Source organism: Herbiconiux daphne, from assembly GCF_024979295.1.
Taxonomy (GTDB): domain Bacteria; phylum Actinomycetota; class Actinomycetes; order Actinomycetales; family Microbacteriaceae; genus Herbiconiux; species Herbiconiux daphnes.
Map to the genome: position 1 here is coordinate 394,574 of NZ_JANLCJ010000005.1, position 55,398 is coordinate 449,971.

60 protein-coding genes (2 of these 60 only partly in view) are annotated in these 55,398 nt (G+C 70.9%); 33 read left to right on the forward strand and 27 right to left on the reverse strand.

Translation table 11 applies throughout. From position 1 onward, the window contains the following. Positions 1-653, reverse strand: the 5' portion of a protein-coding gene (locus tag N1032_RS15560) for a TetR/AcrR family transcriptional regulator (RefSeq protein WP_259540070.1). It extends 58 nt beyond the left edge of the window; the window shows 653 of its 711 coding nt (coding positions 1-653); the start codon lies at positions 651-653; the stop codon falls past the left edge of the window. Continuing rightward, positions 650-2,662 (reverse strand): alpha-ketoacid dehydrogenase subunit alpha/beta, encoded by a 2,013-nt coding sequence (locus tag N1032_RS15565; RefSeq protein WP_259540071.1) that lies wholly within the window; start codon positions 2,660-2,662, stop codon positions 650-652. The genes N1032_RS15560 and N1032_RS15565 overlap by 4 nt, the downstream gene beginning before the upstream one ends. Before the next feature lie 167 nt (positions 2,663-2,829). Between N1032_RS15565 and N1032_RS15570 the strand changes: the two genes are divergently transcribed. From N1032_RS15570 to N1032_RS15595, 6 genes are all read left to right on the forward strand, one after another. After that, positions 2,830-3,765, forward strand: a complete 936-nt coding sequence (locus tag N1032_RS15570; protein WP_259540072.1) for an alpha/beta hydrolase — start codon at positions 2,830-2,832, stop codon at positions 3,763-3,765. Between the two features lie 98 nt (positions 3,766-3,863). Then, positions 3,864-4,922 carry a 2,3-butanediol dehydrogenase gene (locus N1032_RS15575; RefSeq protein ID WP_259540073.1) on the forward strand — a complete coding sequence of 353 codons (1,059 nt, stop codon included), beginning with the start codon at positions 3,864-3,866 and terminating at the stop codon, positions 4,920-4,922. Further along, positions 4,912-5,793 carry an SDR family oxidoreductase gene (locus N1032_RS15580; protein WP_259540074.1) on the forward strand — a complete coding sequence of 294 codons (882 nt, stop codon included), beginning with the start codon at positions 4,912-4,914 and terminating at the stop codon, positions 5,791-5,793. Before N1032_RS15575 ends, N1032_RS15580 begins: the two co-directional genes overlap by 11 nt. Beyond that, complete coding sequence (locus N1032_RS15585; RefSeq protein ID WP_259540075.1) at positions 5,790-7,043, forward strand: acyl-CoA dehydrogenase family protein; 1,254 nt, start codon at positions 5,790-5,792, stop codon at positions 7,041-7,043. The genes N1032_RS15580 and N1032_RS15585 overlap by 4 nt, the downstream gene beginning before the upstream one ends. A 1-nt stretch (position 7,044) precedes the next feature. Further along, the gene (locus N1032_RS15590) at positions 7,045-8,163 is read left to right on the forward strand and encodes a phosphotransferase family protein (RefSeq protein WP_259540076.1); all 1,119 of its coding nucleotides are present in this window, start codon (positions 7,045-7,047) and stop codon (positions 8,161-8,163) included. A gap of 1 nt (position 8,164) precedes the next feature. After that, positions 8,165-8,476 carry a cupin domain-containing protein gene (locus N1032_RS15595; protein WP_259540077.1) on the forward strand — a complete coding sequence of 104 codons (312 nt, stop codon included), beginning with the start codon at positions 8,165-8,167 and terminating at the stop codon, positions 8,474-8,476. Between the two features lie 30 nt (positions 8,477-8,506). Here N1032_RS15595 and N1032_RS15600 read toward each other — a convergent pair whose 3' ends face one another. From N1032_RS15600 to N1032_RS15610, 3 genes are all read right to left on the reverse strand, one after another. Continuing rightward, the gene (locus N1032_RS15600; protein ID WP_259540078.1) at positions 8,507-9,190 is read right to left on the reverse strand and encodes a cupin domain-containing protein; all 684 of its coding nucleotides are present in this window, start codon (positions 9,188-9,190) and stop codon (positions 8,507-8,509) included. Between the two features lie 98 nt (positions 9,191-9,288). Then, a complete protein-coding gene (locus tag N1032_RS15605; RefSeq protein WP_259540079.1) occupies positions 9,289-10,074 on the reverse strand; it encodes an SDR family NAD(P)-dependent oxidoreductase in 786 nt (261 codons plus the stop codon). A 1-nt stretch (position 10,075) separates the two neighbouring features. Beyond that, entirely contained in the window at positions 10,076-11,158 is a 1,083-nt protein-coding gene (locus tag N1032_RS15610; RefSeq protein ID WP_259540080.1) for a ketopantoate reductase family protein, read from the reverse strand. 112 nt (positions 11,159-11,270) lie between these two features. Between N1032_RS15610 and N1032_RS15615 the strand changes: the two genes are divergently transcribed. From N1032_RS15615 to N1032_RS15625, 3 genes are read left to right on the forward strand one after another with little or no spacing between them, the layout of a single operon-like run. Further along, positions 11,271-12,308, forward strand: a complete 1,038-nt coding sequence (locus N1032_RS15615) for a ketopantoate reductase family protein (protein WP_259540081.1) — start codon at positions 11,271-11,273, stop codon at positions 12,306-12,308. Further along, positions 12,305-13,192 carry a sugar phosphate isomerase/epimerase family protein gene (locus tag N1032_RS15620; protein ID WP_259540082.1) on the forward strand — a complete coding sequence of 296 codons (888 nt, stop codon included), beginning with the start codon at positions 12,305-12,307 and terminating at the stop codon, positions 13,190-13,192. Before N1032_RS15615 ends, N1032_RS15620 begins: the two co-directional genes overlap by 4 nt. Positions 13,193-13,217: 25 nt before the next feature. Then, positions 13,218-14,150, forward strand: coding sequence for an aldo/keto reductase (locus N1032_RS15625; RefSeq protein ID WP_259540083.1), 933 nt, complete (start codon positions 13,218-13,220; stop codon positions 14,148-14,150). Positions 14,151-14,191: 41 nt separating this feature from the next. Here the strand turns inward: N1032_RS15625 and N1032_RS15630 are convergent, their stop codons facing one another. Continuing rightward, the gene (locus N1032_RS15630) at positions 14,192-14,410 is read right to left on the reverse strand and encodes a hypothetical protein (RefSeq protein ID WP_259540084.1); all 219 of its coding nucleotides are present in this window, start codon (positions 14,408-14,410) and stop codon (positions 14,192-14,194) included. Between the two features lie 57 nt (positions 14,411-14,467). Between N1032_RS15630 and N1032_RS15635 the strand changes: the two genes are divergently transcribed. Continuing rightward, complete coding sequence (locus N1032_RS15635) at positions 14,468-14,929, forward strand: VOC family protein (RefSeq protein WP_259540086.1); 462 nt, start codon at positions 14,468-14,470, stop codon at positions 14,927-14,929. A 31-nt stretch (positions 14,930-14,960) separates the two neighbouring features. Beyond that, positions 14,961-15,428: a cupin domain-containing protein gene (locus N1032_RS15640; RefSeq protein WP_259540087.1), complete on the forward strand. Its 468-nt coding sequence runs from the start codon at positions 14,961-14,963 to the stop codon at positions 15,426-15,428. A gap of 12 nt (positions 15,429-15,440) precedes the next feature. Here N1032_RS15640 and N1032_RS15645 read toward each other — a convergent pair whose 3' ends face one another. From N1032_RS15645 to N1032_RS15655, 3 genes are all read right to left on the reverse strand, one after another. Further along, positions 15,441-16,973, reverse strand: coding sequence for a sugar ABC transporter ATP-binding protein (locus tag N1032_RS15645; protein WP_259540088.1), 1,533 nt, complete (start codon positions 16,971-16,973; stop codon positions 15,441-15,443). Positions 16,974-16,981: 8 nt separating this feature from the next. Continuing rightward, positions 16,982-17,941, reverse strand: coding sequence for an ABC transporter permease (locus N1032_RS15650; protein WP_259540089.1), 960 nt, complete (start codon positions 17,939-17,941; stop codon positions 16,982-16,984). Positions 17,942-18,044: 103 nt separating this feature from the next. Further along, positions 18,045-19,286, reverse strand: coding sequence for a sugar ABC transporter substrate-binding protein (locus N1032_RS15655; protein ID WP_259540090.1), 1,242 nt, complete (start codon positions 19,284-19,286; stop codon positions 18,045-18,047). Between the two features lie 360 nt (positions 19,287-19,646). On the opposite strand from N1032_RS15655, the gene N1032_RS15660 reads away from it, so the two are divergent. The 4 genes from N1032_RS15660 to N1032_RS15675 all read left to right on the forward strand — a co-directional run bounded on the left by N1032_RS15660 (position 19,647) and on the right by N1032_RS15675 (position 22,962). Then, positions 19,647-20,450 (forward strand): SDR family NAD(P)-dependent oxidoreductase, encoded by an 804-nt coding sequence (locus N1032_RS15660; protein ID WP_259540185.1) that lies wholly within the window; start codon positions 19,647-19,649, stop codon positions 20,448-20,450. A gap of 12 nt (positions 20,451-20,462) precedes the next feature. After that, on the forward strand, positions 20,463-21,254 hold the full coding sequence (locus tag N1032_RS15665) for an SDR family NAD(P)-dependent oxidoreductase (RefSeq protein ID WP_259540091.1): 792 nt from the start codon (positions 20,463-20,465) through the stop codon (positions 21,252-21,254). Between the two features lie 70 nt (positions 21,255-21,324). Next, positions 21,325-22,104 (forward strand): SDR family NAD(P)-dependent oxidoreductase, encoded by a 780-nt coding sequence (locus N1032_RS15670; RefSeq protein WP_259540092.1) that lies wholly within the window; start codon positions 21,325-21,327, stop codon positions 22,102-22,104. A 54-nt stretch (positions 22,105-22,158) separates the two neighbouring features. Further along, positions 22,159-22,962 (forward strand): nucleotidyltransferase domain-containing protein, encoded by an 804-nt coding sequence (locus N1032_RS15675; protein ID WP_259540093.1) that lies wholly within the window; start codon positions 22,159-22,161, stop codon positions 22,960-22,962. Here the strand turns inward: N1032_RS15675 and N1032_RS15680 are convergent. From N1032_RS15680 to N1032_RS15690, 3 genes are read right to left on the reverse strand one after another with little or no spacing between them, the layout of a single operon-like run. Next, a complete protein-coding gene (locus N1032_RS15680; RefSeq protein WP_259540094.1) occupies positions 22,959-23,936 on the reverse strand; it encodes an LLM class flavin-dependent oxidoreductase in 978 nt (325 codons plus the stop codon). The two genes, N1032_RS15675 and N1032_RS15680, sit on opposite strands and share 4 nt — an antisense overlap. Beyond that, on the reverse strand, positions 23,933-25,033 hold the full coding sequence (gene add, locus N1032_RS15685) for an adenosine deaminase (protein WP_259540095.1): 1,101 nt from the start codon (positions 25,031-25,033) through the stop codon (positions 23,933-23,935). Before add ends, N1032_RS15680 begins: the two co-directional genes overlap by 4 nt. Beyond that, entirely contained in the window at positions 25,026-26,291 is a 1,266-nt protein-coding gene (locus N1032_RS15690) for an LLM class flavin-dependent oxidoreductase (protein WP_259540096.1), read from the reverse strand. The genes add and N1032_RS15690 overlap by 8 nt, the downstream gene beginning before the upstream one ends. Positions 26,292-26,405: 114 nt before the next feature. On the opposite strand from N1032_RS15690, the gene N1032_RS15695 reads away from it, so the two are divergent. Further along, complete coding sequence (locus N1032_RS15695; protein WP_259540097.1) at positions 26,406-27,548, forward strand: LLM class flavin-dependent oxidoreductase; 1,143 nt, start codon at positions 26,406-26,408, stop codon at positions 27,546-27,548. 51 nt (positions 27,549-27,599) lie between these two features. On the opposite strand, the gene N1032_RS15700 is transcribed toward N1032_RS15695, so the two are convergent. The 5 genes from N1032_RS15700 to N1032_RS15720 form a co-directional block, all read right to left on the reverse strand. Then, a complete protein-coding gene (locus N1032_RS15700) occupies positions 27,600-28,436 on the reverse strand; it encodes a carbohydrate ABC transporter permease (protein WP_259540098.1) in 837 nt (278 codons plus the stop codon). Beyond that, complete coding sequence (locus tag N1032_RS15705; protein ID WP_259540099.1) at positions 28,433-29,380, reverse strand: carbohydrate ABC transporter permease; 948 nt, start codon at positions 29,378-29,380, stop codon at positions 28,433-28,435. The genes N1032_RS15700 and N1032_RS15705 overlap by 4 nt, the downstream gene beginning before the upstream one ends. Next, positions 29,377-30,624, reverse strand: coding sequence for a sugar ABC transporter substrate-binding protein (locus tag N1032_RS15710; protein WP_259540100.1), 1,248 nt, complete (start codon positions 30,622-30,624; stop codon positions 29,377-29,379). The genes N1032_RS15705 and N1032_RS15710 overlap by 4 nt, the downstream gene beginning before the upstream one ends. A 147-nt stretch (positions 30,625-30,771) precedes the next feature. Beyond that, complete coding sequence (locus tag N1032_RS15715; RefSeq protein ID WP_259540101.1) at positions 30,772-32,142, reverse strand: NtaA/DmoA family FMN-dependent monooxygenase; 1,371 nt, start codon at positions 32,140-32,142, stop codon at positions 30,772-30,774. Further along, positions 32,135-33,457, reverse strand: a complete 1,323-nt coding sequence (locus tag N1032_RS15720) for an amidohydrolase family protein (protein ID WP_259540102.1) — start codon at positions 33,455-33,457, stop codon at positions 32,135-32,137. The genes N1032_RS15715 and N1032_RS15720 overlap by 8 nt, the downstream gene beginning before the upstream one ends. A gap of 102 nt (positions 33,458-33,559) precedes the next feature. On the opposite strand from N1032_RS15720, the gene N1032_RS15725 reads away from it, so the two are divergent. The 9 genes from N1032_RS15725 to N1032_RS15765 all read left to right on the forward strand — a co-directional run bounded on the left by N1032_RS15725 (position 33,560) and on the right by N1032_RS15765 (position 41,134). After that, the gene (locus N1032_RS15725; protein ID WP_259540104.1) at positions 33,560-34,558 is read left to right on the forward strand and encodes a nucleoside hydrolase; all 999 of its coding nucleotides are present in this window, start codon (positions 33,560-33,562) and stop codon (positions 34,556-34,558) included. 127 nt (positions 34,559-34,685) lie between these two features. Then, positions 34,686-35,504 carry an alpha/beta fold hydrolase gene (locus N1032_RS15730; protein ID WP_259540105.1) on the forward strand — a complete coding sequence of 273 codons (819 nt, stop codon included), beginning with the start codon at positions 34,686-34,688 and terminating at the stop codon, positions 35,502-35,504. Next, positions 35,501-36,172, forward strand: a complete 672-nt coding sequence (locus N1032_RS15735) for an esterase/lipase family protein (protein WP_259540106.1) — start codon at positions 35,501-35,503, stop codon at positions 36,170-36,172. The genes N1032_RS15730 and N1032_RS15735 overlap by 4 nt, the downstream gene beginning before the upstream one ends. Before the next feature lie 119 nt (positions 36,173-36,291). After that, positions 36,292-37,293, forward strand: coding sequence for an SDR family oxidoreductase (locus tag N1032_RS15740; RefSeq protein WP_259540107.1), 1,002 nt, complete (start codon positions 36,292-36,294; stop codon positions 37,291-37,293). A gap of 3 nt (positions 37,294-37,296) precedes the next feature. Continuing rightward, positions 37,297-38,748 carry a phytoene desaturase family protein gene (locus N1032_RS15745; protein WP_259540108.1) on the forward strand — a complete coding sequence of 484 codons (1,452 nt, stop codon included), beginning with the start codon at positions 37,297-37,299 and terminating at the stop codon, positions 38,746-38,748. Between the two features lie 281 nt (positions 38,749-39,029). Further along, positions 39,030-39,461: an SRPBCC family protein gene (locus N1032_RS15750; protein ID WP_259540109.1), complete on the forward strand. Its 432-nt coding sequence runs from the start codon at positions 39,030-39,032 to the stop codon at positions 39,459-39,461. A gap of 61 nt (positions 39,462-39,522) precedes the next feature. After that, positions 39,523-39,867 (forward strand): hypothetical protein, encoded by a 345-nt coding sequence (locus N1032_RS15755; RefSeq protein ID WP_259540110.1) that lies wholly within the window; start codon positions 39,523-39,525, stop codon positions 39,865-39,867. A gap of 5 nt (positions 39,868-39,872) precedes the next feature. Continuing rightward, positions 39,873-40,748, forward strand: coding sequence for a polyphosphate kinase 2 (gene ppk2, locus N1032_RS15760; protein WP_259540111.1), 876 nt, complete (start codon positions 39,873-39,875; stop codon positions 40,746-40,748). Positions 40,749-40,774: 26 nt separating this feature from the next. After that, entirely contained in the window at positions 40,775-41,134 is a 360-nt protein-coding gene (locus N1032_RS15765; RefSeq protein ID WP_259540112.1) for a hypothetical protein, read from the forward strand. 66 nt (positions 41,135-41,200) lie between these two features. Here the strand turns inward: N1032_RS15765 and N1032_RS15770 are convergent, their stop codons facing one another. Both N1032_RS15770 and N1032_RS15775 read right to left on the reverse strand, forming a co-directional pair. Further along, the gene (locus N1032_RS15770) at positions 41,201-41,449 is read right to left on the reverse strand and encodes a hypothetical protein (protein WP_259540113.1); all 249 of its coding nucleotides are present in this window, start codon (positions 41,447-41,449) and stop codon (positions 41,201-41,203) included. Positions 41,450-41,496: 47 nt separating this feature from the next. Beyond that, entirely contained in the window at positions 41,497-41,868 is a 372-nt protein-coding gene (locus N1032_RS15775) for a hypothetical protein (protein WP_259540114.1), read from the reverse strand. A gap of 82 nt (positions 41,869-41,950) precedes the next feature. Between N1032_RS15775 and N1032_RS15780 the strand changes: the two genes are divergently transcribed. The 3 genes from N1032_RS15780 (at position 41,951) to N1032_RS15790 (ending at position 44,459) form a co-directional block, all read left to right on the forward strand. Continuing rightward, positions 41,951-42,691 carry a histidine phosphatase family protein gene (locus N1032_RS15780; RefSeq protein ID WP_259540115.1) on the forward strand — a complete coding sequence of 247 codons (741 nt, stop codon included), beginning with the start codon at positions 41,951-41,953 and terminating at the stop codon, positions 42,689-42,691. Further along, positions 42,675-43,637: an NAD(P)H-hydrate dehydratase gene (locus tag N1032_RS15785; protein WP_407933043.1), complete on the forward strand. Its 963-nt coding sequence runs from the start codon at positions 42,675-42,677 to the stop codon at positions 43,635-43,637. Before N1032_RS15780 ends, N1032_RS15785 begins: the two co-directional genes overlap by 17 nt. 96 nt (positions 43,638-43,733) lie before the next feature. Further along, a complete protein-coding gene (locus N1032_RS15790) occupies positions 43,734-44,459 on the forward strand; it encodes an alpha/beta fold hydrolase (RefSeq protein ID WP_259540116.1) in 726 nt (241 codons plus the stop codon). Between the two features lie 74 nt (positions 44,460-44,533). Here N1032_RS15790 and N1032_RS15795 read toward each other — a convergent pair whose 3' ends face one another. From N1032_RS15795 to N1032_RS15805, 3 genes are all read right to left on the reverse strand, one after another. After that, positions 44,534-45,580, reverse strand: coding sequence for an NYN domain-containing protein (locus N1032_RS15795; RefSeq protein ID WP_259540117.1), 1,047 nt, complete (start codon positions 45,578-45,580; stop codon positions 44,534-44,536). Positions 45,581-45,652: 72 nt separating this feature from the next. Then, positions 45,653-46,078, reverse strand: a complete 426-nt coding sequence (locus tag N1032_RS15800; RefSeq protein ID WP_259540118.1) for a sigma-70 family RNA polymerase sigma factor family protein — start codon at positions 46,076-46,078, stop codon at positions 45,653-45,655. After that, positions 46,075-46,968 carry an RNA polymerase sigma-70 factor gene (locus N1032_RS15805; RefSeq protein ID WP_259540119.1) on the reverse strand — a complete coding sequence of 298 codons (894 nt, stop codon included), beginning with the start codon at positions 46,966-46,968 and terminating at the stop codon, positions 46,075-46,077. The genes N1032_RS15800 and N1032_RS15805 overlap by 4 nt, the downstream gene beginning before the upstream one ends. Before the next feature lie 248 nt (positions 46,969-47,216). On the opposite strand from N1032_RS15805, the gene N1032_RS15810 reads away from it, so the two are divergent. Genes N1032_RS15810 through N1032_RS15820 form a run of 3 tightly spaced genes read left to right on the forward strand, consistent with a single transcriptional unit; the run spans position 47,217 to position 48,808 of the window. Beyond that, positions 47,217-48,203: a hypothetical protein gene (locus N1032_RS15810; protein WP_259540120.1), complete on the forward strand. Its 987-nt coding sequence runs from the start codon at positions 47,217-47,219 to the stop codon at positions 48,201-48,203. Positions 48,204-48,227: 24 nt separating this feature from the next. Further along, entirely contained in the window at positions 48,228-48,452 is a 225-nt protein-coding gene (locus tag N1032_RS15815) for a hypothetical protein (RefSeq protein ID WP_259540121.1), read from the forward strand. A 2-nt stretch (positions 48,453-48,454) separates the two neighbouring features. After that, positions 48,455-48,808 carry a nuclear transport factor 2 family protein gene (locus N1032_RS15820; protein ID WP_259540122.1) on the forward strand — a complete coding sequence of 118 codons (354 nt, stop codon included), beginning with the start codon at positions 48,455-48,457 and terminating at the stop codon, positions 48,806-48,808. Between the two features lie 39 nt (positions 48,809-48,847). Here the strand turns inward: N1032_RS15820 and N1032_RS15825 are convergent, their stop codons facing one another. The 5 genes from N1032_RS15825 to N1032_RS15845 all read right to left on the reverse strand — a co-directional run bounded on the left by N1032_RS15825 (position 48,848) and on the right by N1032_RS15845 (position 54,155). Beyond that, the gene (locus N1032_RS15825) at positions 48,848-49,669 is read right to left on the reverse strand and encodes a glycosyltransferase family 2 protein (protein ID WP_259540123.1); all 822 of its coding nucleotides are present in this window, start codon (positions 49,667-49,669) and stop codon (positions 48,848-48,850) included. Beyond that, complete coding sequence (locus N1032_RS15830; RefSeq protein ID WP_259540124.1) at positions 49,666-50,913, reverse strand: glycosyltransferase; 1,248 nt, start codon at positions 50,911-50,913, stop codon at positions 49,666-49,668. Before N1032_RS15830 ends, N1032_RS15825 begins: the two co-directional genes overlap by 4 nt. Continuing rightward, positions 50,910-51,983: a glycosyltransferase gene (locus N1032_RS15835; RefSeq protein ID WP_259540125.1), complete on the reverse strand. Its 1,074-nt coding sequence runs from the start codon at positions 51,981-51,983 to the stop codon at positions 50,910-50,912. Before N1032_RS15835 ends, N1032_RS15830 begins: the two co-directional genes overlap by 4 nt. Beyond that, on the reverse strand, positions 51,980-53,173 hold the full coding sequence (locus tag N1032_RS15840; protein WP_259540126.1) for a glycosyltransferase family 1 protein: 1,194 nt from the start codon (positions 53,171-53,173) through the stop codon (positions 51,980-51,982). The genes N1032_RS15835 and N1032_RS15840 overlap by 4 nt, the downstream gene beginning before the upstream one ends. Positions 53,174-53,252: 79 nt before the next feature. Continuing rightward, positions 53,253-54,155, reverse strand: a complete 903-nt coding sequence (locus N1032_RS15845) for an ATP-grasp fold amidoligase family protein (RefSeq protein ID WP_259540127.1) — start codon at positions 54,153-54,155, stop codon at positions 53,253-53,255. Positions 54,156-54,352: 197 nt separating this feature from the next. Here N1032_RS15845 and N1032_RS15850 point away from each other — a divergent pair, with 197 nt between their 5' ends. Both N1032_RS15850 and N1032_RS15855 read left to right on the forward strand, forming a co-directional pair. Continuing rightward, complete coding sequence (locus N1032_RS15850) at positions 54,353-55,114, forward strand: hypothetical protein (RefSeq protein WP_259540128.1); 762 nt, start codon at positions 54,353-54,355, stop codon at positions 55,112-55,114. After that, positions 55,111-55,398, forward strand: the 5' portion of a protein-coding gene (locus N1032_RS15855) for a phage holin family protein (RefSeq protein WP_259540129.1). The gene runs 126 nt beyond the window's last position; 288 of the gene's 414 nt are visible here — the first part of the coding sequence; it begins with the start codon at positions 55,111-55,113; the stop codon falls past the right edge of the window. The genes N1032_RS15850 and N1032_RS15855 overlap by 4 nt, the downstream gene beginning before the upstream one ends.

Consider the following 55,398-nt stretch of genomic DNA (forward strand, 5'->3'; position numbering starts at 1 on the left):
TTGAAGAGTTGGTCGCTGACCTCGTCGTGCGTCAGGGCGCCGCCCGGCCGGTACCACTGGTAAGCCCAATTGCACATGCCGAAGAGCGCGAACGACGCCGTGCGCGGGTTCTGCCAGGCGATCGAGCCCTCTTTCATGCCGTGCAGGATGGCTGACTCGACCAGTTCTTCGTAGCGGTCGCGCTTGACCTTGGCCGACCGCTGCATCTCGGGCGGCAGCTCACGGAAGTACTCGAAGAACACCCGCACGTGGCCGGGCTTCTGGTCGATCAGGGCCACGATGTCGCGCATGACGGCGCCGACCACGAGCACCGGGTCGTCGGTGGTGGCGGTGGTCGCCTCGAACAGCGACAGCAGCTCGTCGATCCACTCGTCGTGGATGGCGTAGAGGATGTCGTGCTTCGCCTTGAAGTAGTGGTAGACCGTGGCCTTCGCCGTGCCCACCCGGTCGGCGATCGCCGCGGTGGTGGTGCGATGGAAGCCGAGCTCGTCGAAGAGCGAGGCGGCGGCCTCGAGGATCTCGGCGCGGCGCAGCTCGCCCGACGCCGTCAGCGGAGCCTGGCGGGGCGCGGTGTCGACGCCTCCGGGTGCGAGCGCGGGGGCATCGGCCAGCGCGGGGGCATCGGCCAGCGAGGCGGAATCGGGACGGCTCATGAGAACGGCTCCAGGGTCGCGCGGATGGCCCGCTCGATGTCGGCGTGCTGCGGCAGCCACGCGGTCTCGAGCGGCGGGGCGTAGGGGGCGGGCGAGAAACCGGCGCCGACGCGCTGCGGCGGTCCGTCGAGCGCCCAGAAGGCCTCGCCCACGACGGTCGACACGATCTCGCCGCCCACCCCGAAGTCGGTGACGGCCTCGTGCACGACGACGAGCCGCGAGGTCTTCCGAACCGAGGCGAGCACGGTCTCGCGGTCCCAGGGCGAGATGGTGCGCAGGTCGACCACCTCGACGTCGATGCCCTCGCCGGCGAGCCGCTCGGCGACCTCGAGGCACTCGAGCACCATGCGCGAGTAGCTCACGACGGTGACGTCGGTGCCCTCACGGGCGATGCGCGCGCGGCCGATCGGCACCCGGTGGCCGCGGGGCGCCGCCGGTGAGCGCCGGCCGTAGAGGGTGCGGTTCTCGATGTAGACGACCGGATTCGGGTCGTCGATGGCCGAGCGCAACAGCCCGTAGGCATCCGCCGCGGTCGATGGCATCACCACGGTGAGCCCCGGGATGTGGGCCAGCAGCACCTCCAGGCTCTGCGAGTGCTGGCTGCCCGCCGACCGCCCGGCGCCGAACTGGGTGCGCACGGTCATCGACATGGATGCTCGCCCCGCGGTCATGAAGTGGAGTTTCGCAGCCTGGTTGAGCAGTTGGTCGAAGGCCACCCCGATGAAATCGAGATACATGATCTCGACCACCGGGTGGAGCCCCGCCATCGCGCCACCCACGCCGAGGCCGAGCACCGCGGCCTCGGAGATGGGGGTGTCGAGCACCCGATCCGGATGCCGCGCGTGCAGCCCCCGGCTCACCGCGAACACTCCGCCGCCGGCGGCCACGTCGATGCCGGCCAGGAAGGCGAGCGGGTCGTCGTCGAGCGCGTCGGACAGGGCGGTGCGGATGCCTTCGATGTACTTCACCGGGGCGGCATCCGCTGCAGGCTTCTGCTCGACCACCTCGGGGCGGGGAGCGGTGACGTAGCGGCCGGCGTCGGCGGCCAAGGGCTCGGGAGCCGCCTTCGCACGCTCTGCTGCGGCGGTGACGCTCTCGGTCGCGGCCTCGCGGAGGGCGGTGATGCGCTCGTCGGACACGCCGAGCTCGCGCAGCCGGTCTTCGGCGCGCGTGACCGGGTCGGTCGAGCGGGCGCGGCGCAGGTCGTCGGTGTCGCGGTACTGCTGCTGGTCGCCCTCGTAGTGCCCGTGCCAGCGGTCGGTCATCGCCTCGACCACGACCGGGCCGCTGCCGTGCCTCACCCCGTCGACCACGCGGGCCATGCGGTCGGCGACGGCCCAGACATCCGCCCCGTCGATCTCGAGGTAGGGCAGCCCGTAGCCGGCCGCTCGTTCGCGGAGGGTCGCCGGATGCCCGTCGGCGGCGGCCGTGAACTCGGCGTAGCCGTTGTTCTCGCAGAAGAAGACGACCGGCAGCGACCAGAGGGCCGCGAGGTTGACGGCCTCGTGGAAGACGCCCTGCGCCACCGCGCCGTCGCCGAAGAACGCGACCACCACGTCGTCGCCCCTGGTGCGGGCGGCGTGGGCGGCGCCGACGGCGATCGGCAGGCCGGCGCCCACGATGCCGTTGGCGCCCAGGATGCCGAGCGTCGGGTCGGCGATGTGCATCGAGCCACCGCGGCCCTCGACGGCGCCGGTCGCCCGGCCGAACAGCTCGGCGAACATCGCCTCGGGCTGCATGCCCTTGGCCAGGCAGTGCCCGTGGCCGCGGTGGTTGGAGGTGATCATGTCGCTCACCCGCAACGCGTGGCACGCGCCGACGGCCGAGCCCTCCTGGCCGAGCGAGACGTGCACGAACCCGGGGATGGCTCCGTCGCGATAGAGATCGGAGGTGAGCAGTTCGAACGTGCGCACCTCGCACACACCGGAGTAGAGCTCCTCCATCTCGGCCACGGCGGGTGGCGCGAGCGGCGGAAGCGAGATCGCGTCTGGCTCGAGGGCCGTTGTCATATGCCGCTCCCTTGCGGATCATGCCTTGCGAAGAAACAACCGGCCCGCGGGCCGGTCGTGTACGAACTCAGCATAGCGATAATCGCGCCATCACGGCATAATGAGAGTTGTACCGACCGGCCCACCGGTCGGTTGAACCTGGCTTTTGCGATCAAAGGAGATCATCAGTGCGGCGTGACATCGAGTTCCAGAGCGAGGGCGACACCATCCGCGGATGGCTGTTCACGCCCGACGAGGGCGAGGGCCCGTTCCCCACCGTCGTCATGGCCGGCGGCTGGTGCTACGTCAAAGAGATCGTGCAGCCGACCTACGCCGAGATGTTCGCGCAGAACGGCATCGCCGCCATCCTCTTCGACTACCGCAACTTCGGCGACTCCGGCGGGGAGCGTCGCCAGCACATCGATCCGTGGATGCAGATCGCCGACTACCGGCACGCGATCGACTTCGCCGAGACGCTCGACGAGGTCGACTCCTCGCGCATCGGCGTGTGGGGCCTGTCGTACAGCGGCGGCCACTCGCTCATCCTGTCGGCCATCGACTCGCGCATCAAGTGCGCCGTGTCGCAGATCCCCGTGGTCGAGGGCTACCTCAACATGCGCCTCGCGAACGGCACCGTCAACTTCCGCCGGCTCGAGAAGGCCATCCTCGAGGCCCGCCGCAAGCGGTTCGCGGGCGAGGGCGAGACCATGGTGCCGCACTTCACGCTCGACACCGGCAACGAGATCTCGGCCTGGCCGTTCCCCGAGGGCTACGAGGTGTTCCACACCTTCCAGCAGAACGAGGCGCCCAACTACGACTTCGACGCCACACTGGAGTCGGTCGACCTGCTGATGACCTACGACATCCGGCCGTTCCTGCACCGCATCGTCAACACGCCGACGCTCATGATCGTGGCCGAGAACGACGACATCACCCTCTGGGACGAGGCGATCGGCGCCTACAACGCCATCCCGACCTCGAAGAAGCGCCTGGTGGTCATCGACAAGTCCGACCACCTCGCGCTCTACAGCAACCAGTCGCTGCTGATCCGGGCCGCCACCGCGGCGACCGACTGGTTCGTCGAGCGGTTGAAGCCGCTCGGCCAGGAGTCCGTGCCGGCCTGACGCGCCGGCGTCGCTCTTCGGCGACATCGCCCGCGTCACTGTCGCCCGCCGGCGGCACCACCTCACCCCACCTCGACCCGCCACTGCGAAGGAGCACCATGCGAGCCGCCGTCTTCCACGACGCACACGACATCCGCATCGAGAACGTCGATGCCCCCACCGACGTGGGGCCCGGCGAGGTGCTGCTGCGCCCGTTCTGGTGCGGCATCTGCGGCACCGACCTGCACGAATACGCGGCCGGGCCGATCGTCATCCCCACCGAGGCGCACGCGCTCACGGGGGCGTCAGCCCCGCAGATCCTCGGTCACGAGTTCTCGGGCGAAGTGCTCGAGGTGGGGGCCGGGGTCACCAACGTGGTGCCGGGCCAGCGGGTGTCGGTGATGCCCATCCTCGCCTGCGGGCACTGCTTCTACTGTCAGCGCGGGCTCGGCCACCTGTGTGTGAACATGGCCTGCGTCGGCCTCAGCTACGCCTGGGGCGGCATCGCCGAACTCGCCGTGGTGCCGGCGACCCACGTGTTCGCGCTGCCCGACGCCCTCACCGACGAGCAGGGCGCCCTGGTGGAGCCGACCGCTGTGGCCGCCTACGGCGTCGACTCGGCGGGCGTGCGACCCGGTGACGCCGTGCTCATCACCGGCGCCGGCCCGATCGGCGCGCTGGCGTCGATCTATGCGGCATCGCTCGGCGCGCGCGTGTTCATCTCCGAGGTCAACCCCGTGCGCGCGGCGCTCGCCCGGTCGCTCGACGTCGGCGAGGTGCTCGACCCGTCGGCGGTCGACGTCATCGAGGTGCTGCGCGACGCCACCGGCGGCATCGGGGTCGACCAGGTGGTTGAGTGCTCGGGCAACGAACGGGCCCTGCAGACCGCCCTCGACGCGGTGCGCTCCGCCGGGCGCGTCACCCAGACCGGCCTGCACACGCGGCCCGCGTCGATCGACCCGATGATCCTCGCCCAGCGCGAGATCACCTACAACGGCACCTGGTGCTACCGGCTCACCGACTGGCCCCGCATCATCGGCCTCATCGCCGATCGCGGCCTGCCGGTCGACAAGGTCGTGACGGGGCGCATCGGAGCGGCCGACCTGGTCGAGAAGGGCTTCGAGGTGCTGCTTTCGCCCAAGGGCGAGCAGGTCAAGGTGCTGGTCAATGCCCGCTGACCCCACACCGGCCACGGATGCCGCCACCGATGCCGCCACGGATGCCGCTACGGAGGCGTCGACGGATGCCGCCACGGATGCCGCTCCGGACGTAGCGCCCGGCGTCGCGCCCGGCCGGTTCGCCGGCGCGGTGGCCATCGTCACAGGCGGCAGCCGCGGCATCGGCCTCGCGATCGCACAGCGTCTGGTGGCCGAGGGGGCGCGGGTGTGCATCACGGCGCGCCATGCCGACGTTCTCGACGAGGCTGCGGCCACCCTGCCCGACGGCCGCTGCATCTCGGTGGTCGGCCGGGCCGAAGACCCCGAGCACCGTGCCGAGGTGCTTCGCCGGGTGGCCGACGAGTTCGGGCGGGTCGACGTGCTCGTCAACGTGGTCGGCATGAACCCCGTGTTCGGCGACCTGATCGGCGTCGATCTCGGCGCCGCCCGCAAGATCTTCGAGGTGAACGTGATCACGCCGCTCGCCTGGGTGCAAGACCTCGTGGCCCACCCCGGCCTGCAGTTCGCCGAGCGGGGCGGATGCATCGTGAACCTGTCATCGGTCACCGGCACCACCCCGTCGCCCGGCATCGGCCTCTACGGCGTCTCGAAGGCCGCCGTGGCCCACCTCACCCGCACGCTCGCGGTCGAACTCGGCCCGAGCATCCGGGTCAACGCCGTCTCGCCGGCGGTCGTGCGCACCGTGTTCTCGCGGGCGCTCTACGAGGGCAAAGAGGAGGCCGTCACCGCGGGCTACCCGCTCGGCCGGCTCGGCGAACCGGGCGACGTCGCCTCGGCGGTCGCGTTCCTCGCCTCGGCCGACGCCGGCTGGATCACGGGCGAAGTGCTCACCATCGACGGCGGCCTGCTGGCCGCGGGAGGGGTGGCGTGAGCGTGCCCGAGAACCAGAACCAGAACCAGAACCAGAACATGAACCAGAACCCGAACGAGCACACCACCGTCACCGCGCCCGGCGACCTGCTCGAACGCACCCGGGCCTTCATCCGCGACGTCGTCATCCCGGCCGAGCCCGAGCCCGGCACGAGCGTCGACAGCGCGGTTCTGGCCCGTCTGCAGGCAGAGGCGCGCGATGCCGGCGTCTACGCCCCGCACGCCCCGGCCGAATACGGCGGCCAGGGCCTCTCGATCGCCGCGTGGTCACCCGTCTTCCAGGCGGCCGGCTACTCGCCGATCGGGCCGAGCGCCCTGGGCTGCATGGCGCCTGACGAGGGCAACGCCCACATGCTCGAGAAGATCGCGTCGCCGGCCCAGAAAAAGGCCTACCTCGCCCCGCTCGTGCGCGGTGACGTGCGCTCCGCGTTCGCGATGACCGAGCCGCACCCCGGCGCCGGCTCCGACCCCGAGGCTTTGCTCACCACCGCGACCGCGGTCGACGGCGGCTGGCGCATCGACGGCGACAAGCGGTTCATCAGCGGCGCCCGTGGCGCGGGCTTCTTCATCGTGATGGCTCGCACCGAGCACGGCGCCACCATGTTCCTGGTCGACGCCGACAACCCCGGGCTCACGCTCGGCCGCGACATCCACACCATCGACCGGGCCATCGCCGGCGGCCACTCCTACGTGCACTTCGACGACTGCCGGGTGGGCGACGACGCCGTGCTGGGCGCCCCGCACGAGGGCTTCCGCTACGCCCAGGTGCGGCTCGGCCCGGCCCGGCTCACCCACTGCATGCGCTGGCTCGGGCTCGCCCGCCGCTCACTCGACATCGCCCTCGACCGTGCCGAGTCGCGCGAGCTGTTCGGCGCCCGCCTTCGCGACCTCGGTCTGGCCCAGGGGCTCATCGCCGACTCGGTGATCGACATCGAGACCTCCGACGCCATCATCACCGCCACCGCCGAGGCGCTCGAGCGCGACCCCCGCGAGGGAGCCCGGCTGTCGTCGATCGCCAAGGTGCACTGTTCCGAAGCGATCTTCCGGGTGATCGACCGATCGATGCAGCTCTGCGGCGGCGACGGGGTGTCGAGCGACCTGCCCCTCGCGTCGTACCTCGACGAGGTGCGGCCGTTCCGCATCTACGACGGCGCCAACGAGACCCACCGCTGGGCCATCTCACGACGGGCGTCGTCGACGCGCCGGCGCGAGCTCGCCGACGTCGGCGCCATCGAGAGACCGGAGGCCTGAGGTGACCGCGAACGGCGCCCCCGTGCCCACGGTGCACGTCACCGAGGTCGTCGACACGCCGGCGGATGCCGCGGCGCTCGTGGCCAGCGGCTCCCCGGCCCCGCTGCTCGTGATCGAGCCGCTCACGGCGTTCCTCGACGCGCGCGGCATCGGCGCGGGAGCGATCACCGCCACGCGCATCGGCGACGGGCAGTCGAACGTCACCTACGCCATCCGCCGCGGCGACGACCGCTTCGTGGTGCGCCGGGGGCCCCGGCCGCCGCTGCCGAAGTCGACCCACGACATGGCCCGCGAGGCCCGCGTTCAGTGGTTCGCCGCGGCCCACGGCGTTCCCGTGCCGCGCATCCTGGCCGTCTGCGACGACCCCGGGCTGCTCGGCGTGCCGTTCTACGTGATGGAGCACATCGACGGGCTCGTCATCACCGACGAGATCCCCGCGGCGCTCGACTCCCTCGACCAGCGGCGGCAGACCAGCGAGCAACTGGTCGACCTGCTGGTGAGCCTGCACGAGGTGCCGGTCGACGGCGACGACGCTGCGGGGCTCGGCCGCCCCGAGGGCTACCTCGAACGCCAGGTGGCGCGGTTCCGCGGGCTCTGGAGCGGCAATTCCGAGCGCGAGCTGCCCGTGGTCGACGAGCTCGGCGCGTGGCTCGCCGAACACCTGCCGGTGTCGGAGCGCACGGCGCTCATCCACGGCGACTACCGGCTCGGCAACGTGATGTTCCGACCCGAGGCACCGGCCCGAGCGCGGGCGCTGCTCGACTGGGAGATGTCGACCCTCGGCGACCCGCTCGCCGACGCCGGCTACCTCACGGCCATGTACGCCGACGCCTCCGCCCCGCCCACGGTGATGCAGCTGACCTCGGTCACCCGCGCACCGGGATACCTCACCCGCGACGAGATCGTCGAGCGTTACGCCGCCCGGTCGGGAGCGGATGTGTCGCGGCTGGCCTGGTACGAGACTCTCGCCCTGTGGAAGTCGGCGGTGTTCTGCGAGGCGATCTACACCCGCTGGCGGCACGGCGAACGACCCGACGACGATTTCGGACCCCGGCTGAAGGACGGTGTGCCCGACCTGCTCGAGGCAGCCCGTGCCGCCGCCGCGCGATTGGGAGAATGAGATGGCAGAACCGCTCCGCCTGCAGCATCCGTTGCAGCACATCGCCCCGACGCCCCCGCAGCGGAACGTCGACATGCACGAGAGCACCTACCGGTCCGGCGACCGCGAGACGGTGCCGCCGGCCGAGGCGCGGTCATGGGTGCACGGCTACGTCGTGTCGGGCAGCGTGCGGCTGGCGGTCGACGACCGCGATTGGGGATGCGGCCCGGGCGACTCGATCGTGATCGACGGCAAGCGGGGCTACCACGTCACCGGCGAGAGCGACGACCCCGCCCGGGTGGTGTGGTTCATCACCGGCGACACGGGCTTCTAGGCCCAAAGGGCCGAGGTCTGCCGAGCTTAGTCAGGGCACCTGACCGGGCAGCAGCTCGCCGCTGCCCTCGCTCTTGACGTCCCACTGCTCGAGGAACTCGCGGCGGCCCACCACGAACCAGATGCCGCGCGCCGGCTCCGAGGTGTGGTTGTAGAACATGTGCGGCCGCACCGAGTCGAAGCAGAGCGAGTCGCCCGGGCCCAGAACGTAGGTGGCGAAGTCGAGCCGAAGCGTGAGCTCGCCCGAGAGCAGGTAGGCGTATTCCACCCCGGCGTGGCGCATCATCTTGCCCTCGATCGAGCTCGAGGCGCCGGGTGCGTAGGTCACGATGAGGGGGTCGACGGTGTGGGTCGGGCCCACTGCCATGCGTTCCCAGACCACCCCGTTCTCCATCTCGATCACCGGGTTCTCCGACGCGCGCTGCACCGGCTGGTCGCCCGGTGTCTCCACGCTCGGCGTGACGGCCGCGTTCTCCTGCGGCGGCGCATCCGGAGCCGGCGGCGGGGGAGTGGCGCCCGATGCCAGCAGGTCGTCGATCGAGACGCCCAGATGGTTGACGAGCATGTAGAGGGTGCTCACCGAGGGCTGGGTCTTACCGGTCTCGACCTGCGACAGCAGGCTTGGCGACACCCCGATCGACGTCGCGACCGATCGCAGGCTGAGCTTCTGGCTCTCGCGCACGGCTCTCAACCGAGGCCCCAGCATCTCGTTCATGTGCAAACCGCCCTAGTCAGTCTCTCGGTACCGTGCGACTCCATCTTGGCGTGATGCCGGCTGCGCGACGCGCAACCGGCACCACAACGACGGCGCGGCTAGACGAAGATTACGCCGCCGTTCACGTCGAGCGTCGCACCGGTGATGTAGGCCGCGTCGCCGGTCGAGAGAAAATAGACCGCGTCGGCGATGGCTTTGGGGTCGCCGGCGACCTTGAGCGGGATCTTGCCCCACTCGATGTCGCGCATCTCCTCGAACGTGATGCCGCGCTCTGCGGCCTCGCCCGCGAGAGCCTTCTGGTGCATCGGGGTGTTGATGTTGCCGGGCGCCACGGCGTTGACCCGGATGCCGACCTCGGCGAGCTCCGACGCGAGGCACTGCACGAAGCTGATCACGCCGGCCTTCGAGGTGCAGTACGACGAGTAGAAGGCGTGCCCCTGACGGCCCCAGAACGACGCGATGGCCACGACCGAGGCGCCCGAGTTCTCGGGCAGCAGCGGCACGAGTTCGCGCGAGGCGAGGAAGACGCCGCGCAGGTTGGTGTTGTGCACGCGGTCCCACTCCTCGGTCGACAGCGAGAGCACCGGGGCGCCCTCGGTCTGCACGGTTCCGGCGACGAGCGCGAGCGTGTCGATGCGGCCGGCCCACTCCTTGACCGCGGCGGCGGCGTCGCGAAGCGACTCCTCCGACGACTGGTCGACCACGAGCGGAAGCAGTTCCGCGTCGGGGTAGTCGGCGAGGATGTCGGCCTGCACGCTCTCGATGGCCTCGAGGAAGAGGTCGGCCAGCACCACCCGGTCGCCTGCGGCGACGAACTTGCGCACGGTCTCACGGCCGATGCCGCCACTGGCGCCGGTGACGAATGCGACTCTGCTCTCTGACACTTCAATTACCTCCATGTGTGTTGGGTCGTGTTGTGGTGGTTCTGAGTTCGGCCGTGCGGGCCCGCAGCGGCTCGAACAGCTCGGTGCCGCGGGTGAGCTCGCCCCGCTCGATGTCGTGGGCGAGCTCGACCATGGCCGCGTTCGCCGGGGCGGACTCGCCGTGCTGCTCGAGCGTCGCGACGACGTGGCCGTTGAGTTCGTCGACCTCGCTGTGCCGGCCCTTGATCCAGTCCTGCAGCACGGTCGACCGCGAGTGGGTGAGGATGTAGTGGGCCAGTAGCTCGTCGAGCACGGTCTCGACGAAGGTCTCGGGGGTGGTGTCGGGCATGCCGAAGATGGGCCGGATGGTCGCACCGTCGAGCTGCGCGGCGCGCACGGCCTCGTTGCCGGCCTCGAGCATCAGCTCGCGCATGCCCGGGTAGCGGGCGCAGTCGGCGATCGACAGGTCGAGGATGGCGCTCGGCACGAGTTCGGCGGCGTTGAGGATGAGCTTCATCCACTTGGCGGAATCGATGTCGTCGGTGGCCTCGACGGTGCCCGCGTGGCGGAGCAGGCCGGCCACGGTCTCGACGTGGTGGGCGGCCGCCGGGTGCACGGCGCCGACCGCGAACCAGGAGCGGTCGTGGGCACTGTGCCGCTCGACGACGCCGGGCGTGTACATGGCCGAGGTGATCTCGATGACGGCGCCGACGGCACGGTGCTCACCGACCACGTCGGCGATGGCCTCGCCCGTCATGCCGTTCTGAACGCCCACCACCACGCCGTCGTCGGCGAGGTAGGGCGCGATGAGTTCAGCGGCCCAGCGTGTGTCGTAGGCCTTCACAAGCAGCAGCACGACGTCGAAGGGCCGGCGCAGGGTGGCCACCTCGCAGAGGTGGAGGATCTCGACCGGGGTGACGGTGGTCTCGCCCGCCAGCTCGACCCGCACGCCGTCACGGCGGATGGCCTCGACATTGGCGGGCCACTGGTCGATGAACGTGACATCCAGGCCCGCTCGCACCAGATCGACGCCGATGGCCGAGCCGTTCGCGCCGGTGCCGAGAACCGCGATCCGTGGGGCGGCGTTCTTCATCGTGTGCTCCATTGCACCTTCCCTTGTACAGTGTTTGTACAGTTGCAATATACATGACAAGTGGTCTGCGACAGTGCTAGCGTACGATGTTAATCAGTGTTGAACTCGAAGAAGAGGTAAAACGATGGCCGATCCCACGTTCGCATTCGTCGGGACAGGAGCCAACGGGGCATCCATCGGTGCCGACCTGATCCGGGCCGGCCTCGACGTGGTGTTCATCGAGCAGTGGCCGTCGCACGTCGAGGCGATGCGCGAGCGCGGACTCACCGTTCACCTGCCCGATCGCACCGAGGTCACGCCGGTGGAGGCCTACCACTTCTGTCAGGTGGCCGAGCTGCGCACGACCTTCGACGTGGTGTTCATCTCGGTCAAGACCTATGACACACGCTGGGTCGCGGAGCTCATCCGCCCCTTGCTCGGGCCGGAATCGGTGGTCGTCGGCCTGCAGAACGGCATGACGGTCGACGACGTGGCGGAGATCTGCGGCGCCGAGCGCAGCGTGGGCGCGGTGCTCGGCATCGCGGCGAACATGTTCGAGCCCGGCGTCGTGGTGCGGCAGTACGACAAGACCGAGACCTGGATCACGGTCGGAGCGCTCGACGGCCACCCGTCGGCCGGCGTCGCGCTGGCCGCGGAGGCGCTCGGCCATGCCTCCGTGGCGAGCGTGACCGACGACATCCGGGCGGCAAAGTGGATGAAGCTCATCGCCAACGTGCCCGAGATGCTGCCGTCGGCGATCCTCAGTGTTCCGCTGCTGACCGCCGTCGGCTTCGACGGCATGCGGCCGGTGATGGATGCCGCGTCGCGCGAGGCCTACGCGGTGGCGATCGCGCTCGGAGTGCACATGGTTCCGATCTTCGGGTTGACCGAGGCCGAGGTTCCGCCCGACGACTCCTACTCGTTGCTGCTGCTCGATCAGGTGCTGCAGTTCTACTCGCGACCCGACACCCGGGTCGCGGTGCTGCAGGACTGGATGAAGGGGCGGCGAGCCGAGCTCGATGCGTTCAGCGGGTACATCGTGCGGAAGGGCCATGAGGTCGGGGTGCCGGTGCCGGTGAACGAGGGGATCCTCGCCGTGGCCGAGCGCATCGAGAGAGGCGAGCTCCGCCCCGACGTCGAGAACGTCGCCGAGCTCGCGTCGCTCTTGGAGCCGGCGGCATGACCGGCCGCGACATCCCGCTGCTCGCCACCTGCTGGACCAGCGCGGGAGACGCGGCGCCGCAGGTGGGCGACGAGCGCAGCCCGATCGACCTGCGCCGGCGCATCGAGACGGCGGCCGCGAGCGGATGGTCGGGGTTCGGCCTCGTGCACGCCGACCTGATCGCCTTCCGCGAGACCCGGGGCGGGCTGGCGGAGCTCGACGCGATCCTGCGCGACAACGGCATGGGGTTCGTCGAACTGGAGTTCCTGGGGGAGTGGTGGACCGAGGGTGAGCGGCGTGCGGCATCCGATCTGATCCGGCGTGACCTGTTCGACGCCGCCGAAGCGCTGGGAGCCCGCACCGTGAAGGTGGCGGCGGCGATGGAAGACCAGGCGATCGACGACCCCGACGTGTTCGCCCGCGAGCTCGATGCGCTGGCGAGCGAGGCCGTCGAACACGGCACGCGCGTCGCCCTCGAGCCGATGCCGTTCTCGTCGAACCTGCGCACCGTGCAGGAGGGGGCCGCTCTGCTCGACGCCATCGGCAACCCGGGGGCCGGCCTCTGCATCGACATCTGGCACGTCTACCGCACGCAGACCGACTACTCCGTGGTGGCCGGGCTGCCGCGCGACTACGTGTTCGTCGTGGAGCTCGACGATGGGGCGGCCCAGCCGACGGGCTCGCTCTGGAGCGACACCATCGACCGCCGGCGCTATCCCGGTCGCGGTGATTTCGACGTGCCCGCCTTCGCGCGGGCCGTTCGCGCGACCGGGTTCGACGGGCCGTGGGGGGTCGAGATCATCTCGGCCGAGCACCGGGCCCGCCCGATCGAAGAATCCCTTCCCGAACTGGCCCGGGAGGTGCGAGCCTGTTTCGATCAGGCCGACGCGCCCGGGCACCCCTGACCGTCGACCGTCGAAAGGACAACGCATGCAGCTCACCACGATCGGAGCCACCGGGCTCGAGGTCTCGTCGGTGTCGTTCGGCACCGCCCCGCTCGGGCAGCTGTTCGGGCCGGTTCCGCTCGAGAACGGGGTGGCCGCCGTCGACGAGGCGATCGACCTCGGCATCACGTTCTTCGACTCGTCGCCCTATTACGGTGACGCCGAGGAGCGCCTCGGCATCGCCCTCAAGGGAAAGCGCGACCGCGTGCTCGTCGGCACCAAGGCGGGGCGCAACCCGGGTGAGATCTTCGACTTCAGCGCGGAGGGCATCCGGCGCAACGTCGAGGAGAGCCTGCGGCGGCTGCAGACCGACTACCTCGATGTGCTGCAGCTGCACGACATCGAGTTCGTCGACCTCGACCCGGTGCTCGACGAGGGCTACGCCACCCTGCTGGCGCTGCGCGAGGAGGGCAAGTGCCGGGCGATCGGCATGACGGGCTACTCGCTCGCCGCCGCCCGCCGCGTGCTCACCGAGACCGAGGTCGACGTGCTGCTGAACTTCGCGCACGGCACGCTGCTCGACAACTCGCTCTCGGACACCTTGGGTGACGTCGCCCGCGAGCGCGGGGTGGCCCTGATGAACGCCGCCGCGGTGGCGCTCGGGCTGCTGACCCCCGCCATCCACCGCATCGCGGCCGAGGGGCACATGTCGCCCGACGGCGTGGTCGCCGCGGCGCTGCGGATGTCGGAGGTGTGCGAGGCCGCGGGCGCCGACATCGCGTTCCTGGCCAACCAGTACGCCATCCAGCGCAGCGGAGCCATCACGACGGTCATCGGCACGACGAACCTTCACCACTTGCGTCAAGCCGTGGAGGCGGCATCCGCCCCCATCGACGAGGAACTGCTGCAGGCGGTGCTGGCCTGTCGCCCCGACACGGCCACGCACCAGTGGCAGCTGGGCCTGCCCGAGAACGCCTGACGGGCGGGCGGGCTCGCCCCCGCTCGCCCGTCGGCCGCTCGCTAGCGACGGTTCGAGGCGCGGGGAGGGCGGCGCACCCAGAGGCGCACCAGTGCCGCCAGGCAGAACACGACCGTCAGCGCGGCGGCGACCCAGAGCAGGTTGCTCAAGATGACGAGGGTCCACGAGCCGGACGGGCCGAAGACCGCGACCAGGGCGACCGGGATGGCGCCCGCGACGATCGCGCAGCCGAGCACGATCAGCACGCCTCGAACTCCCACACCGCAAACCTACGGCGACCGGTGGACGCCGTCGAGCATGTGCGCTAGATCTAGGTCATGACGTCGCCGGGCATCCACCACACCGCCATCATCGTCGCCGACCTCGATGCGAGCGTGCGGTTCTACCGCGACGGCATCGGGCTCGCGGTGCTCACCGACCGAACCGTGTCGGGCGACTGGCCCGCACTGTTCGGCGCGCCCACCACCACGCTCCGGGCCGTCTTCCTGGGCGACCCGGATGTCGTCGACGACCACGCCGGGGTGCTCGAGCTCAACTCCTTCGAGCCGGTCGCCGAGCCGGATCCGCGGTCGCCTCTGTCGCCCGGACTGTTCCTGCTGTCGTTCTTCGTCGACGTCGAGGCGACGCTCGACCGTCTGGCCGCGCTCGGGCTGGGAGGAGCGCCGAACCGGGTGGTGCAGGAGACCCCGGCCGGCGCGATCACGATCGCCACCGTGCACGACCCCGACGGCGTGACGATCCTGCTCACCCCCGGCTCGATCACCCGACCCCGCGCGTAGGGAGCGCTCGAAGAAACAAAGGAGATCACTCGTGGATCACCGTCCCCACCCCCTCGTGGTTCAGCCCGGAGAAGCGGCCACGGTGTCACTCGCCGACGGCACGTTCGAACTGCTCGTCGACGGCGGTGCGGTCAGCGCCAGTCGGCTCACCCTCGCGGCCGGCGCCGACGGCGCACCGCCCCACCACCACCAGCGCTCGCACGAGGTGTTCTACGTGCTCGGCGGAACGATGCTGTTCCGGCTCGGCGACGAGCTGGTCACGGTGACGCAGGGAGGCGTGGTGATCGTGCCGCCGGGCCTCACCCACGTGTTCGGTGCGGCGGAGGGCGAGACCGCCGATGTCTACGTCGTGCTGAGTCCCGGCATCGAGCGCTTCGGCTACTTCGAGCGGCTGGCGGCCATCAGCCGGGGAGAAGCCGAGTTCGCGTCGCTCATTCCGGAGCAGGAGCGCTACGACGTGCACTTCGACGACGTGCCCGCCTGGCGGCACGTCGCCTGACGCGGCGTCAGGTCAGACCATCGCTGCGACGAGGTCGACCTCCGACGGCGGCGCGGTCACGTCGACGGCCACGGTCGAGGTGACCTTGCCGTCTTTCATCACCACGATGCGGTCGGACATCGACAGGATCTCAGGCAGGTCGTCGCTGATCAGCATCACCGATACACCCTGCTGGGTGAGGCCCTCGATGATGCGGTAGATCTCGGCCTTCGCGCCGACATCCACACCGTTGGTGGGGTTGTCGAGCACGAGCAGCTTCGATCCGAGCGTGATCCAGCGGGCCAGCAGCACCTTCTGCTGGTTGCCGCCGCTGAGGTTGCCGACGAGCGTGTCGGGGCCCGGGGCTTTGATGTTGAGGTCTTTGATGGCCGTGTCGGCGTTGGTCGTCTCACGATTGCCGCTCACGATGACGGGCCCGAGGGCCGCGCCGATCTCGGGCAGCGAGATGTTGTGCGACACCGACATGCCGGCGATGATGCCGTCACGGTGACGCTCGTTCGACACGTAGCCGAGACTCGACCGGATGCCGGCCCGCGAACCCTGGCGCGCGGGCTCGACGCCGTTCACCTTCAACGTGCCGGTGGCGCCCTGTCCGAGCTCGAACACGGCGCGCCCGAGGTCGGACTTGCCCGAACCCACCACGCCGGCCACCCCGAGCACCTCACCGGGCAGGATCTGCAGCGAGATGTCGCTGAAGCCCTCGCCGGTGAAGCCCGAGAGCTCGAGCCGCGGCTCGGTCTCGTCGTTCGTGCGCGCCGCGCGGGTGTGCCGCTCGGCCTCGCGCCCCACCATGAGGGAGTGGATCTCTTTCTCGGTCAGCGCGGTCGGGTCGTTCTGCACACTCACGACCGTGCCGTCTTTCAGCACCACCATGCGATCGCAGAGCTCTATGATCTCGTCGAGCCGGTGCGACACGAACACCTGAGCGGCCTGGTTCTTGATGCGCCGCACGAAGTCGAAGAAGAACTCGATCTGCTCGCGCGAGAGGGCGCTCGTCGGCTCGTCGTGCAGGATGACCGGATGCGTGATGCCGAGCAGGCGGGCCTGCGCGAGCGACCGCACGATCTCGACCACCTGGCGCTCGGCGAACTTCAGCGAGTCGAGCTCGGCGGTGGGGTCGAGATCGACCGAGAGCTCGTCGAAGATCTCCTGCGTCTTCTGCACCATGCGGCGCTGGCTGATGATGCCGAACCGCGTGAAGGCCTTCTCGTGCGCGAGGTAGACGTTCTCGGCCACCGTCATGTTGGGCACGAGCGCCTGGTGCTGGAAGATGCGGAAGATGCCCGACTCGGTGGCGGCCCGGTAGCTGTCGAACTGCGTGGTGGAGCCGTTGAACATCAGCTCGCCCGAATCGGGCGCGAGGGTGCCGCTCATCAGGCTGAGCAGGGTCGACTTGCCGGCCCCGTTCTCACCCACGAGGCCGAGCACCTCGCCGACGCGCACGTCGAGCGAGATCGACCGTACGGCCTTCACCGGCCCGAAGCTCTTGACGATGTCGCGCGCCTGCAACAGAGGCGCGTGGGTCTCGATGATCACATCGGTCATGACGTCTCCTACTTGATGACGGTGAGCTTGGAGCGGTCGAGCGTGAGGGCCACCGCGAGGATGACGACCGCGCCCTGGATGATGTCCTGCAGGTAGGGCGCGACGCCCATGGTGTTGAGGCCGACGCTGAGCGTCGTGATCACGAGCACACCGAGGATGGTGCGGTGCACGCCACCGACACCACCGGTGAGGGCCGTGCCGCCGATGACCACCGCGGCGATCGAGTCGAGGGTGAGCCGGTCGCCCATGCCGGGCGTCGCCGCGCCGATGCGCGAGGCGAGCAGCACGCCCGCGATCGCGGCCATGACACCCGAGAGCACGAGCACCCAGAGCTTCATGCGGCGGATCGGGATGCCGGCGAGCCCCGACACCACCTCGGCGCCGCCGATGGCGAAGGTGTAGCGGCCGAACCGGGTCTTGGCGCCGACGTAGCTGATGATGAGCCAGAGCAGGATGGCCCAGAGCGCGATGTTCGGCAGCCCGAACAGGAACCGGCCCTGCGAGATGTTGGTGAAGTCGAGGTTGAACACCTGCACGGGGCGCCCGCCCACGAACCACAGGCCGATGCCGCCGACGACGAGGCTCATGCCGAGCGTGGTCAAGAAGCTCGGCACCTTGGCGTAGGCGAAGATGATGCCGTTGGCGAGACCCACGATCACGCCGACCGCGATGCCCGCGAGGATCGCGACGACCCAGGAGCCGTCTTTGGCGACCGTGGCCGACACGAGACCGGCCAGGGTCACGGTGGCGCCGACCGAGAGGTCGATGCTGCCCATCAAGACGACGAACGTCATGCCGATGGCCACCACGAGCAGTGCCGACGACTCGCGCAGGATCGTGACGGCGGTGTTGGGCTGGAAGAAGGACGGCGCCAGCAGGGAGAACAGGAGAAGGAGGACGATGATGCCGCCGATCGGCAACGCCACCCCCTTGAGCCCCCGCACTACAACGTTGTTTCGGCCACTCATGATCGGACTCCGTACGGTTTCGAATGGTTGATGGGGTCAAGCAGAGAGGGGTCTGGGTGGTTCGGAGCACGGATGCCCCGAACCACCCAGACCGATGATGGTGCTAGTCGCGACGCAACAGCTTCCAGTGGTCGTCCCACTCCTGGGTGACCGCGTCCATGTTGGGCAGCGCCGCCTCGTACTCCGGCGGGTAGCTGAACCCGGCCGGCTGGTCGGCGAACGACCACATCTCCTCCATGTTGAGCGGGCGCACGCCGTTCTGCGGGTCCCAGTCATCCGGGTAGGCGACCTTGCTCATCTTCACCCAGTCGTAGGGGTCGGATTCGCCGGCGTAGGTCGACAGGTAGTCGGCCGCGTTGTCGGCGTCGACGATGATGCCGTCCCACCACAGCTGGCGGTTGAGGGGGTCGACCTTGGCGCCCTTGCAGTAGTCGAGCGCCTGCACGAACGAGAATCCGGCGGTCCACTGCGGAAGGCTGGAGTACACGGCGTACATCTGGCCGTTCTGGATCAGCTCGACCGTCGAGGCGTTGCCGTCCATGCCCGTGATCGGAACACCGGTGATGCCGGCCTCGGTGAGGGCGTTGAGGGCGCCGACTCCGACGTCGTCGTTCTGGCCGAACACGGCGTCGATCTTGTCGACGCGCGAGATGATGCCGGCCATGGCGGTGCGGGCGTCATCGCGGTTCCACTCGCCCGGCTCCTCGGCGACCAGCTTGATGTCGGGGTACTCGGCGAGGGCCTTGTTGAAGCCTTCGGTGCGCTGGGTGTCGGGAGTCGCACCGGGGTGACCGGTGATGTGCACGACGTTGCCCTTGCCGCCGATCTTGTCGAACAGCTTCTTGGCGAGTTCATAGGCGGCCTGGGTGGACTGCGGGGTCTGGTAGAGCACGTACTGGTCGCCGGTGTCGAACGGTGACGTCCAGTTCGGCTGCTCCCACGTGTTGGCGAAGCAGACGTCGTTGTCCTGGGCCAGCTTCGCCATCGCCGGCACGTTCGCCGGGTCGGGTGCGGTGACGAAGATGATCTTCGCCCCGGCGTCGATCTGCTGCTGGAACTGGGCGAGCTCGGTGGCGGGGTCGCCCTCGTTGGTGAGCGCGACGTACTTTCCGTTGAAGGCCTCGACGGCGCGACGTGCGCCCTGATCCCATCCGGAGTAGTAGTCGTTGTTCAGCGAGGTGAACAACGAGACGACGGTCTCGCCCTTGAGGTCGACCGATTCGGGCAGAGCGCTCTGGGTCGCGCCCGCTCCGGATGTCGACGAGGCGCCGCCGGCGCTGCAGCCGGTGAGCACCAGGCTCAGAGCCGCCGCCCCGACTATGCCGACCTTGAATGTTCGTTTCATGTCACTCCTTCGTGATCAGTCCTGGCGGGATCGGTCGTGGCTCAATGGCTCGTCACCGCGCTTGGGGACCAGTGTACAACCACACTGTCGGGTCAACTATCGTGTCTTGAGCCTCACTGCACAACCGTTGCACACTAACAAATTGATAACTTGACCGAGAAACATCATCGATGTCCCGGGCAATTTAGGCAATAGTCGGCGTGAATCCGCTCGTCTGAGCGGGGCGGCGCGGCGACTCGCCGACGTCTGGACACATTGCAAAGCGTTCAGTAACGTTGAATTATGGTCGTGCCGCTCTGACGGCGCTGAACATCCGACGAAGCCGTCGGCATCGACCTGTCAACAAGGAGGCTGACATTGGTGGATCTTGGACTCACGGGCAAGAACGTGCTCGTCACCGGAAGCGCGACGGGCATCGGCAGGTCGGTGGTCGAGGCCTTCGCCCGGGAGGGAGCGCGGATCGTCGGTGTCGACATCCGTGACGATCTGATCACGGAATACGCCGCGGAGACTGGCTTCGGTGACAGCATCACGGCGGTGCACGCCGACATGACGGTGGCCGACGACATCCGCAGCGCTCTCGAGCAGGTGACGGAGACGTTCGGCGGCGCGCCCGACATCCTCGTGAACAACGTCGGGGCCGGCCGGCTCGCATCGTTCGAAGAACTCACCGACGACGACTTCCACCGCACCTTCGAGCTGAACTTCTTCTCGATGGTGCGCGTGTGCCGGGCGCTCGTTCCCGCGATGTACGCCGCCGGCAAGGGAGCGGTCGTCAACGTCACCTCCGACCTGTCGCGTCAGGCCGAAGACGTCATCGTCGACTACGCCGCCTCGAAGGCCGCCGTCGCGAGCGTGTCGAAGTCGCTCGCCCGCGCCTACGCGCCGCGGGTGCGGGTGAACAACGTGGCGCCTGGCCCGATCTGGACCCCGTTCTGGAGCGACGCCGACAAGGGCTGGCTCAAGAACATCGAGGCCGCCTACGGCAAGAGCGGCCAGGATGCCGTCGACGCCCTCATCTCCGACCGCGGCATCCCGATGGGCCGCATGGGCACGCCCGAAGAGGTGGCCAACGCCGTGCTCTTCCTCAGCTCCGACGCCGCGGGGTTCACCACCGGGTCGACGCTCGGCGTCGACGGTGGATCCGTTCGCGCGACCCTCTAGAAAGGAATTCAGATGAAGACGACGAAGTCGAACCGCGCCGTGGTGATCACCGGCGCGAGCGGAGGCATGGGCCGCGAAGCCGCCGCCCGCTATCTCGAGCTGGGCGATCGCGTTGCACTGCTCGACGTGGATGCCGCGACGCTCGCGTCGGTCGCGGGGGAGCTGCGTGCGCAGTTCCCCTCGGCGGACGTGCTGGAGGTGACGTGCAACGTGGCCTCGCCGGAGTCGGTCGAGGCGGCGCGCGACACCGTGGCCGCGTGGTCGGGCGAGGTCGACGTGCTGGCCCTCATCGCCGGCGTGCTGCAGAAGGCGGGCCCGATCACCGAGCTCTCGATCGACGAGTGGGACCGCACGCAGAACATCAACCTGCGCGGGGTGTTCTTGATGGCCCGCACGTTCATCCCGCTCATGCCGAGCAACGACGGCGCCTCGATCGTCACCATCGGCAGCTGGTACGGCCGGTCGGGCCACGCGCTGTTCTCGGCCTACTGCGCCTCGAAGGCCGGCGTGATCAACCTCACCCAGACCATCGCCGCCGAGCTCGCCGAGAAGGGCATCCGCGCCAACGTGGTGTGTCCCGGCAACATCGACACCCAGATGCACCGCAAGGCGCTGCACGAGGAGGCGGAGTCGCGGGGCATCACGTTCGAGGAGATGAAGGCCATCGAGTGGGCGAAGATCCCGCTCGGCATCGCCGGGCCCGCCTCGACCATCGTCGACGCCGTCGAGTTCCTCACCTCGGCCCACGCCTCGTACATCACCGGGGCGTCGATCGACGTCAACGGCGGGGTGCTCTTCCACTGAGCCGGCTGCGCCGAACCCCACGATCATCACCCCTTCTCGTTCACACCCCTCTCACCTCAAGGAAGAAGACATGACTGCTCGTCTCACCGGAAAGACCATCGTCGTCACGGGCGGCGGCTCGGGCATCGGCGCCGGCATCGGCCGCGGCCTCGGCAACGAGGGCGCCAACGTGGTGCTCGCCGACCTCAACCTCGACGCCGCCCAGGCGGTCGCCGACGAGATCACGGCCTCCGGCGGCTCCGCGATCGCCGTGCAGGTCGACGTCGCCGACCGCGCCACCGTCGCCGCGGGCATCGCGAAGGCCGTCGAGGCCTACGGCCGCCTCGACGCCTACTTCAACAACGCCGGCATGAACGCGCCGATGAAGTTCCTCGAGATCACCGAGGACAACTTCTCGCTGATCATGCGCATCAACGCACTCGGCGTGCTCATCGGCACCCAGGAGGCGGCGAAGCAGTTCATCGCCCAGGGCGGCGGCGGAAAGGTGATCAACACGGCGTCGATCGCCGGCCGCACCGGCTTCGCGAGCTTCGCCCCCTACAGCGCCTCGAAGGCCGCGGTCATCTCGCTCACGCAGGCGGCCGCCCGGTCGCTCGCCGAGCACGGCATCACCGTCAACGGGTTCGCCCCGGGCGTCGTGGCGACCCCGCTGTGGAAGAAGCTCGACGCCGACCTCGAGAAGATGGGCGAGGGCGACTCGGGCTTCGACTCGATGGCCTCCGGCATCCTGCTCGGGCGCCCGGCGGAGCCGGAGGACATCGCGCCGACCGCCATCTTCCTGGCCTCGAGCGACTCCGACTACATCACCGGCCAGATCATGGCCATCGAAGGCGGCATGATCCTGGTCTGACGCCGGCCCGGGCCCGCTAGTCTGGAAGACTTTCTTCCAGGCAGGAGCGGGCCCATGAATTCTCCGGAGCTGCAGCAATCGCTGCTCGACCTCGTTCTGCCGCGGATGGCGGCCGACGAACGGGTCGTGGGGGTGGCGGTCGCAGGATCGCTCGCCTCCGGAACCGGCGACGAGTTCTCGGACATCGATCTCGTGGTGGTGATCGATGACGCCGCCTACCCCGACGTCTCCGCCGATCGGCTGGAGGCCGTCGGGTCGTGGGCGCGGCTCGTCGCCGGCTTCACCGGAGAGCACGTCGGCGAGCCCCGGGTGGTGATCACCCTGGCCGGGCCGCCGCTCGTGCACGTCGACGTCAAGCTCGTCGACCTGGCGGGCTTCGCCGACCGCGTGGCCGACCCGTCGATCGTGCACGACCCGGCCGGCCTGCTCGCCCGGGCGATCGCCGAGCATCCGCTGGTCTCGCGCCCGTTCGACGTGCAGTGGGTCGAGGACCGGTTCTGGGTCTGGGTGCACTACGCCGCCACCAAGCTCGGTCGCGGCGAGCTGTTCGAGGTGCTCGATCATCTCGCGTTCGTGCGCGGCGCCGTGCTCGGCCCGCTCGCGGCATTGCACGCGGGCGTCGAACCGCGGGGAGTGCGGCAGCTCGAGCGGCTCGCGCCGGTCGAGGCGGCCGAGCTGCGGGCGACCGTCAGTGGCTACGACCGGGCGGATGCCGCTCGGGCGGTCGTGGCGAGCGTGGAGCTCTACCGGCGCTGGCGAGAGGGCCACGACGTCGAGAAGCGGGCGCTCGCCGAGGAGCTGGCGATGGACTATCTCGCAGGCATCCTCGCGCGTGACGAGGTGGCCGGCCGGAGCTAGGCGGAGGGCTTCGCGAAGCGGCTGGGCTGCCAGGGCAGTCCGAGGCGGGAGGCGAAGGTCGGCGCCGGTGCGGACGGGGTGGTCGCGCCCGGGAGCGCCGCGGGCGAACGCTCCAGGTCGCCCAGCACGTGACTCAGGAGCCCGGCCGGAACGGTCACCCGCAGGAGCGTCGTGCCGGAGCCGGCGGTGCGCTCGGGGTCGAGCCGCCCCGTCTGCCGTGCGACCTCGTCGAGCAGGCCGGCGGCGGAACCGGCGTTCGTCCGCACGATCCGGGCAGGGGGCACGCCGCTGGGCGACCGGTCGTCGCTCGTCGCCGGGGCCGAGAGCCGCGCGGCGCCCTGCTCGTCGGCGAGGAACACCGGCGGCCGGCCCTGCGGTGGCCGCGGCGTGATCAGCGGTCCCTTCACCCGGAAGTACCGCCCGTCGTGGTCGATGTGGTGGATCTTCGCGTTGTCGACGTAGCGCCCGGTCGCGATCTCGCGGATCTCGGCGCCGTCTTCCCACGAGTCCCAGAGGTCGCCGAGCACCACGGCGAACTCGACGGCCTGGGCGGCGCGGCCGGCGGCATCCAGATCGGTCGCGGCGGGGAAGAACCGGTCGGCCGTGGCCGATCGCGCCGGGTCGAGCAGGAGGCCGGCCCGGCCGGCGCTCGCGAAGTCGAGCGTGGCGATGGCCTTCGCCACATGGAACGGCTCGGCGTAGTGGCTCGACGCGCTCGCGAGCAACGCGACCCGGCTCGTGCGGCGGGCGACGAACGCGAGCGCGTCGACCGCGGAGAGGCGGGGGCCGCCGTCGGCCACGCGCGCCAGCGGATCGTCGAGCGCGACGAAGTCGAAGCCGAGCGCGTCGGCGCGGGTCGCGGCATCGGCGAGCGCGGCGACCCCGGCGGCCCCGCCGTCGGCGCCGATCCCGTCGAGCCCGAGCCCGACGAGCACGCGCGCCGCGGTGCTCCCGGGCGCCTGCGATGAGCTCACGACGCCTCCCCGTACGCCGCGCCGACCGAGCCCGCGCCGGCCGGGCCCGCGCCGCCCGGGCCCGCGCTGCCCGAGCCCTGGCCTCCCGCCCAATGGGCCTCGCCGATCGCGCGCAGCCGCTCCGCCATCTCGGGCCCCGACACCTGCCCCAGCACGCCGGCCTCGAACAGACTCCGCGGGTCGGCTCCCACCGAGCGGGCGAAGGCGTGCTCGACGCCGAGATCGGTGCCGAACATCGCCGGATCGTCGGTGTTGACCGTCACCGGCAGGCGCAGCTCGAGCATGGCCCTCAGCGGATGCTCGTCGAGGCTCCTCACCACCCGGGTGCGCAGGTTCGAGGTGGGGCACACGTCGAGCACGATGCCGCGATCGCGCAGCTCGGCCACCAGTGCCGGGTCGTCGATCGCCCGGAAGCCGTGGCGGATGCGCGCCGCCCCCAGCAGCTCGACGGCCTCCCGCACCGACGACGGCCCGGCATCCTCACCCGCGTGCGGCACCGCGGCGAGCCCGCCATCGCGCGCCCGCTCGAACAGCTCGGCGAACGCGCTGGTCGGCGCCGCCCGTTCGCGCCCGCCGAGCCCGATGCCCACGATGCCGCGATCGCGGAACCGGATCGACTCCTCCACCAGCTCCCGGCTCAGCGCGGGCGGCCGGTTGCGGTCGATGTCGGGAGTGAGTCGCACGATAACCCCGGTCTGCTCGAAGGCGTCCTGGATGCCGTCGGTGAACCCCTCGAACAGCTCGCGCCCCTCGATGCCCCTGGCGTAGTACTGGCCGGGCGAGAAGATGCCCTCGAGGTAGACGGCCCCGAACCCCGCCGCCTCACGGGCGTAGTCGACCACCACCTGGCGGAAGTCCGAGGCGGTGAACAGCACGTCGGTCGTGACGTTCCACACGTCGATGAAGTGGTCGAAGTCACGGAAGTCGTAGAACCGCTCCAGCTCGGCGAGCGTGTCGACCGGCAGCGCCACACCGTTGCGTCGCGCCAGCGTGAACAGGGTCGCCGGCCGCACGGCCCCCTCGAGGTGCACGTGCAGCTCGATCTTCGGGTAGGCGCCGGATGCCGCGGCGGCGCCTGCGCCGGGTGCGTCAGTCATCGCCGACCACCGCGGCCCCCTCGCGCAGATGGTGCTGCAGGGTGTCGCCCGAGTAGCCCGCGCGGTACACCCCGAGCTCCTGCAGCTCGGGCACCACCCGGTCGACGAACTCGTCGAGACCGCTCGGCACCACCGAGGGGTTCACCACGAAGCCGTCGGCCGCGCCGGACTGCACCCAGGTGTTGATCTGATCGGCCACCTGCCGGGGGGTGCCGACGAAGTCGCGCCGGGCCCGCACGGTGCTGAGCAGCTGGCGGGTGGTGAGCTGCTGCTCTTCGGCGATGCGCCGCCAGCCGGCCACCAGCACCCGCGCATCCCGCTCGCCGCCGACCTGGCCGCGCGCGAACGCGTCGGCGTGATGCCAGTCGGGGTCGAAGTCGGGCAGCGGCCCGTCGACGTCGAAGTCGCTGAGGTCGTGCCCCCACACTTCTTCGAGCAGAAAGGCGGCGACACGGGGAGTCATCTCGAGTGCGCGCCATTCCCGCAACCGCTCCTCGGCCTCGGCGGGGGTGTCGCCCAGCACGAACGCCGTGCTCGGCATGATCACCACGTCGTCGTCGCGGCCGAGCGCCCGCCGGCGCGAACGGATGTCGCGGCAGAACGCCCGCGACTCCTCGATGCTGCGGCGCCCGGCGAACACCACTTCGGCGTGCGCGGCCGCGAGATCGCGGCCCTCGGCCGAGCCGCCGGCCTGCACGATCGACGGCTGCGGGCCGGCCACGGGCGCGAAGGCGGCGTCGTCGTCGTCGCCCGACCAGAGCCGCTGCACCTCGCGGATGAAGGCGTCGGCCTGACTGTAGCGGTCGGCGTGCGCCACCATGCGGTCGGGCCGGAAGTTCGACGACGCCCCGATGCCGAAGGTCGTGTGCGAGGTCACGACGTTCCAGCCCGCCCGGCCGCCCGAGAGGTGGTGAACGGCCGCGAGCCGCCGGGCGACGTCGTAGGGGTCGGAGAACGTGGTGCCGATGGTGGCGACCAGCCCGATGCTCTCGGTCTCGGCGGCCAGCGCCGAGAGCACGGTGAGCGAGTCGGGCTTGTCGAGGATGGCATGGTCGATCACCCGCCCGCGATGCTCCTGCAGCCAGTTGGCCTCGGCGAGGAAGACGAAGTCGAAGGCGCCGCGCTCGGCGCTGCGGGCGAAGTGCCGGAAGGCCTCGAACTCGATCTGGCTGCCGGCATCCGGATGGCTCCACAGCGTGTGATGGTGGTCGTTCGGGTAGAAGGCGCCCAGGTGCACCTGCCGAAGACCGTCGCTCATCACACCTAATCTAGGGGAGCGCGACGGCGCACGAGGGCAGATGTCGCTGTGTGACCACGCGCCGGGATGCGCGGCCCGGGTTTGGCAGGATGGGCACGTGCTGCGAGACCTGCCATGACCGCAATCCCCCTCTCCGTGCTCGACCTGGTGCTGGTGCCCGAGGGCGGCACGCCCGCGGCGGCGCTCGCCGAGTCGGTCGAGCTGGCCCGCGCGGCCGACCGGGCCGGGTACGCCCGGTTCTGGCTCGCCGAGCACCACCTCTACCCTGGGGGCGCCGGAGCGGCGTCGTACCTGCTCGCCCCGACGATCGCGGCGGCGACCGGCAGCATCCGGGTCGGCACGGCGGTGATCGTGATCGACAACCACTCGCCGCTGCAGGTGGCCGAGATCGCGGGCACGGCGGCGGCGCTCACGGGCCGCGGCTTCGATCTCGGCATCGGCCGAGGGGGCCCGGGCGCCGAGGTGCGCGAGCGCGGGCGGGCGTCGAATGCGCGCCTCGAGGGCGGCGACCTGCGGCCGGGGCCCGTCGGCCCGAGCCACACGGTCGACGGCGTCGTCGTGCCGGCGCGCGTGGTGCATCCGTTCGCCGACGTGCGCGCCGGGCTCAACGACCGGCTGCTCTCGCGAACCCCTGGCGACCCCGCGGACTTCGGCGAGCAGGTCGACGACGTGCTCGGGTTCTTGCGCGGCGACTACCGCGCGCCCGAGGGCGTGCCGGTCGTCGCGACCCCCGCCGAGGGTGCCGACGTCGAGGTGTGGATCCACGGCAGCTCGGCCGGCGTCAGCGCCGAGGTGGCCGGCCGCAACGGCCTGCGGTTCGGGGCCAACTACCACTCGGTGCCGCAGACCGTCTTCGAGACCGTCGCGGCCTACCGCGAGGCCTTCGTGCCGTCGGCCGAGCTCGACCGCCCGCACCTCGCCGTGTCGGCCGACGTGCTCGTCGCCGACACCGACGACGAAGCCGAACGGCTCGCGGCACCCTTTGCGCTATGGCTGCACACGGTGCGCACGCGGTATGCCGCCGACCCGTTCCCGAGCCCGCAGACCTTCGCACGCTTCCCGTGGACCGCCGATCACACGGCGATCGTGGCCGACCGGCTCGAGAGCCGCATCGTCGGCTCACCCGCGACGGTCGTCAGGCGCCTGCGGGCCCTCGCCGCCGCGACCGGCGCCGACGAGCTCGTGGTCTCGACGCAGGCGCACGCCCTGGCCGACCGCATCCGCTCCTACGAGCTCCTGGCCGACGCCTGGCGCTGACCCGAGCTGGCGCTGACCCGAGCCGCCGTCCCCGGCACCCCCCCCGGTGAATCAGCGCCCGCCGCCCACCGCGATGCCGGCCTTGATGTAGCGCTGCGCCGCGAACACCACGATGAGCGCCGGCACGCTCGCCACGAGCGACGCGGCCATGACGGCCGCCCAGCTGGTGACCTGCGAGCTGGTGAGGGCATAGACGAACACGGTCATCGGATACATCTGGTCCTGGGTCACGAGCGTGAGCCCGAAGAGCAGGTCGCCCCATGCGAACAGGAACGTGAAGACGCCCGCCGTGATGATGGCGTTCCGCGACAGCGGCACCACGATGCGCAGCAGACTTCCGATCGGGCCCAGCCCGTCGAGCTTGCCCGCCTCGACGATGTCGTGGTCGAGACGCAGCATGAAGGCGCGCAGCACGATCACCGCGAACGGCACACCGGCCGTGGCATCCGCGAGGATCAGCCCGACGTAGGTGTTGAGGATGCCCCACGAGTTGAACATGGCGTAGAACGAGTTCGCGAGCACGATGCTCGGGATCATCTGGGCGAGCAGCAGCAGCACGAGGGCGACGCCGACCGTGCGCGAGCGCACCCGGCTGAGGGCGTAGGCGGCGGGGACCGCGATCACCAGGGTGAGCGCCACCGATCCGAAGGCCACGATCAGGCTCACCCGCAGGGCGTCGAGGCCGTCTTCGAACACCGTGCTGTAGCCGTCGAGCGACGGCGCGGGAGGAACCCATTCGATGTTCGCCGACGTGACTCCCGGCTGGAGCGACGCCGAGAGCATCCAGAAGATCGGAAAGAGGTACACCACGAGGATGGCGACACTCGCGAGGGTGAGCAGCCAGCCGACGCGACGGCGACGGCGGCGGGAGACGGGCACGGCGGTCATCGTTCGCTGCGCTCCCGCCGGCCCGACAGCCAGGTGTAGACCGCGGCGAAGGCGAGGCTGATCACGAGCAGCACGATGCCGTAGGCCCCGGCGTTGCCGAACTCGAACAACTGGAACGCCGAGCGGTAGGAGAGCAGGCCGAGGGTGACCGTGTTGTCGGCCGGGCCGCCCTGGGTGAGCACGAGCACGAGGTCGACGATCAGCAGGGTGTAGATGACGCTCATCACGACGAGCACCGAGATCACGGGCCAGATCGCCGGAACCACGATGTGCAGCAGCCGCTTCCACGCCCCGGCGCCGTCGAGTTGCGCGGCCTCGAGCTGTTCGTCGGGCACTTGTTTGAGGGCGGCGCCGAGGATCGTCACCCAGTAGGGCAGCCCGCTCCAGATCGCCACCGCCACCACGGCCCAGAGCGCGGTCGTCGGGTCGGCGAGCCAGGCGTTGGTGGGCAGGCCGAGGGTGTGCAGGATGTCGTTGACCGCTCCGTCGCCCGAGAGCAGCCACTTCCAGATGGTGCCGACCACCACGGCCGGTAGCAACCACGGGATGAGCAGCAGCATCGGCAGCCAGCGGCTGCCGGGGAAGCGGCGGTTGAAGTGCAGGGCCAGCGCGAAGCCGACGACGAGCTCCACCACCACCGAGACGACGGTGATCACGACGGTGTTGAGAACGGCCTTGCCGAGCAGGGGCGAGGCGAAGATGTCGGCGAAGTTGTCGAGCCCCACGAAGGGGGCCTTGCCGGTGAAGAAGGTGCCGGTGGTGAAGTCGGTGGTGCTCATGTAGACGCCGTAGCCGAGCGGGAACACGAAGCACAGGGCGAAGAAGACGATCGCCGGAACGAGGAATGCCAGCTGTTCGGCCCGGCTGCGGCCGGCCAGCGACAGGCCTCGCCGGCCGGACCGCGAGGGTTCCGGCCGGCGAGGCCCGGCGACTGCCCGGGTCACTGGCTCTTGACTGCCTCTGCCAGCGCGTCCTTCGCGCTGACACCGTTCACGGTGGCGTTCTGGATGGCGGTGACGTACTGCTGCTGCAGGGTGTTCCAGTCGGTGCCGAGGGTGGCGGTGTTGACGGCGGTGGGCACGGCGTCGACGAACGGCGCGGCTCCCGGAACCTGCTCGACGAAGCCTTCCTGAGCGCTCGTCAGGGCGGGGATGTAGCCGCCCTGCACGGCCGTCTCGAGCTGGTTCTCCTCCGACGCACGGCACTCGACCAGAGCGGCCGCGGCCTTCGCCTTGTTCTCGTCGCTCTGAGCGGCGACGCCGTAGGCGTAACCGAGCAGGCCCACCTTGGGCTCCTCGCCGGCCGTCAGCGTCGGGAAGGGCGCGATGCCGTAGTCGAAGTCGGTGGGCGTGACGAGCTGCCACGGGCCGGTCACCGTGATCGCGGCCTTGCCGCCGGTGAACTGGTCGGTGGCGTCCCAGCCCCAGTTGACGAACTCCTTCGAGAGGCTCCCGTCGTCGACCAGCGTCTTGTAGAGGTCGACGGCCGCGACCGCTCCGTCGCTGGTGGGGTCGGCGGGGTCGCCGCCGGCGCTCAGCAGGAACGGCAGGAAGTAGACCGGCGCGGCGCCGTCGACGGCGTTGCCGGCGAACGAGACGCCGTAGCGGCCGTCTTGCGTGAGGGTGCGGGCGTCGGCCTCGAGCTCCTCGAAGGTCGCGGGCGGCTCGGTGATGCCGGCGGCCTCGAAGGCGGCCTTGTCGTAGAACAGCGCGTAGTCCTCCACCTGCACCGGCAGGCCGTAGAGGGTGTCCTCGTACTGCCCGAGCGCGGCGACGCTGTCTTCGAGCCCGTCGGTCGTGACGCCGAGCGGCCCCAGGTCGGACAGCACGCCCTGCGAGGCCAGCAGCGGAATCTGCACGTCCGTCGACAGCAGCGCGATGTCGGGCAGCGACTTCGAGCTCGCGGCCTGCAGCAGCTTCGAGGTGTAGTCACCCGTGATGGTCTGGTTGTCGACTTCGATGTTCAGCTGGGTGGCGCAGTCGGCGAAGTACTTCTCCTGCAGACTCTGGTAGGGGTCGTAGTCGATGTTGTTCCAGACGGTCAGCTTCACGCCGCCGAAGTCGGTCGACGAGCCGCTGTCGGTCGATGACGCGGTGCCCGACGAGGAGCAGCCCGCGAGGGTGAGAGCGCCCGCCACGGCGACCGCGGTGAGCGTGGTCGGCAGGGCGCGCTTCGGAATCAGTGCCATGTGATCGAGGTCCTTTGTTCGTGCTGGGACACTCAGTCTTATCAACGCTGGGCCGGGCCGCCACCGAATCGTAATGCGGGGGAAACACAGCGAAAGAAACCGTAACAAACCGGCCTCCGCACGGCGCCCGTGAGCCCTAGGAAGGGCTCAGCCGCGACGCACGGCGGCGGCGGGGTGATCGGCCGGCAGCAGGTCGGCCCGGTCGTCGCGCAACCGCGAACGCAGGGTTCCGGATGCCGGGAAGCCGCCGAACAGGCCGCGCTCGCGCAGCTCCGGCACGAGCAGTTCGGTGAACTCGTCGAGCGAGCCGGGCGAGATGAACTGGTGGATGAGGAAGCCGTCGACCCCGGACTCGTCGACGAAGCGCTCCACGTTGTCGGCGACCTCCGTGGGCGTTCCGATGAAGCGGTCGTCGGCGAAGGCGGTCACCTTGCTGAACTGCCGCCGCACGTCGCCGGCGAGCAGCGGTGGTGTGTCGGGTTTGGTGCCCGCGATCTGCGTGGCGTTGGTCTGCTGCTTGGCGAGCGGCTCGTCGTCGCGGTAGGCCGAGAAGTCGATGCCGCTCCACCCCGCGTAGGCCGCGAGCTGCGCCTCGGAGGAGTAGTACGACTGGAAGTCGTCGATCTTCTGCTGCACCGCGATGCGGGTGGGTGCCACGATCTGGTTGAGGCCCACGACCGCGCGGATCTGCGACGGGTCGCGACCCAGTTCCTCGGCCCGGCGGCGGATGTCGGCGAGCCCCTCTCTGATCTTCACCGGATCGGATTCGCCGACGAAGATGAGCTCGGCGTGCGTGGCCGCGAACTCGCGCCCGCGCGGCGACCAGCCGGCCTGGATGAGCACCGGCGTGCGCTGCGGCGACGGCACGCTGAGGTGCGGGCCCGCGACCTGGAACAGGCTGCCGCGGTAGTCGATCTGATGCACCTTGGCGGGGTCGGCGAAGCGGCGCTCGGCCTTGCTGCCGATGAAGGCGTCCTGCTCCCAGCTGCCCTCCCAGAGCCGGTAGACCACGTCGAGGAACTCGTCGCCGCGGTCGTAGCGGGTGTCGTGCGCTATGACGTCGAGGCCGAAGTTCGCGGCCGCGCCGGGCAGGTAGGAGGTGACGATGTTCCAGGCGATGCGCCCGGCGGTGAGGTGGTCGAGCGTGCTGAACCGGCGAGCGTGGGCGAACGGATGCTCGTAGGTGGTCGACACCGTCGCGCCGAAGGCGATGTGATCGGTGACGGCGGCGAGGGCGGGGATGTGCAGCAGCGGGTCGTGGGCCGGAAGCTCGACGCCCCACTCGAGCGCGGTGTCGGCCGAGCCCCGGTAGGTGTCGTAGAGCCCGAGCACGTCGCCGAAGAAGAACAGGTCGAGGCCGGCCTCTTCGGCCCGCCTGCCGAGATCGAGCCAGTACCGCAGGCCGAGAGCGGACAGGCGCTCGTCGGCCGGATGGGTCCAGAGGCTGACCGCGCCGGAGCCGTTGCCGATGCAGGCTTGTTCGTAGAGGCCCCAGAGCAGTGGGCTTCGGTCAGACACGGATGCCTCCTCGTTCGTCGGCCGCCGTGGCGAGCCAGAGCGGCTCGCCACGGGTGAAGGTCGCAGTCGTCGCGGTCGTTCCCGTCTCGACGAGTTCGTGCAGGGCGTCGGACGGGTCGGCGCTCGCGGTGTCGAACACGGCGAAATCGGCCCTCGTGCCGGGGCGCAGGGCGCCCGTCGCGTCCGGCCCGTCGGCGAGTCCCAGCGCGCGGGCGCCGCCCAGGGTCGCCGCGTCGAGCAAGCGGGCGGCGAGGTCGGGGGCGCGGTAGCCCTGGGCGCGGGCGAGGGCGTGGAGGGCCGCGACATCCGCCAGCACCGAGAGCGACGGAGCCGACGAGAGCGAATCGGTGCCGACGGCGAGGGCGTTGCCCTCGGTGAGATAGGCGGCGACGGGAGGCGGCTCGAGCCCGATCACGGCGTTCGAGCGCGGGCACAGGGCCACCGACACACCGCGCGCCCGCAGCAGCGCGCGGTCGTCGGCGTCGACGTAGATGCCGTGCGCCAGATGAGTCGTGGGCGCGAGGGCGCCGAGCGAGTCGAGGTAGGCGATGCTGCCGAGTCCCACTCCGCCGCCGGCGAGCAGCTGCAGGTCGGAATGGCCGTAGCGCCGCCACTGGTCGGCCAGGGTGCCCGTGCCGGTGCGGGTGAACTCGTCTTCGGAGGCGGCCTCGGCGGCGTGGATGTGCTGGCGCAGACCGAGCTCGGCGACCAGGGCCACGAGGTCGCGGAGCACGTGGGTGTCGAGCGAATAGACGGCGTGGGGCGAGAGCCCGGCGGCCGGGGGAGCGGGGATGCGCGCGAGTTGTTCGAGCACCGTGCGCCGGCCCTCGTCGCGCCACCGGGCGGCCTTCCAGTTGAAGACCTCCCAGAACGCCACTCCGTGCAGCCCGGCATCGTGCAGGGCGCTCGCGGCGGCCGGGTCGGTGACGACGTCGGCCACCGCCGTCGTGCCCGACCGGATGGCCTGCTGAGCGCCGTCGGCGGCGGAGGCGGCCCAGTCGTGCGGCGCGACGTAGGCGGCCTGGAACGATCGCGACCAGTTCTCGAAGCCGCTGTAACGGCCCCGGCCGACCTCGGCCATGTCGGTGTACTGCAGGTGCGTGTGGGCGTTCACGAGGCCCGGCGTGATCGTTCCGCCCCACTCGACCCGGCGGGTTCCGTCGACGTCGCGGAAGGTCGCGCTGAGCTCGTCGTGGCCGCCGACGGCGACCACCCGTGCGCCTCGCACGGCGATCGCCCCGTCGGCGATGGGCGGCGCCCCGACGGGCAGCAGCACCGGCGAGCGGTGGAGGGTGAGAGGGGCGTTGGCGTTCACTTCCGCCGAGCATAGGTCGTGCGGCCGACCGGGCGCCAACCCCGGTCGTAACAGCCCGTAGTGAACGGCTCGGGTGCGGTCGCGGCCCATTAGTCTCGACTCGTGCCGACCACCGACTCCGCCCCTGACACCCTGACCGACTCCGTGCGCCACGTCGTGGTCGACACCGACACCGGCATCGACGACGCGCTGGCGCTGCTCTATCTGGCCGGCCGCGACGACGTCGAGATCTCGGCCATCACGAGCGTCTACGGCAACACGCCGGTGGAGTCATCCGTCACCAACATCGCCCGGGTGCTGAAGGTGGCCGGCCTCGACGACGTGCTCGTGGCCAAGGGCGCCGCCGGGCCGCTCTCGGGCGAGCCCCTGATCGCCGCCGCCGTGCACGGCCGGGACGGCCTCGGCGACCTGTGGTCAGACCCGATCGCGCCGAAGAACCTCTCGCCGCTGTCGGCGGCCGAGCTGCTCGTCGAACTCGGCCGGTCGCGGCCCGGCTACTACGACCTGCTGCCGATCGGCCCGCTGACGAACCTGGGGCTGGCCCTCGAGATCGAGCCCGACCTGCTGACGCTCTACCGTTCGGTCGTGATCATGGGCGGATCGGGGCCGTTCCCGCCGCTCGGCGAGGTGCTCATGGTCGACGCCAACATCAACAACGACGCCGAGGCGGCCGCCCGGGTGTTCGCCGCGCCCCGCAACGAGCTCGTGATGGTGGGCGTGAACGTGACGGCCGGCACGATCGTCGACGAACAGGCCATGCAGGCCCTGCACCGCGCGGGCACCGAGTGGGGCACTTTCTCGGCCCAGGTGCTCGAGGCGTACGTCGACTTCTACCAGACCGCGTGGGGCCGCCGGGTGTCGTCGGCCCACGACGGACTCGCCGCCGCGCTGCTCGTGCAGCCCGAGTGGATCACGAAGTCGGTGCGCGGGCCGGTCAACATCACGACCGACGGTTACGCGTCGCGCGCCCACCTGGTGCGCACGGCGGAGGGGCTGCCGGTGAGCTGGCCGACCACGCCCGCGCCCGACACGCTCGTGGTGCTCGAGGTCGACCGGCCGGCGTTCCTGGCCGACTTCATCCGGGTGCTCTCCGGGCGCTGACCCCGCGCGCCGTCTGCCGGCGCACCCGTGCCGGTGCCCGCGTGCCGTCTGCCGGCGCACCCCGTGCCGGTTCGGGCCGCGGGGCATACGGTGAGGGAATGGGTTCCAGAGCAAGGCGCGGTGCACCGTGGGGGAGCGGCTGACGCGAGACGACCGCCGCATCACGACCGGCGCCGGTGTCTACCGCGTGCTGTCGTCGATCAGGGCACCGGATGCCGCGACCTCAGGCCGGCCCCGGCCCCACGCCGTGGTGCTCATCCACGGCATCGGCACGTCGCACCGCTACCTGGCGAAGCTGCACGCCGAGTTCGAGACCGCGGGTGACGTCTATTCCATCGACCTGCCGGGCTTCGCTGGGCTGCCGAAGCCGGGCACCGCACCGGGTGTGGCCGCGATGGCCGCCGGGCTCGCCCGGGTGCTCGACGAACTGGGCGTGAGCGACGCCGTGCTCGTCGGCCACTCGATGGGCGCGCAGTGGGTGGTCGAACTCGCGGTCGAGCGGCCCGATCTGGCCGCCACCGTGGTGGCCATCGGCCCCGTGGCCGACGACCGGCACCGCACGCTCCTCGCCCAGTCGGCCGCGCTCGGCCTCGACGTGCTGGGCGAGACGCCGGCCGTCAACGCCGTCGTGCTGGTCGACTACCTGCGCTGCGGGCCGGTCTGGTTCCTGCGCGAGTCGCGCCCCATGCTGACCTATCCCCTCGAAGACCGGGTCGCCCTTCTCACGATGCCGTTCCTCGTGCTGCGCGGCGGCAACGACCCGATCGCCGGAACGTCGTGGTGCCGCCGGCTGCGCGATCGCGCGCCTCATGGCCGGTTCGTGGTGGTGCCGGGGCATCGGCACGTGGTGCAGTTCACCGCGCCGCGTGCGGTGGCGGCCGGCATCCGCTCGTTCCTCGCCGGCATCGCGGCGGGTGAGCCGCGGGCCGGCGCCTGGGTGTCATGACGACGTCGTGGCCGCGAGCGCTCGACTGGTGGGTGCGCGATTACGCCTACGCGCTCTACTGGCAGGCGCGCGCCCTCGTCGACCGCACCGACCCGGCGTCGTTCCGCGGCGGGTCGCGCGTGCCGATCGTCGTCATCCCGGGGGTCTACGAGACCTGGCGGTTTCTGGAACCGCTCATCCGGGCGCTGCACGAGCGCGGGCATCCGGTGCACGTCATCGACGCGTTGCGCTGGAACCGGCGGCCCGTCGCGGAGGCGGCCGGCGAGGTGACGGCCTACCTCACCGAGCACGACCTGCACGGTGTGGTGATCGCCGCCCACAGCAAGGGCGGGCTCGTGGGCAAGCACGTCATGTCGCTCGGCGCGGGGGCCGCACGCGTGGAGTCGATGCTCGCCGTGGCGGCACCGTTCGGCGGCTCGCGCTACGCCCGCTACCTGTTCGCGCCGAGCCTGCGCATCTTCCGGCCCGACGACGAGACCATCGTGGCGCTGTCGCACCAGGCCGCCGTGAACTCCCGCATCGTGTCGGTCTACGGGCAGTTCGACCCGCACATCCCGGGCGGCAGCGAACTGCCCGGCGCCACCAACGTCGAGCTCGACACCGGCGGGCACTTCCGCATCCTCGCCAACCCACGCGTGCTCGGCGAACTGGCGGTGTTGGCGGAGTGACGGTTCATCGCATTTTCACAGTCGCGCACCCGTTGCGGTGAGGCCGAACTCCGGCCAGGGTCAGGAGTCACCCGACCGAAAAGGACGACAGCCATGAGTTCCACCGAAAAGGCATCATCATGAGCCGGGGCGTGGCCGTCGTCACCGGGGGCACCGCCGGCCTCGGGCGCGCGATCGTGCGCTCTCTCGCCGGACGGGGCTGGGATGTCGCGGTGCTCGCTCGTGGCGAAGACGGGCTCGACGCCGTGGTCGACGAGATCACGGCCTACCACCGCAAGGGTCTCGGCATCTCGACCGACGTCTCCGACCGCGAGGCCGTGGAGGAGGCCGCCACCCGGGTCGAGCGCGAACTCGGGCCGATCAGCCTCTGGGTGAACGACGCCATGGTCGGCGCCTTCGCCGAGTTCCTCGACACCGAGCCCGCCGACTTCGAGCGTGCCACCGCGGTCAACTACTTCGGCTTCGTGAACGGCACCCGCGCCGCCCTCTCGCGCATGGTTCCGCGTGGCCACGGTCACGTCATCCAGATCGGCTCGGCGCTCGCGCACCGCGGCATCCCGCTGCAGGCGGCCTACTGCGGGGCGAAGCACGCGGTGCAGGGCTTCACCGAGTCGGTCACCACCGAGCTCATCCACCGCAAGAGCCCGGTGCGCATCTCGACCATCGACATGCCGGCCATGAACACCGTGCAGTTCAACTGGGTGAAATCGGCCCTGCCCGACCACCCGCGGCCGATGGACGTCATCTTCGAGCCCGAGGTGGCCGCCCGCGTGGTGGCCTACGTGGCCGAGCATCCGCGCCGCCGCACCTGGGTGGGCCTGCCGACCGCCAAGACCGTGATCGGCAACCGGTTCGTGGCCGGGTTCCTTGATTGGTACCTGGCGCGCACCGGCTACGACGGCCAGCAGGCGCCCGACAAGAGCGAGCCGATGCTGCCCGACAACCTCTACGAGCCCGTGCCCGGTGACCAGGGAGCGCGGGGCATCTTCAGCGACAGCGCGAAGTCGCACTCGCTGCAGACCTGGTTCCTGCGGCATCGGCGGCCCGTCGTCGCCGTCGCGAGCGGTGGCGCCGCGGTCGGGGCCGCCGGTCTGCTCGCCTTGGTGCGGAAGAAGGCCTGACCCATGCCGAGCGCCGTCGACGTCGCCGTGGTCGGCGCGGGCCCCAACGGCCTCGCCGCGGCGGTCACGATGGCGCGTGCCGGTCTGTCGGTGCGGCTCTACGAGCGCAACGCCACGATCGGCGGCGGCGCGCGCACGGCCGAGTCGACGCTGCCCGGCTTCTGGCACGACGTGTGCTCGGCGGTGCATCCGATGGCCCTGGCGTCGGGATTCTTCAGGCAGTTCCAGTTGTCGCAGCGCATCGGCCTCGTGGTTCCCGAGGTCTCCTACGGGCATCCGCTCGACGGCGGCCGAGCCGGAATCGCCTACCGCGACCTCGAGCGCACCGCGCAGGGTCTCGGCGTCGACGGCGACGCCTGGCGCCGGCTGATGGGCCCGCTCGCCCGAGCTGCCGACCAGGTGGCGCAGTTCGCCGGGTCGCCGTTGCTGCGCATCCCGGCGCATCCGGTCACCGCCGCCCGGTTCGGCCTGCGGTCGCTCGAGCAGGGGTCGCCGCTGTGGAACCTGCGATTCCGCGGCGACGAGGCGCCGGCGATGCTGACCGGCGTGGCGGCCCACAGCATCCGCCCCATGCCGAGCCTGTCGACCGCGGGCGCGGCCCTCTCACTCGGCGCCTACGCGCACGGGCGCGGCTGGCCCGTTCCGGTGGGCGGTAGCCAGTCGATCGTCGACGCGCTCGCCGCCGATCTGGTGGCGCACGGCGGGGAGATCGTGACGGATGCCCCGATCGAGCACCTCGACGAGGTGCGGGCCGCGCGAGCGGTGATGCTCGACGTCGCGCCGAAGAACCTCGCCCGCATCGCACACGACCGGCTGCCGGCGGGTTACCTCGCCGCCCTCCGCCGCTTCCGCTACGGCAACGCGGCGTCGAAGGTCGACTTCGCGCTGAGCGGGCCGGTGCCGTGGCAGAACGAGGAGTTGCGCCGGGCCGGCACCGTGCACGTCGGCGGCACCCGCGTGGCGATCGCCGCCTCCGAAGCCACCGTCGCCTCGGGCCGACACTCGGACGACCCCTACGTGCTGGTGGCGCAGCCGTCGACCTTCGATGACACCCGCGCACCCCAGGGGTCACACGTGCTGTGGGCCTACACGCACGTGCCCCGCGATTCCGACGTCGACCAGACCGAGGCGATCACTCGGCAGATCGAGCGCTTCGCACCCGGGTTCCGCGACCTCGTGCTCGCGTCGAGCTCGCGCACGGCCCGCGACCTCGAGAATTACGACCCCAACTACATCGGCGGCGACATCGCGTCGGGCACCGCCAGTCTCTGGCAGCTCGCCGCCCGCCCGGTGCTGTCGCTCAACCCCTGGGCGACCCCGGCCGCCGGCGTCTACCTGTGCTCGTCGTCGACGCCGCCCGGCCCCGGCGTGCACGGCCTGGCGGGCTGGTATGCCGCCCGGCGCGCCCTCTCAGCCGAGTTCGGCATCGCCGTGCCGCCCTCGCTCGCCGTGTGATCATGAGTGATCGCGTGAGAACCCTCGCCCCTACCCGGGCCCGCGCCGTCTCCGGTCGCGGAAAAGCACCTACGCCGCCTCCCAGCGAGCACTTTGCGCGACCACGAGCGAGCGGCGTCGGCCCAACCAGCGCCGCGCTTTGTTCCCCGCCGGTCTCGCGCCGTCTCCGGTCGCGAAAAGGCACCCAAAGTGGACGCCAGAGAGCACTTTGCGCGACCGCGCCCGCTCCCCGACCGCACCCTCCTCGCGCGGTTCCCACCCCTCCCAGATCGGATGACATCGTGTCGACCAACACCCGCTTGTTCCACTGCCCGCCCGAGAAGGTCTTCGAGGTGCTCGCCGACGGCTGGCTCTTTCCGGTCTGGGTGGTCGGCGCCTCGCGCATGAGAGCGGTCGACGATGCGTGGCCGGCTGAGGGCAGTGAGTTGCATCACTCGTTCGGGGTGTGGCCCGCCGTGATCGACGACGTCACGACGGTGCTCGAGTGGGATCCGCCGCGCCGCATGGTGATCGTGCCCGCCGGCTGGCCCCTCGGTGAGGCGAAGGTCACCCTGCAGGTGAAGCGCCGCGGCGACGGCTGTGTGGTGCGCATCGACGAAGAGGCGATCAAAGGCCCGGGCGCGCTCGTGCCGGGGCCGATCATGGACGTGCCGTTGCACATCCGGAACGTCGAGACGCTGCGGCGGCTCGCCTACATCGCCGAGGGCCGGTAGTCCGCTGAGCATCCGAGCGCAACCCCTCGCCGCGCCGCGCGGTCGGTGGTCGGCTGAGGGCATGGACAGAGTTCACTACTCCGGAGACTCGGTGCTCACCGGAACCGACATCGCGAGGGCACTGCTGGTCTACGCCGACGCGCTCGCGAAGGCCGAGCGTTCGGCCACCGTCGACATTCCGACGCGGCTCGACGACGGAGGAACGGGGCGGTCGACGTTCTTGCTCGGGCCGGCCAGCCAGCTGGTCTCCGACTTCGTGCCGGGCGAGCACGATGAACTGACGGATGCCGCGCTCGTGACCTGGCTCACCGAACAGACCCGCCTGGTGCTGCACCGGCACGCGGTGGCGCCCGTCACCGCGACCGAAGAGCCCGCGCCGCAACTGCGCTGGACCGAAGAGATCTGAGAGAGATGACGTCTGAGAAGCACGACACGAAGCACGACAAGAAGCACGCCAAGAACGCCTCGAAGAGTGGCAAGAAGCACGGGCACGGAGGCTCGCGCCGCCTCGACAAGACGGCCTACGAGAAAGAACTGCGCCGGCTGCAGATCGAGCTCGTCAGCATGCAGCAGTGGGTGACCGCCAACGGCGCGCGCGTGCTGGTGATCTTCGAGGGGCGCGACGCGGCGGGCAAGGGCGGCGCGATCAAGCGGGTGATGCAATACCTCAACCCGCGGAGTGCCCGCGTGGTGGCGCTGCCGCAGCCGAGCGAGCGCGAGAAGGGCCAGTGGTACTTCCAGCGCTACATCGAGCGGCTGCCGACGACCGGCGAGATCGTCTTGATGGACCGCTCCTGGTACAACCGGGCCGGCGTCGAACGCGTGATGGGCTACTGCACCGACGAGCAGTACGACCGCTTCCTCGATCAGGTGCCGGCGCTCGAGCGCATGCTCGTCGACGACGGCATCATCGTGCTGAAGTACTGGTATTCGGTGAGCGACACCGAGCAGGAGAAGCGGTTCCGGTCGCGTCTCAACGACCCGATGCGGCGGTGGAAGCTCTCGGAGACCGACCTGCTGTCGATCACGAAGTGGGAGGACTACTCCCGGGCGAAAGACGCCATGTTCGCCGTCACCGACATCGACGAGGCGCCATGGTGGACGATCGAGAGCGACGACAAGCGGTCGTCGCGCATCAACACCATCAACCACCTGCTGAGCCAGATCCCCTACGAGCACCTCGACCCCGACGCGGTCGACTTTCCCGAACGGCCCGGAGCCCTCGACGAGGCGCGACCCCCGATCGGTGAGCACCGGTTCGTGCCCGACCACGCTGCGGCCCTGTGACGGCGCCGTGACGGACCTGTGACGGCATGAGCACACTCGCCACCGCGGAATCCGCCGACGAGCGGCGACTCGCCCGGCTCGAGCGCCACGCCGCCGTGCTCTTCGTGGGAGCGGCGCTCGCAATGGCGATCGTGTGCGGTGCTGTTATCTCGTCGGGCTGGTTCGCCGGCGTGATCGAAGACCATTGGGAACGCCTGTTCTGGGCCGGCGCCCTGCTCGCCGGTCTCATGGTGGCGGTCTTCGCCGCGGCCGCGGTGCCGGGCGGTTGCGATGCGCGCCGGTCGTGCCGTCGCATCACGTGGCTGCTGCGAGCAGGGCTCGCACTTTTCGTGCTCGCCCCGACGCTCTGCGTGCTGGCCCTCGTGGGCGACTTCTACTGGAGCTGACGGCGTAGTGGCCCTGACGGCTTACTGGCACTGACGGCATACGGGAGCTGGCGGCGCCGGTTGCCGTCAGACGTTGCGGGCGCGCTCGGCGATCGACTCGCGGATGGCCTCTTCGTCGACGTCGATCTCACCCACGTCGTCGGGGCCGCCGACACCCGGAACCGACTTCACCGCCGACGAGTCGATGTCGGGATCGTCGAGGTGGGCCGAGGTTCGCGGCTCGTCCTGGGCCTGTTCGGTCTCCCGCCCGCTGCCGGGGCTGTAGGACATGTCCTTCTGAACCGTGCCCTCGTCGTTACCGCTCTGAATCGCCATGCTCCGACGCTACGACCGATCGGCGTCTGCGCAACCCCGGGCGCCGGTCAATCCTGGCCGTAGAGCTCGAAATCGAGAAAGTCGAGCTCTGACGCCCGCCCGGTCTCGCCCCACGACTCGGCGGCGACCGCGATGCTCGAGACGTCGTCGATGCGCACCCGGCTGCTCGCGGTGATCAGCACCTCGGTGCGCCGGCTCTTCTCCTCGACCATCACGAACGCACCGCCGGCGCGCACCGCCGTCTCGATGTCGGTACACAGCCGCTCCACGGACTGCCGATCGTGGAGCCTGAACCTGTCCTCGTGGATCTTCACCCAGAACACCATGCGTCGCCTGCCTCCCGGGGCCCCGTGAGGCCCGTCGTATCGGTCGTGCGAATCGTCGCTGTGGCCATCCGCCGGCGAGGTCTTGGCCAGCACTGCCCACCCTACGCTCGTGCCGCCGAAAGCGATCGTCGCGGCAAAATGTCCGCTCGCGGGTGGTTCGGCATAGCGTGAGGGAATGGGTGCCACAGAGATCTGGCTGGTGCGACACGGCGAGAGTGTCGCGAACGTGATCGCGACCGCCGCGCAAGAGGCGCATGCCGAGCAGATCGATGTCGAGTGGCGCGACGCCGACGTGCCGCTGTCGCCCACGGGCGAGAAGCAGGCCGCGGCGCTCGGGCACTGGATCGCCGAGCACGCGCACTACGGCGTGCCGGCCACCACCTGGAGCTCGTCCTACCTTCGGGCGCGCCAGACGATCGCGTTCGCGCTCGCCGAGGCGGGCATCCACATGACGGCTCGCGTCGACGAGCGCCTGCGGGACCGCGAGCTCGGCATCCTCGACCTGCTCACCCCCGACGGCGTCGAGGCCCGCTTTCCCGACGAGGCGGCCCGGCGGCGATGGCTCGGCAAGTTCTACTACCGGCCACCGGGCGGCGAGTCGTGGGCCGACGTGGCACTGCGCATCCGCTCGTTCCTCAGCGACGTCGATGCCGACGACGACAACGGCACCGTGCTCGTGGTCGCCCACGACGCCGTCGTGATGCTGTTCCTCTACGTCTGCAACGAACTGAGCGAGGAGCAGATCCTCGACTTCTCGCTCACCCACGTCGTGACCAACGCCTCGGTCACGCGGCTGGTGCGCCCGAGCGGTGTGGGCCGCTGGCAGGTCGCGTCGTTCGCCGAGCACGAGCACCTCGACGAGCTCGAGGTCGAGACCACCGAGCACCCGGGAGACAAAGATGTCGACATCCACTGACGAACCGAACGCTGACGAGGAGACCACCGACGGGGCCGCCGGGAATCCGGATGCCGCGCCGGGGGTGACGGTCACGCCCGGCATGCTGCGCGAATGGCCGCTGCCGTCGCCCGGGGCCTCGAAATACGAGCGCGGCCAGGTGGTGATCGTGGGCGGCGACCGCCGATCGCCCGGAGCCGCGTTGCTCGCGGCCGAGGCGTCGCTGCGGGTCGGCGCCGGGCGACTGACCCTCGCCCTGGCCGAGGGCGCGGCGATCGCCGCCGCGGTCGCGCTGCCCGAGAGCGGGGTGGTCGCGCTGCGCGAGACCGACGATCGGCAGATCGACGGCACCGCGATCGATGCGGCGGCCGACGATCTGGGCGACGCCGACGCCGTGCTGGCCGGGCCCGGGCTCGACGACGCCGAGCAGGCGCTGGCCCTCGTCGACCGCCTGCCGGCGCTCGTCGGCGACGAGACCGTCGTGGTGCTCGATGCCTACGCACTCGGCGTGCTGCCGCGATCGACGGTCGGCGACGCCTTCGCCGGCCGGCTCGTGCTCACCCCGAACCTCGGCGAGGTCGAGCGACTGCTCGAAGCGGCCGGCAGCGCCGACGCCGGGCTCGGCGACGACCCCGACGACGACGCCCTCGACGCCGCGGCGCATTCGGTGGCGCGCGCCTACGGTGCCGTGGTGTCGTGTCAGCGCCGGGTGGCGCATCCCGACGGCCGGCTCTGGCTGATCGGCTCGGGGCACGGCGGCCTCGGCACCTCGGGCAGCGGCGACGTGCTGGCCGGGGCGATCGCCGGCCTGTGCGCCCGGGGCGCCTCGCCCGAGCAGGCGGCGGTGTGGGCGACGCATGCCCACGCGGCCGCGGGCGACCGGCTCGCCGTGGCGGTCGGGCCGCTCGGCTTCCTCGCACACGAACTGCTGGCCGAGCTGCCCCGGGTGCTCGTCGAGGTGGGCTGACAAGCCTGCTTCAAAAGTCGTAATCGCCGTCGGCCCCTCGGGCATATTCTTCAGCCACATCACCGCTGTCGAAATGCTCCACGAAAGGGAATTGACGTGACCAAACCCACCATCGTGCTGGTGCACGGAGCCTGGGCCGACGGCTCCAGCTGGAACGCCGTCGCCACCGAGCTGCAGAGCCAGGGCTTCACCGTTCTGGTGCCGCCGAACCTGCTGCACGGCGTCGCCAGCGACGCCGCCTACATCTCGGCCTTCGTCGCCGAGCGCACCACCGGGCCGGTCGTGCTCGTCGGCCACTCCTACGGCGGCTTCGTCATCACGAACGCCCAGCTCACCGACGACGTGAAGGCGCTCGTCTACGTCGACGCCTTCATTCCCGACGAGGGCGAGTTCGTGTTCCAGCTGCTCGGCGGCTCGGGTTCGGCGCTGGCGGTGCCCGATCCCACCACCGTGCTCGACCTCATCCCCTACCCGGGCGCCCCCGAGGGCGACCTCGAGGCCTTCCTCAAGGCCGACACGGTGCACAACGCGTTCGCGCAAGACCTGCCCGAGGCCGACCGCTGGCTGATCCACGCCACCCAGAGGCCCATCACGCTGAGCGCCAACACCGCGCCCTCGGCGGCCCCGTCATGGAAGGGCCGCCCGGTGTGGGCCGTCGTCGGCACCGAAGACCTCGTCATCCCGCCGGCGGTGCTGCGCTCGATGGCCGAGCGCGCCGGGGCGACCATCACCGAGGTCGCAGCTTCGCACGTGTCGATGGTGTCGCATCCGGATGTCTCGATCGCGGCCATCCTCGCCGCCGTCGAGGCGATCGGCGAGTAGCGCCCCCACCGCAGCACGAGGGCCCGCACGGACGAACCGTGCGGGCCCTCGTCATGCTGTTACGAGAGACGGCCTCAGCGGTGAGCGGCCACCCCGGGCCTCAGGCGGATGAGCCGCTGGGGGCCCTCCTCCTCGAGTTCGGCGACGTCGGAGCGCGACGAGAGAAAATCGGTGAACGAGCGATAGCCGAGCGGCTTCTCGTTGAACGACGGGTCCATGCGCCGCATCTGGTTCTTCACGGTGCCGGTGTTGAGCCACTCGTCGGCGTCGCCCTTCGCGTGGCCGATCTGCAGTGCACGAACGAGCAGCTCGGTCGCGACCGTCTGCGGGTTGATGTCGTCGCCGGGCTCGGGCTCGTCGAACTGGGCGTCTTCGGTGTGCGAGAAGGTGGGGATGGTGGTGGCCTTGCGCGGCCGGCCCGGCGCCTTCTCTGCCGCGGGTTCCGGCTCGGGTGCGGCCCCGGTGGGTGCCGCGGCCCGGCGGCCGCTCGCTCGCCGGCTCGACGTCGTCGCCGGGGGCGGGGCGCTGGGCGCCGCCGTGACCTTCTCGACGCCAGGGAGCGAGTCGTAGTCTTCGAACTCGTCGCACGCGGCGGCCAGCGAGGTGCTGGTCGAGCCGGCCACACCGATGCCCACCACGAAGCGGCCGAGGCGCTTCGACTTCTGCGCCAGGGCGATGTAGTCGGAGTCGCCCGCCACGATGATGACGTGCGTCAGGTCGGGCAGGCGGAACAGGTCTTCGACCACGTCGACCGCCAGCCGGATGTCGGCGCCGTTCTTCGTGCCGCGCGTGGTGGTGGTGAACAGCTGGGTCAGGTCGACCGCTCGCGACATGAGCTGGCGCTGGTAGCTCGCGTTCACCGGCACCGACCAGTCGGCGTAAGCCCGGTTCACGACCATCGTGCCGAACGAGGCCGCGAAGTCGATGATCGCGTCGAAGTCGACGGTGGCCGCGGCGAGCCGAGCGGCGACCTCGGGGTCGGCATCCGGGCTCGTGCGATCGAAATCGCGGATGCCGTCGCGCTGGAAGGCGTTGCGCCCGTGCAGCTGCTGGTAGCGCGAGATGACGATGTTGTCGAAATCGATGTAGAGACCGACGCGGGAATCGTTCGGTTCGGTCATGGTGTGCTCCTCAGCCGCCGGCGGCGGCCCCGGTCGTCGTCCGGTCAGTTCAGTCTGCCATCCCCGGCGAGGTCATCGCTCGTTCCAGTGCCGCAGCTTCTGCGGGTTGACCACCACCCACAGCCGCTCGATCGACGCGCCGAGCATGGCGACCGTGAGCACCGCAACCACCCGGCCGTCGGCACGCTGCAGGGCCAGGCCTGGCGCGCCGTTGACCAGGTGCGAGGTGGCCCCGGCCACGTCGTTCGCGGCCCACAACGCCGCGAGCGCCTCGGCGACGGCCCGCCGCCCGCGTGCCGAGGTCGCGGGAACGCGGATGACGCCGCCGGTGTCGATCGTCAGCTGCGAGTCGTCGTGCAGCAGCCGCCTCGCGCCCTCCTCGTCGCCGGATTCGAGCGCCGTGGCGAGCGCGCGCACTGCCCGGTCGCAGCGCCGCTTCGCGCGGGCATCCGTGGTGGTGAGGCGCTGCAGCCAGCCGGCGAGTGGTCGCCGGGTCATGCCTCCACCGCGGAGACATGGCGCAACTTGTCGGGGCTCATCACCCAGAGCAGCTGCAGGATGCCGCCGGGGGAGGCCGTGACCGTGACCACGGTCGTCACCTCGCCGTCGACCGAGAGCGTGGCGGCCGGCTGGCCGTTGACGGTGACCCAGCCGATGCTCTTGCCCGCCCAGAAGTGGCTCGAGAACGCCGAGATGAACCTCGCCGCCCGCGAACGGCCCACGACCGGTTTGCGGGCGGCGAGCTTCACGCCGTTGCCGTCGGTGTAGCTCACGATGTCGTCGGCGAACAGTTGCTCGAGCTCGGCGACGTCGCCCTTCTGGGCCGCCACGAGGAAGGCCTCGAGCAGCCGGCGCGACTCGGCCGCGGGCACGGCGTCGCGCTGCCTCGCCGAGAGGTGCTTGCGGGCCCGGCTGACGAGCTGGCGGGCGTTGGCGGTCGACGAGCCCACCACCTCGGCGATGCGCTCGTAGGGGTAGTCGAGCGCCTCGCGCAGCACGTAGGCGGCCCGTTCGGTGGGCGTCAGGTTCTCGAGCAGCAGCAGGCAGGCCATTTCCAGGGCTTCGGTGGTCTCGGCGCCGAGCGACGGATCGGCCTCGGTGTTGACGGGTTCGGGCAGCCACGGCCCGATGTAGGTCTCGCGACGGGAGTGCGCCGACTGCAGCAGGTTGATCGAGAGGCGGGTGGCGATGGTGGTGAGGTAGGCGGCCGGCTCGTCGACCTGGTGGAGGTCGACGGCCTGCCACCGGATCCACGTCTCCTGCACGATGTCTTCGGCGTCGGAGACGGAGCCCAGCATGCGATAGGCGGTGCCGAAGACCCGGCGCCGCTCCCTCGAGAAGAGGGCGAGCGCGTCGTCATCGTCGTCGTGGTCGTCGTGGCGCTGCATCGGTGCTCCTCGTTCGTCGTGCGGTGTCGTCGTGGGCGGTGTCGTCGTGTGCTGTGTCGCCGTGTGCCGCTGCCTTCCTCAAGCTTGACCGCGCGGCCGGCCGATCTGTGACAAACACGTTCGATCTGTGGAGAACTGTGCTCGGCGGCGGAAAGGTGTAGAGATGGAGGCGAACGAGGAGGTGGTGTTCCATCGACGACGAGCTGACCGAATGGCTGCTCGACTCCGACCCCGCTATCCGGTGGCAGGTGCTGCGTGACCAGGGGGCGCACGATCGAGCCCAGGCGGAGCGGCACCGCATCGCCACCGAGGGCTGGGGCAGCCGGCTGCTGGCCACCTCGCGGCCCGACGGATCGTGGGGCGGCGACCACGAGCGCGATCGCTGGCGCTATGCCCTCTACACGCTCCATCTGCTGCGGGAACTCGGCGTCGATCCGGCCGATGCCCGGGTGCGCGAGGCCGTCGACCGCACCCGCCTCGGCTTCACCTGGGGGCCCGAGTTCGGCGACAGCCCGTTCTTCGACGGCGAGGAGGAGGCCTGCATCAATGGCCGAGTGCTCGCCATCGGCGCCTCCTTCGGTGTGCCGAGCGACGCTCTCGCCGCCCGGCTCGTCGGCGAGCAGCTGAACGACGGGGGCTGGAACTGCGACGCGCCCCCGAGCATCCGTTCGTCGTTCCACAGCACCGTGTGCGTTCTCGAGGGGCTGCTCGCCTATGAAGAGGCGCGGACGTCGCCGAAGGCGACTCAGCGGACGCAGGAGCCGGCAGCGGGCGGACACACGGATGCCGCGGCTCCAGCGGCGGCCGACGACACCGTTCGCCGAGCCCGCGAGGCCCGCCGGCGCGGCGAGGAGTACCTGCTCGAGCGCGGCCTGCTGCGGTCGAAGACGACAGGCGAGCTGATCGATCCGAGCTGGGCGCGTTTCGGTTTTCCGCCGAACTCCGACTTCGACGTGCTGCGCGGGCTCGAGCATCTGCGCGCGGCCGATCGGGCCGCCGGCACCCGCGAGCGCGCCACCGATCCGCGCATCGCCGAAGCCGTGCAGCTCGTGCGCGACGAGCGTCGGTCCGACGGGCGTTGGCTGCTGTACGACCACGACCTCAGCCATCAGCACGTCGTGATGGAGACCCCCGGCGAACCGAGCCGCTGGGTGACGCTGCGCGCCCGGCGCGTGCTCGACTGGGCCGAGCCGCGGCCCGAGGCCAGGGCCGAGGCCCGGACCGCTCAGCCGTAGTCACGTCGGCCGGCATTCACTAACGTGGAGCGAGACGAATACCCGCCCGGCACGACCACCGAACGACAGGAGACCGCGATGCACGATCTGAAGGGTTCCGCCGCCCAGCGCCTCGAGCAGCTCGCGGCCGTCGACTCCGACGCCGCCACGACCGAGTGGCTCACCCGCCAGCTCGAGCTCGCGCTCGCCGAGCTCGCCGCCCTCGAGCCGATCGCCGACGCCGCCCGCGAAGCCAACGAAGACTACTGAGCATGGCGACTGCCCGAGAACTGCTGCTCGCGAACCTTCGCGACGTGTTCGGCAACCGCGACGCGGTTTCGCGCCGCCGTGCGATCGACGAGACCTATGCCGACGACGTCGAGTTCACCGATCCGGAGGAGACGGTCGTCGGCCGCGACGCGCTCGAGAAGAAGGCGGCGTCGCTGCTCGACGGCGCTCCGGCCGAATTCGTCTTCGCCGAAGACGGCATCGCCTATGCCGACGCCGAGATGGGGGCACAGAGCTGGACGTTCGGCCCTGCGGGCAACCCGGCGGCTCGGGGCATCGACCTGATCACCGTGCGCGACGGTCGCATCAGCGTCTTGCGCACCATCCTCGCGGAGTGACGACGGCGGCTCCGGCCCGCGGGCCGGCCACCCGTGCCCTCACGTCGTGACGACGTAGCCGTCGTCGCCCAGGCTCACGAGACCGTCGGCTTCGAAGGCGTCGAGCCAGCCGCGCATCGGCCACTCGGCCCAGCGCTCGTGGAACAGGTTCGCGTTGCGCACGATGTCGTCGACGTGGTCGACCGGCGGATGCCGCACCGCGTGATGCTGGTGGTAGGCCCGCGCGTCGCCCACCCACGCCAGCTCCACCCCGGCCTCGCGCGCCGCGAAGGCGAAATCGGTGTCTTCGCCGCCGTAGCCGGAGTAGCGCTCGTCGAAGCCGCCGATCAGCCGCCAGGTGCTCGCCCGCAGCGCGAACGAGAGCGACCAGAACAGCTCGTGCGCGCCGCCGAGTTCGACCTCGCCGGGAGCCGGTGCGGGGCGGGCCGGATGCGGGTCGTCGAGCTCGGCGAGGCGATCGAGGCGGTAGCCGCCGGCGGGGGGCGGGCCGAGGTAGGTGACCGGTCCGCAGAGCAGCCGATCGCCCGTCACCGGTGAGGCGGCGGCGCGAGCATAGGCGCCGACGGCGTCGGGCGCCGGTAGGCAGTCGACGTCGACGAACACGAGCACGTCGGCGCCGGCCTGCAGGGCCGCCTCCGCCCCGAGGTTGCGGGCGCGAGCGAGCGGCAGGGGAGGCTCGGCGTCGATCGAGATCGCCCGCACCGGAGGCGCGAGCTGCGGCATCCGGCCGATCTGCGGGTCGCCCATGGCCACGACGATCTGCAGCCGCGGTGCGACGAGCGAGGCGAGCACGGCCTCGCGCTGTCGCCGCAGGTGGTCGTGCCGGCCGTGGGCGATCGTGATGAGCGCGATGTCGTTCATGCCGGAAGCCCTCGACGGGCGGCGACGTTCGCGATCGCGGCGGCGGCGCGCGCGGCGCCCTGACCGTCGTTCCACGGGGCCCAGTCGCGGCCGTCGAGACGCTGCGCCTCGGTGAGCGCGCGGGGCCAGTCGGCCGTGGCGAACGAGTCGACCACCACGGCGGGCCAGGGGCCACCGGCCAGCACGGCGGCCGTGTGCTGCTGCTCGTCGTGCGGCCGGGCTTGGGGAACGATCACGGCGGGCCGCCGAGCGGCGGCGATCTCGGCGACGGCGTTCTGGCCGGCGTGAGACACCACCACGTCGGCGGCCAGGATGAGCGGCCACGGATCGTCGCACCAGCGGCCGGTGCCACCGCCGATCACGTCCCAGTGCCAGCCCGGCGTCTGCGCGCGGGCCCGGGCGACGGCGTCGGCGGTGAGGTCGTCGCCGCCCGACCCGTTCAGCACCAGAACCCGCCGCGCACGGGTCGAGCCGAGGGGCTGTCGCTCGGATTCTGGCTCGTGCTCGTGCTCGTGCTCGTGCTTTAGTTCCCGCTCGGCAGCGGGCTCGGGTTCGCGGGCGCCTGCGCCACGCTCCGGTACGAACCGCGAGATCGCGCCGACGGCCACGTGCTTCTGAGCGGCGGCGTCGTCGAGTCCCGTGAGCATGCCGGTCGCCTCGGGCGGCCAGGCCGAGAGCAGCACGCTCGAGACCGCGAAGCCCAGCCGGTGTGCCTCGTCGTCGCGGCGGCCGGGCAGCGCGATGGTCACGACCGCCACGCCGTGCAGGCGGGCCAACAGGGCGATCTCGACCGAGACATCCGACACCAGCACCGACGGAGCGGTCTCCGCGATCCACTGCGACACCTGCGCCATGCGATCACGCAGCCCGGCGTCGCCGACCGGCACCCAGTGCAGTCGGCCCGCGGCGTCAGGCGCCTCGGCGCCGGCCACGTCAGCGCCGGCTACGTCTGCGCCGGCCGCCTCAGCGCCGGCCACGTCAGCGCCGGCCGCCTCAGCGCCGGCCGCCTCAGCGCCGGCTACCTCAGCGCCGGCCACGCCAGCGCCCGCCACCTCGGCGCCCGCCGCCTCCGCGACATCCGCGACCGCCCCGTCGTCGCGCGCCAGCCGCACCCAGTCGCCGATCCAGCCGGCCGGTCGCGCGAGCGACGACAGTCCGGTCACCGGCTCACTCAGCTGCGCCGCGATCGCGGCCGCGCGCGCGAGGTGGCCGCTGCCGACATGGTGGATGTAGTAGCCGATCACGCGGCTCGCGCCGGCGCGGCCAGCTCGTCGTAGAGCAGCTCGTAGCGATCGACCATGGCGTCGAGCGAGCAATGTTCCTCGGCGTGGCGCCGCACGCCGGCTCGCGGCAGAGCGGCGGCGGCCACCAGAGCGCGGGCGAGGGAATCCGGATCGCCCGGCGTCGCGAGCCGCCCGCTCGACGGCGACACGATCTCGCCGAGGGCGCCGCGTTCGAAGGCGGCGACCGGGGTGCCGCAGGCCATCGACTCGGCGGCCACCAGGCCGTAGGGCTCGTCCCACAGGGGAGTCACCGCGGTCACGGCGGCCCGGCCCACGTGCTGCACGAGCTCGCGGGTGCTGAGGTGCCCGAGGTAGCGGATGCGCGAATCCAGGCGCGGCCGGATGCGCCGTTCGAAGTAGTCGAGGTCGTGCACCGGCCCCGCGAGGTCGAGCGGCATGCCCGCGATGCGGGCCGCCTCGATCGCCAGGTGGGCGCCCTTCTCGGGCACCACGCGGCCGATCCACACGGCTCCTGGCCCACCGGGGCCCGGGCTCCAGCGCTCGGTGTCGACCCCGTTCAGGATGACCCGGGCGCGAGTGGTCTCGGACCACTGCCGTGCGGTGAAATCGCTCACAGCCACGAACCGGGCCGAGGGCGTCAGTTGCATCGCCGATTCGAGCCAGGGCGTCGGCGGCGTGTGCAACGTCGTGACCATCGGCACGCCGAGGGTCGCCGACATCGCCACGGGCAGGTGGTGCAGGCTGTTGTTGTGCACCACGTCGAACCGGCTCGCGCCGGTGCGGGCGAGCTCGAGCATGAGGCCGAGGTAGGCGTGGTGCTCCTGCATCCACTCGGCCGGCGAGGCGCCGACATCCGCCCGCGCCGTGTCGCTCGACTCGAACGGATCGACGTCGAGGGTGTCGACGGCGAGCCGGGGGTCGGAGCCGGGCGCCGCGAAGAGCGTGACCTGGTGGCCGCGGGCGCGCAAGGCGTGGGCGAGGGCGTGGGTGTGAGCCTCGAGGCCGCCCGCGAAGGGCTCGGCCACCGGAAACCGGCTCGAGGCGATGAGGCAGATTCGCAGCCGCTTCACCCGAGCAGCCCGCGGTAGAGCTCGAGATGAGCGGCGGCGACCTCGTCGCGCTGGCGCACGCGCTCGTCGATCGACGCCGGGGAAGCCGGGGCCGCGAAGGCCGCCGCGCGCACCGCGGCCACAAGCGAGCCGGCGTCGAGGCCGCGCTCGTCGTGATGGTAGGAGAACACCGGGCCCTGGTCGGCGTAGTAGCCGCAGTCGGGCGCGATCACCGCGGTGCCGAGGTCGTGGCAGGCCTCGAGCCAGCCCGAGTGGGTGCCGAACCGGTAGGGCAGCACCGACACGTCGAGCGACGCGAGGTAGGCCCACAGCTCGGCGTCGGTGAAGAAGTCGTGCACCCTCAGCTCGAGCTCGCCGCGGCGCTCCGCCGCGCGGAGGAAGCCGGCGAGCGCGGGATCGAAGCGCTTGCCGGTGTCGAGCAGCACGTCGGAGTGCCCGTCGACCTGCAGCCGGGCGCCCGGAATGGCCGCCACGGCGTCGACGAGCGCCGCGACCACCGGCAGCGGGTTCATGCTGGCGCGCAGGCTCTTGACGTGCACGCCGATGCGGAACTCGCCGGCGACTGCTGCTGCCGCCGCCCCCGGCGCCGCCACCGCCACCTCGTCGGCCGGCCGCCGCCCCGCCCGCCGCGCCGCCTGCACCGCTCGCATGGTGGGCAGGTCGACGACGTGCGGGTGGGGCAGCACGTGCGCCGTGCGCTTCCACCGCCGCTCGATCTCCGCGGCCGCGCCCGGCGTGAGCGTGACGAGGGCGTCGGCCGCCGGAATCAGCACGTCGAGCTGCGCGTCGTGCTCCCGCCGGTCGGCGTGGTGGGGGTTGCGCAGGTCGTGCACCGTGTAGACGAACGGCTTTCCCTCCTCGCGCAGCGCCGCGGTCAGGGCACGCAGCTCGTCGGGTGTGCGGGCGTCGAAGCCGAACTGCAGGTGGAACAGGTCGAACTCCGAGGCGTGCTCGTGCACCCACCTCGGGTCGAGCATGGCGGGCGGCCACCACCGCGACACCGCGGAGCGCCGGGTGTCGTCGGGGTCGGGGTCGGCGAGGCGCACCACGGGGTAGCCGGTCGCGGCATCCGGTGTCAGGTGCCTGATGTAGACATGCGACGACGGCACGGATGCCACCCGCACGAGTTCACGGCTCGTTAACGTCTCGGGGGGCTCGCCCGAGTGCTCGACGATACGTGTGAGGGCCATGCTCCTCAGTAAACGGGGTATCGGCGACTCCGGCACCCGGGTTGACAACTGGACATCCACTGTCCATGTTCGTGACCCCTCAGGATGCGTAGCGGCGGGGCACCGTCCAGTGACGGCCGAACTCGCGGTCGAACCACGACGGCTCGAACGGGCTGTCGCCGCCCGCGGGGTAGCTCGTCAGCTCGCCGAAAACGATGCGATCGGGCAGGTGGTAGAGATCTACGCGCACGAAATCGGTCTCGGCGCCCAGGGTCTCGGCCAGGGCGATCATCTCGTCGAGCCGTTCGGGTCGCTCGCGGGGCGGGTCGATCCACGGGGGCCCGCCGCTCATCGGCAGGTGCTCCCAATGTGGGTGGTAGAAGTCCTGGGTGCGGGTGTCGAAGCGGCCGGAGTCGACCTGCACGAACCGGCACCGGCCGTGGAAGACGAAGAACTTGTAGTCGTCGGGGATGCCGTCGCCCGCGCCGGTCAGCATCTCCTCGACGATCACCCGGGGCGGAACGGCACCATAGGCCCACTCCCGGTTGGGCCCCTGGCCATAAAGCCGGCTCGACCAGTAACGGGCGATGGCGACGAGCCGGCGCCGGTCGGCGGCCTCGGGGCGCACGTGCCGGTAGGTCCAGCTCTGCTCGGGGTCGGGCAGCACGGCGTCTGCGGGAGCGGCCGGGCTCACCACCACACCCGCGCCGCTGCCGTGGGTGGGCTTCACGACGTAACGGTCCGGCAGCTCGAGCCCCTCGAGCGCGCCGGGATCGTCGACGATCGCGAAGACGGCGGGCAGGTAGGCGGCGCCGATGCGGGCGGCGACGTGATCGCGCACGGCCGCCTTGTCGGCATAGGTCGTCAGCAACGGGCGGTGGTCGCGCAGCATCTTGTAGCGCACCTTCTCGGTGAAGGTCTCCGGATGCCGCGTGCTCAGCAGCCGCCAGGCCCGCACGAGTGCGCTCCGCTCGCGGAGTCGCGCGCGGCGGTCGACGCTCACCGGCGTCGCGATTCGGGCCGAGCGGGAGGGGTCACCAGTCCAGTGTGGCCCCGCGGCCGCGTTCGCCGCATCTTCGGGAGCCGTGCACGGTGACGCACACCTGCGGCGCTTTGTCCACCCGCAGCGACGACGGGATTTCGCGCGTAGGGAGAGGGGTACCAGGCCGCGATGGCCGGGGAATCGAAAGGGAAGACACGATGTCGGAAAGTTATGTTCCTGTGCCGCCGAGCGGCTTCGAACCCGCCGCCAACGACGAGCCGGGCAAGGTGGACACCGCCAAGCAGGAGGCCGCCGATCTGAAGGACACGGCCGCCGAGCAGGTGGGCAACGTGGCTGGAACCGCGAAGGAGGAAGCCGGCAACGTGGCTCGCGAAGCGAAGTCGCAGGCCAAGGACCTCTACCTGCAGAGCCAGCAGCAGCTCAAGGAGCAGGCGGGCGTGCAGCAGCAGCGCGTCGCATCCGGTCTGCGCTCCCTCGGCGACGAGCTGGGCGAGATGGCGAGCTCGTCGGAGAACTCGGGGCTCGCCTCCGACCTGGTGCGCCAGGTCTCCGAGCGGGCCGGCAGCGCGGCGTCGTGGCTCGACGCCCGTGACCCCGGGTCGCTGCTGGCCGAGGTGAAGTCGTATGCCCGTCGCAAGCCCGGAACCTTCATCGCCGTGGCGGCCGTGGCCGGCGTGGTGGCCGGGCGCCTGACCCGCGCGCTCGCGGGCAGCGCGGCCGACGAGAAGCAGGCTGCCGAGGCGGCATCCGCGTCGGGCACGCCCGCCGCGAGCGCCCCCGTCGTGACGGCACCCGTCGTGCCGGTTCCCGACCCCGCAGCCGACGGCGTGGCCGACGCGCCCTTCACCGGTGCTCCCGCCTACTCCGGCACGGCCGGGGTCGTCGACGACACCCCGCTCTACACCGAGCGCGTGGCGAGCTTCGGCGACGATCTGCCCGCAGACGGCAGCCAGCGATGAGCGACGCCACCCCATCGGAGCAGAAAGCGGCCACCACGTCGCTCGGCGACCTGCTCGGCGAGGTCACCAAAGACCTCTCCACCCTGATGCGGCAGGAGCTCGAGCTCGCGAAGGCCGAACTCAAGCAGTCGGCGAGCCGCGCCGGCAAGGGCGCGGGAATGCTCGGCGGCGCGGGCTACGCCGCGAGCATGACCATCCTGTTCCTGTCGATCGCTCTCTGGTGGGCCCTCGGCACGCTGATCGGCGGTGGATGGTCGGGCGTGGTCGTGGCCGTCATCTGGGCG

Excerpts from the sequence above, each read along its gene's own strand:
- N1032_RS15565 (WP_259540071.1), bottom strand. The coding sequence starts at position 2,662 with ATGACAACGGCCCTCGAGCCAGACGCGATCTCGCTTCCGCCGCTCGCG.
- N1032_RS15575 (WP_259540073.1), top strand. The coding sequence starts at position 3,864 with ATGCGAGCCGCCGTCTTCCACGACGCACACGACATCCGCATCGAGAAC.
- N1032_RS15580 (WP_259540074.1), top strand. The coding sequence starts at position 4,912 with ATGCCCGCTGACCCCACACCGGCCACGGATGCCGCCACCGATGCCGCC.
- N1032_RS15595 (WP_259540077.1), top strand. The coding sequence starts at position 8,165 with ATGGCAGAACCGCTCCGCCTGCAGCATCCGTTGCAGCACATCGCCCCG.
- N1032_RS15600 (WP_259540078.1), bottom strand. The coding sequence starts at position 9,190 with ATGAACGAGATGCTGGGGCCTCGGTTGAGAGCCGTGCGCGAGAGCCAG.
- N1032_RS15610 (WP_259540080.1), bottom strand. The coding sequence starts at position 11,158 with ATGGAGCACACGATGAAGAACGCCGCCCCACGGATCGCGGTTCTCGGC.
- N1032_RS15615 (WP_259540081.1), top strand. The coding sequence starts at position 11,271 with ATGGCCGATCCCACGTTCGCATTCGTCGGGACAGGAGCCAACGGGGCA.
- N1032_RS15620 (WP_259540082.1), top strand. The coding sequence starts at position 12,305 with ATGACCGGCCGCGACATCCCGCTGCTCGCCACCTGCTGGACCAGCGCG.
- N1032_RS15625 (WP_259540083.1), top strand. The coding sequence starts at position 13,218 with ATGCAGCTCACCACGATCGGAGCCACCGGGCTCGAGGTCTCGTCGGTG.
- N1032_RS15635 (WP_259540086.1), top strand. The coding sequence starts at position 14,468 with ATGACGTCGCCGGGCATCCACCACACCGCCATCATCGTCGCCGACCTC.
- N1032_RS15645 (WP_259540088.1), bottom strand. The coding sequence starts at position 16,973 with ATGACCGATGTGATCATCGAGACCCACGCGCCTCTGTTGCAGGCGCGC.
- N1032_RS15650 (WP_259540089.1), bottom strand. The coding sequence starts at position 17,941 with ATGAGTGGCCGAAACAACGTTGTAGTGCGGGGGCTCAAGGGGGTGGCG.
- N1032_RS15655 (WP_259540090.1), bottom strand. The coding sequence starts at position 19,286 with ATGAAACGAACATTCAAGGTCGGCATAGTCGGGGCGGCGGCTCTGAGC.
- N1032_RS15665 (WP_259540091.1), top strand. The coding sequence starts at position 20,463 with ATGAAGACGACGAAGTCGAACCGCGCCGTGGTGATCACCGGCGCGAGC.
- N1032_RS15670 (WP_259540092.1), top strand. The coding sequence starts at position 21,325 with ATGACTGCTCGTCTCACCGGAAAGACCATCGTCGTCACGGGCGGCGGC.
- N1032_RS15675 (WP_259540093.1), top strand. The coding sequence starts at position 22,159 with ATGAATTCTCCGGAGCTGCAGCAATCGCTGCTCGACCTCGTTCTGCCG.
- add (WP_259540095.1), bottom strand. The coding sequence starts at position 25,033 with ATGACTGACGCACCCGGCGCAGGCGCCGCCGCGGCATCCGGCGCCTAC.
- N1032_RS15690 (WP_259540096.1), bottom strand. The coding sequence starts at position 26,291 with ATGAGCGACGGTCTTCGGCAGGTGCACCTGGGCGCCTTCTACCCGAAC.
- N1032_RS15695 (WP_259540097.1), top strand. The coding sequence starts at position 26,406 with ATGACCGCAATCCCCCTCTCCGTGCTCGACCTGGTGCTGGTGCCCGAG.
- N1032_RS15700 (WP_259540098.1), bottom strand. The coding sequence starts at position 28,436 with ATGACCGCCGTGCCCGTCTCCCGCCGCCGTCGCCGTCGCGTCGGCTGG.
- N1032_RS15710 (WP_259540100.1), bottom strand. The coding sequence starts at position 30,624 with ATGGCACTGATTCCGAAGCGCGCCCTGCCGACCACGCTCACCGCGGTC.
- N1032_RS15735 (WP_259540106.1), top strand. The coding sequence starts at position 35,501 with ATGACGACGTCGTGGCCGCGAGCGCTCGACTGGTGGGTGCGCGATTAC.
- N1032_RS15740 (WP_259540107.1), top strand. The coding sequence starts at position 36,292 with ATGAGCCGGGGCGTGGCCGTCGTCACCGGGGGCACCGCCGGCCTCGGG.
- N1032_RS15745 (WP_259540108.1), top strand. The coding sequence starts at position 37,297 with ATGCCGAGCGCCGTCGACGTCGCCGTGGTCGGCGCGGGCCCCAACGGC.
- N1032_RS15755 (WP_259540110.1), top strand. The coding sequence starts at position 39,523 with ATGGACAGAGTTCACTACTCCGGAGACTCGGTGCTCACCGGAACCGAC.
- ppk2 (WP_259540111.1), top strand. The coding sequence starts at position 39,873 with ATGACGTCTGAGAAGCACGACACGAAGCACGACAAGAAGCACGCCAAG.
- N1032_RS15765 (WP_259540112.1), top strand. The coding sequence starts at position 40,775 with ATGAGCACACTCGCCACCGCGGAATCCGCCGACGAGCGGCGACTCGCC.
- N1032_RS15770 (WP_259540113.1), bottom strand. The coding sequence starts at position 41,449 with ATGGCGATTCAGAGCGGTAACGACGAGGGCACGGTTCAGAAGGACATG.
- N1032_RS15780 (WP_259540115.1), top strand. The coding sequence starts at position 41,951 with ATGGGTGCCACAGAGATCTGGCTGGTGCGACACGGCGAGAGTGTCGCG.
- N1032_RS15785 (WP_407933043.1), top strand. The coding sequence starts at position 42,675 with ATGTCGACATCCACTGACGAACCGAACGCTGACGAGGAGACCACCGAC.
- N1032_RS15795 (WP_259540117.1), bottom strand. The coding sequence starts at position 45,580 with ATGACCGAACCGAACGATTCCCGCGTCGGTCTCTACATCGATTTCGAC.
- N1032_RS15800 (WP_259540118.1), bottom strand. The coding sequence starts at position 46,078 with ATGACCCGGCGACCACTCGCCGGCTGGCTGCAGCGCCTCACCACCACG.
- N1032_RS15805 (WP_259540119.1), bottom strand. The coding sequence starts at position 46,968 with ATGCAGCGCCACGACGACCACGACGACGATGACGACGCGCTCGCCCTC.
- N1032_RS15820 (WP_259540122.1), top strand. The coding sequence starts at position 48,455 with ATGGCGACTGCCCGAGAACTGCTGCTCGCGAACCTTCGCGACGTGTTC.
- N1032_RS15825 (WP_259540123.1), bottom strand. The coding sequence starts at position 49,669 with ATGAACGACATCGCGCTCATCACGATCGCCCACGGCCGGCACGACCAC.
- N1032_RS15840 (WP_259540126.1), bottom strand. The coding sequence starts at position 53,173 with ATGGCCCTCACACGTATCGTCGAGCACTCGGGCGAGCCCCCCGAGACG.
- N1032_RS15850 (WP_259540128.1), top strand. The coding sequence starts at position 54,353 with ATGTCGGAAAGTTATGTTCCTGTGCCGCCGAGCGGCTTCGAACCCGCC.